The sequence below is a fragment of the Micromonospora sp. DT68 genome (assembly GCF_049847245.1).
GTDB classification, from domain to species: domain Bacteria; phylum Actinomycetota; class Actinomycetes; order Mycobacteriales; family Micromonosporaceae; genus Micromonospora; species Micromonospora profundi.
The window spans coordinates 1-55,592 of sequence record NZ_JBNCNZ010000001.1; the positions used below are offsets into that span (position 1 = coordinate 1).

At 70.9% G+C, this 55,592-nt stretch carries 57 protein-coding genes (1 of these 57 running past the window's edge); 36 read left to right on the top strand and 21 right to left on the bottom strand.

The genetic code is table 11. From position 1 onward, the window contains the following. Positions 1-8: 8 nt before the first annotated feature. Complete coding sequence (locus tag ACPXB1_RS00005) at positions 9-371, top strand: Atu4866 domain-containing protein (RefSeq protein ID WP_425734761.1); 363 nt, start codon at positions 9-11, stop codon at positions 369-371. On the opposite strand, the gene ACPXB1_RS00010 is transcribed toward ACPXB1_RS00005, so the two are convergent. After that, complete coding sequence (locus ACPXB1_RS00010; protein WP_425734637.1) at positions 340-1,149, bottom strand: hypothetical protein; 810 nt, start codon at positions 1,147-1,149, stop codon at positions 340-342. The genes ACPXB1_RS00005 and ACPXB1_RS00010 overlap by 32 nt on opposite strands. 254 nt (positions 1,150-1,403) lie before the next feature. On the opposite strand from ACPXB1_RS00010, the gene ACPXB1_RS00015 reads away from it, so the two are divergent. The 8 genes from ACPXB1_RS00015 (at position 1,404) to ACPXB1_RS00050 (ending at position 8,320) form a co-directional block, all read left to right on the top strand. Further along, positions 1,404-1,580 carry a hypothetical protein gene (locus ACPXB1_RS00015; protein ID WP_355588170.1) on the top strand — a complete coding sequence of 59 codons (177 nt, stop codon included), beginning with the start codon at positions 1,404-1,406 and terminating at the stop codon, positions 1,578-1,580. A gap of 104 nt (positions 1,581-1,684) precedes the next feature. Beyond that, positions 1,685-2,200, top strand: coding sequence for a peroxiredoxin family protein (locus tag ACPXB1_RS00020; protein WP_355588171.1), 516 nt, complete (start codon positions 1,685-1,687; stop codon positions 2,198-2,200). 145 nt (positions 2,201-2,345) lie between these two features. Further along, positions 2,346-4,070: an ABC transporter ATP-binding protein gene (locus ACPXB1_RS00025; protein ID WP_425734638.1), complete on the top strand. Its 1,725-nt coding sequence runs from the start codon at positions 2,346-2,348 to the stop codon at positions 4,068-4,070. 3 nt (positions 4,071-4,073) lie between these two features. Beyond that, positions 4,074-4,628, top strand: coding sequence for a MauE/DoxX family redox-associated membrane protein (locus ACPXB1_RS00030; RefSeq protein ID WP_425734639.1), 555 nt, complete (start codon positions 4,074-4,076; stop codon positions 4,626-4,628). Beyond that, entirely contained in the window at positions 4,628-5,164 is a 537-nt protein-coding gene (locus ACPXB1_RS00035; RefSeq protein WP_425734640.1) for a S26 family signal peptidase, read from the top strand. The genes ACPXB1_RS00030 and ACPXB1_RS00035 overlap by 1 nt, the downstream gene beginning before the upstream one ends. A 38-nt stretch (positions 5,165-5,202) precedes the next feature. Beyond that, positions 5,203-6,348, top strand: a complete 1,146-nt coding sequence (locus ACPXB1_RS00040) for a HesA/MoeB/ThiF family protein (RefSeq protein WP_425734641.1) — start codon at positions 5,203-5,205, stop codon at positions 6,346-6,348. Between the two features lie 191 nt (positions 6,349-6,539). Then, on the top strand, positions 6,540-7,787 hold the full coding sequence (locus ACPXB1_RS00045; protein ID WP_425734642.1) for a hypothetical protein: 1,248 nt from the start codon (positions 6,540-6,542) through the stop codon (positions 7,785-7,787). Further along, positions 7,784-8,320: a DUF3105 domain-containing protein gene (locus ACPXB1_RS00050; protein WP_355588183.1), complete on the top strand. Its 537-nt coding sequence runs from the start codon at positions 7,784-7,786 to the stop codon at positions 8,318-8,320. Before ACPXB1_RS00045 ends, ACPXB1_RS00050 begins: the two co-directional genes overlap by 4 nt. Before the next feature lie 98 nt (positions 8,321-8,418). Here ACPXB1_RS00050 and ACPXB1_RS00055 read toward each other — a convergent pair whose 3' ends face one another. After that, positions 8,419-9,081: a class I SAM-dependent methyltransferase gene (locus tag ACPXB1_RS00055; protein ID WP_425734643.1), complete on the bottom strand. Its 663-nt coding sequence runs from the start codon at positions 9,079-9,081 to the stop codon at positions 8,419-8,421. 129 nt (positions 9,082-9,210) lie between these two features. Between ACPXB1_RS00055 and ACPXB1_RS00060 the strand changes: the two genes are divergently transcribed. Together ACPXB1_RS00060 and ACPXB1_RS00065 are read left to right on the top strand one after the other, a co-directional pair. Then, entirely contained in the window at positions 9,211-9,609 is a 399-nt protein-coding gene (locus ACPXB1_RS00060; RefSeq protein WP_425734644.1) for a VOC family protein, read from the top strand. A 49-nt stretch (positions 9,610-9,658) separates the two neighbouring features. After that, positions 9,659-10,201 carry a DUF4240 domain-containing protein gene (locus ACPXB1_RS00065; protein WP_425734645.1) on the top strand — a complete coding sequence of 181 codons (543 nt, stop codon included), beginning with the start codon at positions 9,659-9,661 and terminating at the stop codon, positions 10,199-10,201. Positions 10,202-10,274: 73 nt separating this feature from the next. Here ACPXB1_RS00065 and ACPXB1_RS00070 read toward each other — a convergent pair whose 3' ends face one another. Next, positions 10,275-10,892, bottom strand: coding sequence for a pyridoxamine 5'-phosphate oxidase family protein (locus ACPXB1_RS00070; RefSeq protein ID WP_425734646.1), 618 nt, complete (start codon positions 10,890-10,892; stop codon positions 10,275-10,277). A gap of 160 nt (positions 10,893-11,052) precedes the next feature. Between ACPXB1_RS00070 and ACPXB1_RS00075 the strand changes: the two genes are divergently transcribed. From ACPXB1_RS00075 to ACPXB1_RS00085, 3 genes are read left to right on the top strand one after another with little or no spacing between them, the layout of a single operon-like run. Beyond that, a complete protein-coding gene (locus ACPXB1_RS00075) occupies positions 11,053-11,559 on the top strand; it encodes a DUF2231 domain-containing protein (protein ID WP_377664703.1) in 507 nt (168 codons plus the stop codon). Further along, positions 11,556-12,104: an Hsp20/alpha crystallin family protein gene (locus tag ACPXB1_RS00080; protein WP_355588195.1), complete on the top strand. Its 549-nt coding sequence runs from the start codon at positions 11,556-11,558 to the stop codon at positions 12,102-12,104. Before ACPXB1_RS00075 ends, ACPXB1_RS00080 begins: the two co-directional genes overlap by 4 nt. Before the next feature lie 8 nt (positions 12,105-12,112). Next, positions 12,113-13,213: a glycosyltransferase family 9 protein gene (locus ACPXB1_RS00085; protein ID WP_425734647.1), complete on the top strand. Its 1,101-nt coding sequence runs from the start codon at positions 12,113-12,115 to the stop codon at positions 13,211-13,213. Here the strand turns inward: ACPXB1_RS00085 and ACPXB1_RS00090 are convergent, their stop codons facing one another. Further along, entirely contained in the window at positions 13,214-14,092 is an 879-nt protein-coding gene (locus tag ACPXB1_RS00090; RefSeq protein ID WP_355588199.1) for a glycosyltransferase family 2 protein, read from the bottom strand. Beyond that, positions 14,089-16,104 carry a D-glycero-beta-D-manno-heptose 1-phosphate adenylyltransferase gene (gene rfaE2 / locus ACPXB1_RS00095; RefSeq protein ID WP_425734648.1) on the bottom strand — a complete coding sequence of 672 codons (2,016 nt, stop codon included), beginning with the start codon at positions 16,102-16,104 and terminating at the stop codon, positions 14,089-14,091. Before rfaE2 ends, ACPXB1_RS00090 begins: the two co-directional genes overlap by 4 nt. A 190-nt stretch (positions 16,105-16,294) precedes the next feature. Here rfaE2 and ACPXB1_RS00100 point away from each other — a divergent pair, with 190 nt between their 5' ends. Both ACPXB1_RS00100 and ACPXB1_RS00105 read left to right on the top strand, forming a co-directional pair. Further along, positions 16,295-16,834, top strand: coding sequence for a type 1 glutamine amidotransferase domain-containing protein (locus tag ACPXB1_RS00100; protein WP_425734649.1), 540 nt, complete (start codon positions 16,295-16,297; stop codon positions 16,832-16,834). Between the two features lie 200 nt (positions 16,835-17,034). Next, positions 17,035-18,708 carry an MDR family MFS transporter gene (locus ACPXB1_RS00105; RefSeq protein WP_425734650.1) on the top strand — a complete coding sequence of 558 codons (1,674 nt, stop codon included), beginning with the start codon at positions 17,035-17,037 and terminating at the stop codon, positions 18,706-18,708. Positions 18,709-18,724: 16 nt separating this feature from the next. On the opposite strand, the gene ACPXB1_RS00110 is transcribed toward ACPXB1_RS00105, so the two are convergent. After that, positions 18,725-19,216: an NUDIX domain-containing protein gene (locus tag ACPXB1_RS00110; RefSeq protein WP_355588207.1), complete on the bottom strand. Its 492-nt coding sequence runs from the start codon at positions 19,214-19,216 to the stop codon at positions 18,725-18,727. A gap of 71 nt (positions 19,217-19,287) precedes the next feature. On the opposite strand from ACPXB1_RS00110, the gene ACPXB1_RS00115 reads away from it, so the two are divergent. Next, the gene (locus ACPXB1_RS00115) at positions 19,288-20,922 is read left to right on the top strand and encodes a fatty acid--CoA ligase (RefSeq protein WP_355588512.1); all 1,635 of its coding nucleotides are present in this window, start codon (positions 19,288-19,290) and stop codon (positions 20,920-20,922) included. 189 nt (positions 20,923-21,111) lie between these two features. Here ACPXB1_RS00115 and ACPXB1_RS00120 read toward each other — a convergent pair whose 3' ends face one another. From ACPXB1_RS00120 to ACPXB1_RS00145, 6 genes are all read right to left on the bottom strand, one after another. Next, positions 21,112-22,122 carry an NADPH:quinone reductase gene (locus tag ACPXB1_RS00120; protein ID WP_355588209.1) on the bottom strand — a complete coding sequence of 337 codons (1,011 nt, stop codon included), beginning with the start codon at positions 22,120-22,122 and terminating at the stop codon, positions 21,112-21,114. Positions 22,123-22,268: 146 nt separating this feature from the next. Beyond that, positions 22,269-22,916 (bottom strand): HAD family hydrolase, encoded by a 648-nt coding sequence (locus tag ACPXB1_RS00125; protein ID WP_355588211.1) that lies wholly within the window; start codon positions 22,914-22,916, stop codon positions 22,269-22,271. Between the two features lie 32 nt (positions 22,917-22,948). Beyond that, entirely contained in the window at positions 22,949-23,773 is an 825-nt protein-coding gene (locus ACPXB1_RS00130; RefSeq protein ID WP_355588514.1) for an SCO6745 family protein, read from the bottom strand. 191 nt (positions 23,774-23,964) lie between these two features. Then, the gene (locus ACPXB1_RS00135; protein ID WP_355588516.1) at positions 23,965-24,681 is read right to left on the bottom strand and encodes an FKBP-type peptidyl-prolyl cis-trans isomerase; all 717 of its coding nucleotides are present in this window, start codon (positions 24,679-24,681) and stop codon (positions 23,965-23,967) included. 100 nt (positions 24,682-24,781) lie between these two features. Continuing rightward, positions 24,782-25,420 carry a DUF4241 domain-containing protein gene (locus ACPXB1_RS00140; RefSeq protein ID WP_355588213.1) on the bottom strand — a complete coding sequence of 213 codons (639 nt, stop codon included), beginning with the start codon at positions 25,418-25,420 and terminating at the stop codon, positions 24,782-24,784. 75 nt (positions 25,421-25,495) lie between these two features. Continuing rightward, positions 25,496-26,524: a Ku protein gene (locus tag ACPXB1_RS00145; RefSeq protein WP_355588215.1), complete on the bottom strand. Its 1,029-nt coding sequence runs from the start codon at positions 26,522-26,524 to the stop codon at positions 25,496-25,498. 85 nt (positions 26,525-26,609) lie between these two features. Between ACPXB1_RS00145 and ligD (ACPXB1_RS00150) the strand changes: the two genes are divergently transcribed. The 4 genes from ligD (ACPXB1_RS00150) to ACPXB1_RS00165 all read left to right on the top strand — a co-directional run bounded on the left by ligD (ACPXB1_RS00150) (position 26,610) and on the right by ACPXB1_RS00165 (position 30,429). Beyond that, a complete protein-coding gene (gene ligD / locus ACPXB1_RS00150) occupies positions 26,610-27,551 on the top strand; it encodes a non-homologous end-joining DNA ligase (RefSeq protein ID WP_355588217.1) in 942 nt (313 codons plus the stop codon). Next, positions 27,541-28,455 (top strand): non-homologous end-joining DNA ligase, encoded by a 915-nt coding sequence (gene ligD, locus ACPXB1_RS00155; RefSeq protein WP_355588219.1) that lies wholly within the window; start codon positions 27,541-27,543, stop codon positions 28,453-28,455. Before ligD (ACPXB1_RS00150) ends, ligD (ACPXB1_RS00155) begins: the two co-directional genes overlap by 11 nt. 379 nt (positions 28,456-28,834) lie before the next feature. Further along, positions 28,835-29,578, top strand: a complete 744-nt coding sequence (locus ACPXB1_RS00160) for a TIGR03089 family protein (RefSeq protein ID WP_355588221.1) — start codon at positions 28,835-28,837, stop codon at positions 29,576-29,578. A gap of 155 nt (positions 29,579-29,733) precedes the next feature. Beyond that, positions 29,734-30,429 carry a hypothetical protein gene (locus tag ACPXB1_RS00165; RefSeq protein WP_355588223.1) on the top strand — a complete coding sequence of 232 codons (696 nt, stop codon included), beginning with the start codon at positions 29,734-29,736 and terminating at the stop codon, positions 30,427-30,429. 102 nt (positions 30,430-30,531) lie between these two features. Here ACPXB1_RS00165 and ACPXB1_RS00170 read toward each other — a convergent pair whose 3' ends face one another. Continuing rightward, positions 30,532-32,211 (bottom strand): DNA repair helicase XPB, encoded by a 1,680-nt coding sequence (locus tag ACPXB1_RS00170; RefSeq protein ID WP_355588225.1) that lies wholly within the window; start codon positions 32,209-32,211, stop codon positions 30,532-30,534. 172 nt (positions 32,212-32,383) lie between these two features. On the opposite strand from ACPXB1_RS00170, the gene ACPXB1_RS00175 reads away from it, so the two are divergent. The 3 genes from ACPXB1_RS00175 (at position 32,384) to ACPXB1_RS00185 (ending at position 35,056) form a co-directional block, all read left to right on the top strand. Further along, positions 32,384-33,280 (top strand): L,D-transpeptidase family protein, encoded by an 897-nt coding sequence (locus ACPXB1_RS00175; protein ID WP_355588227.1) that lies wholly within the window; start codon positions 32,384-32,386, stop codon positions 33,278-33,280. A gap of 98 nt (positions 33,281-33,378) precedes the next feature. Next, positions 33,379-33,621, top strand: a complete 243-nt coding sequence (locus ACPXB1_RS00180; RefSeq protein WP_355628254.1) for a hypothetical protein — start codon at positions 33,379-33,381, stop codon at positions 33,619-33,621. A 586-nt stretch (positions 33,622-34,207) separates the two neighbouring features. After that, positions 34,208-35,056 (top strand): 1,4-dihydroxy-6-naphthoate synthase, encoded by an 849-nt coding sequence (locus ACPXB1_RS00185; protein WP_355588230.1) that lies wholly within the window; start codon positions 34,208-34,210, stop codon positions 35,054-35,056. Here the strand turns inward: ACPXB1_RS00185 and ACPXB1_RS00190 are convergent. Together ACPXB1_RS00190 and ACPXB1_RS00195 are read right to left on the bottom strand one after the other, a co-directional pair. Continuing rightward, a complete protein-coding gene (locus tag ACPXB1_RS00190) occupies positions 35,017-35,403 on the bottom strand; it encodes a cold-shock protein (RefSeq protein ID WP_355588232.1) in 387 nt (128 codons plus the stop codon). The genes ACPXB1_RS00185 and ACPXB1_RS00190 overlap by 40 nt on opposite strands. Positions 35,404-35,430: 27 nt before the next feature. Next, positions 35,431-36,054, bottom strand: coding sequence for an HAD family hydrolase (locus ACPXB1_RS00195; protein ID WP_355588233.1), 624 nt, complete (start codon positions 36,052-36,054; stop codon positions 35,431-35,433). Positions 36,055-36,138: 84 nt separating this feature from the next. Here ACPXB1_RS00195 and ACPXB1_RS00200 point away from each other — a divergent pair, with 84 nt between their 5' ends. After that, entirely contained in the window at positions 36,139-38,625 is a 2,487-nt protein-coding gene (locus ACPXB1_RS00200; protein WP_355628257.1) for a helicase-associated domain-containing protein, read from the top strand. Positions 38,626-39,052: 427 nt separating this feature from the next. Further along, positions 39,053-39,913: a helix-turn-helix domain-containing protein gene (locus ACPXB1_RS00205; protein ID WP_355588237.1), complete on the top strand. Its 861-nt coding sequence runs from the start codon at positions 39,053-39,055 to the stop codon at positions 39,911-39,913. Here ACPXB1_RS00205 and ACPXB1_RS00210 read toward each other — a convergent pair whose 3' ends face one another. Then, positions 39,914-40,564 carry a futalosine hydrolase gene (locus tag ACPXB1_RS00210; RefSeq protein WP_355588518.1) on the bottom strand — a complete coding sequence of 217 codons (651 nt, stop codon included), beginning with the start codon at positions 40,562-40,564 and terminating at the stop codon, positions 39,914-39,916. Between the two features lie 56 nt (positions 40,565-40,620). Next, positions 40,621-42,234 carry an MFS transporter gene (locus ACPXB1_RS00215; RefSeq protein ID WP_355588238.1) on the bottom strand — a complete coding sequence of 538 codons (1,614 nt, stop codon included), beginning with the start codon at positions 42,232-42,234 and terminating at the stop codon, positions 40,621-40,623. Between the two features lie 88 nt (positions 42,235-42,322). Between ACPXB1_RS00215 and ACPXB1_RS00220 the strand changes: the two genes are divergently transcribed. Continuing rightward, a complete protein-coding gene (locus ACPXB1_RS00220; RefSeq protein WP_355588240.1) occupies positions 42,323-43,162 on the top strand; it encodes a DUF3027 domain-containing protein in 840 nt (279 codons plus the stop codon). A gap of 64 nt (positions 43,163-43,226) precedes the next feature. On the opposite strand, the gene ACPXB1_RS00225 is transcribed toward ACPXB1_RS00220, so the two are convergent. Beyond that, positions 43,227-43,427: a DUF2530 domain-containing protein gene (locus ACPXB1_RS00225; protein WP_425734762.1), complete on the bottom strand. Its 201-nt coding sequence runs from the start codon at positions 43,425-43,427 to the stop codon at positions 43,227-43,229. 134 nt (positions 43,428-43,561) lie between these two features. On the opposite strand from ACPXB1_RS00225, the gene ACPXB1_RS00230 reads away from it, so the two are divergent. The 5 genes from ACPXB1_RS00230 to thpR all read left to right on the top strand — a co-directional run bounded on the left by ACPXB1_RS00230 (position 43,562) and on the right by thpR (position 48,195). After that, positions 43,562-45,040: an NCS2 family permease gene (locus ACPXB1_RS00230; RefSeq protein ID WP_355588520.1), complete on the top strand. Its 1,479-nt coding sequence runs from the start codon at positions 43,562-43,564 to the stop codon at positions 45,038-45,040. Between the two features lie 115 nt (positions 45,041-45,155). Beyond that, entirely contained in the window at positions 45,156-45,605 is a 450-nt protein-coding gene (locus ACPXB1_RS00235) for a MarR family winged helix-turn-helix transcriptional regulator (RefSeq protein ID WP_306272943.1), read from the top strand. A gap of 65 nt (positions 45,606-45,670) precedes the next feature. Next, positions 45,671-46,954: an MFS transporter gene (locus ACPXB1_RS00240; protein ID WP_355588244.1), complete on the top strand. Its 1,284-nt coding sequence runs from the start codon at positions 45,671-45,673 to the stop codon at positions 46,952-46,954. A 147-nt stretch (positions 46,955-47,101) separates the two neighbouring features. Continuing rightward, on the top strand, positions 47,102-47,611 hold the full coding sequence (locus ACPXB1_RS00245; RefSeq protein ID WP_425734651.1) for a hypothetical protein: 510 nt from the start codon (positions 47,102-47,104) through the stop codon (positions 47,609-47,611). 11 nt (positions 47,612-47,622) lie between these two features. Then, positions 47,623-48,195, top strand: coding sequence for an RNA 2',3'-cyclic phosphodiesterase (gene thpR, locus ACPXB1_RS00250; protein WP_425734652.1), 573 nt, complete (start codon positions 47,623-47,625; stop codon positions 48,193-48,195). An 88-nt stretch (positions 48,196-48,283) separates the two neighbouring features. Here thpR and sepH read toward each other — a convergent pair whose 3' ends face one another. The 3 genes from sepH to ACPXB1_RS00265 all read right to left on the bottom strand — a co-directional run bounded on the left by sepH (position 48,284) and on the right by ACPXB1_RS00265 (position 52,011). Then, on the bottom strand, positions 48,284-49,363 hold the full coding sequence (gene sepH, locus ACPXB1_RS00255; RefSeq protein WP_355588250.1) for a septation protein SepH: 1,080 nt from the start codon (positions 49,361-49,363) through the stop codon (positions 48,284-48,286). 185 nt (positions 49,364-49,548) lie between these two features. Further along, complete coding sequence (gene serC / locus ACPXB1_RS00260; protein WP_425734653.1) at positions 49,549-50,676, bottom strand: phosphoserine transaminase; 1,128 nt, start codon at positions 50,674-50,676, stop codon at positions 49,549-49,551. A 228-nt stretch (positions 50,677-50,904) separates the two neighbouring features. Beyond that, positions 50,905-52,011: a citrate synthase 2 gene (locus ACPXB1_RS00265; protein WP_355588252.1), complete on the bottom strand. Its 1,107-nt coding sequence runs from the start codon at positions 52,009-52,011 to the stop codon at positions 50,905-50,907. A gap of 279 nt (positions 52,012-52,290) precedes the next feature. Here ACPXB1_RS00265 and pdxH point away from each other — a divergent pair, with 279 nt between their 5' ends. The 4 genes in view from pdxH to ACPXB1_RS00285 are tightly spaced (at most 44 nt apart) and all read left to right on the top strand, a layout consistent with a single transcriptional unit that may run on beyond the window. After that, a complete protein-coding gene (pdxH, locus tag ACPXB1_RS00270) occupies positions 52,291-52,950 on the top strand; it encodes a pyridoxamine 5'-phosphate oxidase (RefSeq protein WP_425734763.1) in 660 nt (219 codons plus the stop codon). After that, positions 52,947-54,245 (top strand): MFS transporter, encoded by a 1,299-nt coding sequence (locus ACPXB1_RS00275; RefSeq protein ID WP_355588254.1) that lies wholly within the window; start codon positions 52,947-52,949, stop codon positions 54,243-54,245. The genes pdxH and ACPXB1_RS00275 overlap by 4 nt, the downstream gene beginning before the upstream one ends. 44 nt (positions 54,246-54,289) lie before the next feature. Continuing rightward, on the top strand, positions 54,290-55,219 hold the full coding sequence (locus tag ACPXB1_RS00280; RefSeq protein ID WP_355588255.1) for an aldose 1-epimerase family protein: 930 nt from the start codon (positions 54,290-54,292) through the stop codon (positions 55,217-55,219). Positions 55,220-55,243: 24 nt separating this feature from the next. After that, positions 55,244-55,592, top strand: the 5' portion of a protein-coding gene (locus tag ACPXB1_RS00285) for a nitroreductase family protein (protein ID WP_355588257.1). 254 nt of this gene lie beyond the right edge of the window; the window shows 349 of its 603 coding nt (coding positions 1-349); its start codon is at positions 55,244-55,246; its stop codon lies off the right edge, out of view.

Consider the following 55,592-nt stretch of genomic DNA (forward strand, 5'->3'; position numbering starts at 1 on the left):
CAACCGACATCACGCCCGCGACAGCACCCGCCCACTGGCACTGCTCGGCATCACCTGACGACTTTGCCGGGGCCCTGACCGCCACCCACAGGTACGTCGGGATGTGGGTGACCGCCGACAACCACATCCGGCAGGAGTTGTTGGCCAACGGCCGCTACGACGAGGCACGTGGCCAGCGGGACAGCGCCTACACCGGCCGGTACGAGGTGACCGGCGACCACATCGACTATTGGGATGACACCGGCTCCACCGCCGATGGCCGCTTCGAAGGTGACGTCCTGCACCACGGCGGCTACGTGTTCTACCGCGAGGGCAGCGCGGCCCATCGGCAAGCCGTTGTCACAGGTGGGCCCGCAAGGTCTTCCTTCTGAGCCCGGGGCGGCGACGGCAGGTGATGCCGGTCCCCACCTCGTCCGGGGTCGACGTCTCGTTCCGTCGCTTTGCGAGCACAACAGCGCCCACCAGCAGGAGCACGAGGCAGAGCGGCACCAGCAGAGGAGCGAGCGACTGCCAGATCGGCCACACCGGCTCGGCGAGCCCGTCCGCGAGGTCCGCCCAGGTGAGGGTGAGACCCGGGAGCAGGCCGACGGTCACGAGCGTGCCGACAAGCACGGGTACGGGTGAACGTCGCCGCATCACCAGCCAGAACAGTGCCGCGCCTGCGGCGGCGCCGAGGAGGGTGCCAGCGACTGTGGCGGCGAGGTATCTGTCCGGTGCGGACGGTGCGATGGTCAGCTTCGATCCGTACTCGTGGTGGGTGAGCGTGGCCGTCAGGCCCTCCCGCTCGGCTCGCCAGCCGTCACACGGTGCGTCGGGTATCCGGCGGCTGCCCTGCCACTCCCGGGTCGCCGCGTTGCGTAGCAGCTGGTCGGAGAGCTGGCAGTCGGGACGGTCGCCGTACTGGAACTCTGAGTAAGTGGATCCGAAATCGTCGGTCGCCAGGATGACGCCGTACCGGTAGCCGCGCGCGAACATCGAGGCGGGGGGCTCGGCTTCCGGGAGCAGTTCGGCCGCGATGGTCTGCGCCTGGTCGTCGCTGAGGGGCGTGGCGCCGCGTCCCCCGTACCACGAGCCGGCGCTGAGACCGACGGTTCCCAGCAGCACCGCGCCGAGCAGTAGCAACGCGATTCGCCGTAGTCGAGCACCCACCGGTCAACCTCCTGCGAAGGTGCGGCACGCAGTACCAGTCGTCGTGGGGCGAACAGTAGTCACATCGCACCACCTCGCGTGGCCCCTGCGACGAGCGCGGGCGCGAGTGAGCTGCCGGTGGCGGAAGCCCTCTGGCATACGGATGGAAAAACCTTGGCAAGACCGCGCTGCCAGTCTGGGTTGGCAGAAAGCGGCTGCGGTCCCCAATCGGGATCCGTTGCGCCGCTTTTTCACAACCAATCGGGGAGGTGAACATGATTCGAATGATCGAGAACATCGGATACCGGGCGCTGTCGCGCTTCGTGCCGTCCGCCTCGGCTGCCGCCTGGGACTGCAAGTGTGAGGCCTACTCGCGGTGGGCGTACAAGAACGGGTACTGCGTCTGCGGCGGCGACTGCCGGGACTTCACGTGCATCGGAGGCCCGAAGTAATCACCGGCCGGTGGTGGGCCGTGCGCCCACCACCGGCTTGTGCCCAGCGCTCATCCTGATCGGAAGCAATAATGCTGACTACGTTACTAATCACGGTCTTGATATTGAGTGTCATCTCCCTCTTCAACCTTGTTCTCGGGATGGGCATCATCCGGCGCCTGCGGGAGCACACCGAAATTCTGTCGGGCTCCGGGAGTAAGGAGGGCCTGACGCAGCCGGAACACCGCATCGACGACATCGCTGTGGCAACCCTCGGCGGCGGAACGTTCGCCCGGGACACCCTGGCCGGCTCCACGCTTGTGGCGTTCTTCATGCCAGGGTGCGCGGGCTGCAAGATCGCCCTTCCGGAATTCATCAGTGAGGTCGGCCAGGGCCGGTACGCCGGACACCGGGTCATCGGCGTGGTCAACGGCTCCGGCGAGGAGGCGGACGCGTTGCGCGACCAGCTCGCCGCACTCGTGGACACAGTGGTTCCGACGGCCACCCGAGACGTCATCAAGGCGTTCGACAGCTCGGTGTACCCGGCCTTCTACGTGGTCGACGAGACCGGGACGATCCGACAGAGCAGTACGAAACTGGCGGAGATCGACCTTCCTGTTCCGGCCGTGGCCGGGAACTGATCTGCGACACGGAAGTCGAGCGACGGTGATGGAAGCGACGTCGGGCAGCTGGATTTCGCCCAACCTGCGGCGCATCGGCCCGGTCCTGTCCCTGGCGTGGAGGGCCGGGCCCGCGCTCCTCGGTGCACAGTCCGCTACTGCCCTCTTGCAGGCCGTTCTTCCGGTGACGATCGCCTGGCTGACGAAGGCGGTTGTCGACGGCGTGGGAGGTCGGGACGCGGGTCTCGCGGCGGGGGCGACAGCCGGTCTCGTCGTCGCTGGCCTGATGATGGGAGTCGCCTCCCATCTTCAGTCCTTCCTCGACAAGCTGGGCGGCTACCGGTCCAGCCTGTACGCGCAGGACGTTCTCCACCAGGCCGTCAACCGCTTCTCCGGCCTGGCCCGGTTCGAGAGTCCGGAACTCCAGGACCGGCTGCGGTACGCGCAGGCCACGGCCGGCCAGACGGCGAGCAGGGCGGTGTCCGGGATCCTCGCGATCGCCGGCGGTGTCCTGACGACCACCGCGTTGCTCTACTCGGTGGGCGTCATCAGTCCGGTGACGGCGGCGTTCCTGGCCCTGTCGGCAGCGCCGGCCGCGGCTGCGGAATTCATGCTGGCCCGTCGCCGGGCGGCCCTGCTGTGGGACCTGGGTCCGCTGGAGCGGCGGGAGATCTTCTTCGCCGGCCTGATCACGAGTATCGGCGCCGCGAAGGAGGTGCGGCTCTACGGGATCGGTGACTATCTGAAGAGCCGCGTACGTCGCGAGCGTCTACAGATCAACGCGCTCCACGGCACCCAGGACCGCCGGGAGTTGCTGACGCTGACCGGCCTCGGCGTGCTCGGCGCCGTCGGCACCGGCGGGGGGTTCGCGTGGATCGTGATGTCCGCCATCAACGGCGTCGCCACCATCGGTGACGTGGCGTTGTACATCGCGGCGGTGGGCGCGGCCCAGGCCGCCGTCATAGCGCTCTCCGGAAGCCTCGCGCGGACGTACGAGGACCTGCTGACCTTCGAGCACTTCCAGTCGGTCGTCACCGCCGAGCCGGACCTGCCGCACGCGGTGCAACCTCGTTCGGTCACGACGCTCCGTGAGGGGATCGAGCTGCGGGACGTCTGGTTCCGCTACTCACCGTCTCATCCGTGGATCCTGCGCGGGGTCAACCTGTGGATCCCAGCGGGCGCTTCGGTGGCTCTGGTCGGCAGGAACGGCACTGGAAAGAGCACCCTCGTGAAGCTGCTGTGCCGGTTCTACGACCCGAGCCGGGGGCAGATCCTGTGGGACGGGGTCGACCTGCGGGAACTGGACCTGGCCGCACTGCGCGGCGCGATAAGCGCCGTGTTCCAGGACGCCATGCACTACGACCTCACCGCGCGGGAGAACATCGGCCTCGGCGACATCGACCAGATGGACGACCTGTCCGCCATTCGAGGCGCCGCGCGACTGTCCGGGATGGACGACGCGATCAGCGCCCTTCCCCGCGGCTACGACACGCTGCTGACCCGGCTCTTCAAGAGCGCGGCGGAGGCGGACGACGCCGCCACCGGCGTGATCCTCTCCGGTGGCCAGTGGCAACGGCTGGCGCTGGCCAGGGCTTTCCTGCGCGGACGGCGGCACTTGTTGATCCTCGACGAGCCGAGCACCGGCCTCGACGCGGTCAGCGAGGCGGACATCCAGGAACGCGTACGAGGCGTGTGGCAGGGGGTGGCGACGGTGGTGATCTCGCACCGGTTGTCGACGGCCAAGGCGGCGGATGTCGTCGCCGTACTCGATGAGGGTCAGATTGCCGAGGCCGGCACGCACGCCGACCTGATGGCCCGATCCGGAATCTACGCGGGAATGTTCGAACTCCAGGCCAGGGGTTATCAGGAAACCGATGCGGTGGTGGGCTGAAGAATGGAACTTGTTTACCTGGAATTCGGCTGTCGCCTCACTATCGGCCTGGTATTCCTGATCTCTTCGGCCGGCAAGGTCGGTTCTCCGGCGCGGTTCGCCGACTTCCGGTCTGAGCTCGCCGCAATGCGTGTGGTTCCGGCGGTTCTGACCCGGGCCGCAGCAGCGTCTGTGTGCGTTGTCGAAATTGCAGTGGTCGGCCTCTTGGTCAGTGGCTTCACCGCAGTTGTCGGGTTCGTCGTCGGGTCGGCTCTGCTCGCGGTGTTCAGCGCGGCGATCCTCCGCACCGTACGGTCCGGGGTCGGTGCCCGTTGCCATTGCTTCGGTTTCCGCTCCGGCCGTTTCGGAATACGGCACCTGTACCGCAACGGCTTCCTGATGGCGGTCTGTGCCGCCGGAGTCCTGGCGGCCGCCGCCGGGCCGGATCGGACGCCGGCGTGGGTCGACCTGCTGCCCGTGACGCTGCTGGCGCTGGTGGCTGTGGCACTTCTCGTCTTCATGGACGACCTCGTGGACCTGCGGCGAGTGGACGCGACCCCCGGCCGGGGGCGGTTCTGATGGCAGCGGTAGCGGGGCTGATCAGCGCGCTGGCGCTGCTGAGCGGCGCAGCGGTGTGGATCGCACGCCGTCAGCTCGTGATGATCACCGTCACCGGCGGCAGCATGCATCCGAGCTTGAACGACGGAGACGCGATCCTGGTTCGGAAGATGCCGCTGCGCGCGATCCGCGCGGACATGATCGTCGTCTTCGCGCATCCGAAAAGGCACGAGGAGGCGTCGGCGAACGCAGGCGGTGCTGCCACCGACCTGGCCACGACGTGGCTGATCAAGAGGGTCGTCGCGGTACCCGGCGAGCCGGTCCCACCGGAGTTGGGGTGGAACGACCAGACGGTGCCCGCCGGCTGCCTCGTGGTGTACGGCGACAACCGCCGCTCCAGCCACGACTCGCGTCACTTCGGATACGTGCGTCGAGCCGACGTACGGGGGGTCGCTGTGAACAAACACCTGCCCGAGCGGGGGCGCCACCGGCTGGTCGAGACCAGCCCGGGCGAAGGCCCGTGGCAGAGGACGTACCGCCACGGCGGGATGGCGTAGTGGCCGGCGAGTCGAGTGCAACAGGAGAGGGCCAGCGCATGTTGCCGCAGTTGAAGGGCGTCGTGTGGGAACGCTCCGGAGCGGACGTCCAGATCGTCTACGACTTCCGCGACTCGTTCATCGTCACCGATCACGATGGCAGTGTGGAGGCACTGCTCGACCTGCTACGGGAGGGCGGGCGTACTCCCGAGATGTTGGCCCGTGACCTGTCCGGCCGCTGTGGGCGCGACGTGCCGGTCGACGACGTGCTGGCGGCGATCGAGACGTTCGACGGGTACGGCCTGCTCGAGAACGGGGCGCGGCTGGGGCGGCTGGGGGACAGCGCCAGCGGCCGGTACTACTCGAACCTCGCGTTCTTCGAGTCGTTCGCCACCCTGGCTCGGAGCAGGGAGGACTTCCAGGAGCGGCTGGCCCGCTCCCATGTGCTGGTGCTGGGCACTGGCGGCCTCAACTCGAACACCATCCCGCACCTGTGCGGCCTGGGCGTCGGTCGCCTCACCGTCACCGACCGGGACGTGGTCGAGCCGCGCAACTTCGCCCGGCAGTACCTGTACCGGTGGGACGACGTCGGGAAGAGCAAGGTGGAGCGGGCTGCCGCCTGGGTGCGGGCGTTCGATCCCACTATCGACGTGCGCTCGGTCGAGGTGAGCATCGACGGAGTGGCGGACCTGCTCCGGCTGATCGACGAGACGAACCCGGACGTCGTCCTGTCCGGTGTGGACACCCCGGACGGGATCGACGACTGGGTGAACACCGCCTGCGTCCTGCGGGGCACGCCGTACGTGCGAGCCGGGATCTGGGTCACCCAGGGCATCGTCTGGTCGGTCGACCCCGGCAACAGCGCATGCCGTGCCTGCGCGCGGACGATGGCGGACCGGAGCCGCGACGCGGCCAGCGGTGACGCCGCTGTCGCCTTCACCGCCGTCGACCTCTTCCGCACCAAACCGCGGAGCAATCGCGGGATCGGCCCGGTGGCCGGGCTGCTCGGTTCGCTGTCCGCGTTCGAGGTGCTCCGTTACCTCACCAGGTTCGAGCCACCCGCGTACGCCGGAAACCCGCTGGAGATCGACTTTGCGGCCGGTTGTGCGATGCGAACGACTGCCTGGCAGCGCCAGGACGACTGTGAGTGCGCGAGCCCACAAACCAACAGTTCCCCACGCACGAAGGCGTACGTGAGGAGCTGACCGCGCCCGAACGACGGTGGAGAGGAGGCGAAATGAAGATCGAGATTCGACGTATCGAGAGTGTTCGGGTCACAGTGGTTTTCCCCGGCCCGACCGACAGCTGATCCAGATCCGCTGTTCTGCAACAGGATGAGGACGGCCCGGGAAGCCACTGCGACCCGGGCCTTCTGCTGCGAGGCGAGGAGATCGCGATGGACGGATCGCCGGTGTTGGCGGTCGGCGTGCCGGCAGCCGTACGGCTGCTCGTGGTCGCTCAGGAGGGCGACGATTTCATCCTCGGCCGGCACGACCTCGGCGTGTACGTCGCGGTGCCCGAGCCGGGAGCGGTGTTCGTCCGCGCGTTGCAGGCGGGTGGCTCGATCGCGGCGGCAACCGACCGGGCCAGCACGGCGGCCGGCACTGTGGTGGACGGCGGCGAGTTCCTCGACGGCCTCGCCGCCGCGGGCCTCCTCGACGATGTCAGCGACGACGGCGACACGGAGGCGTCCGCCTCGACCGGCCGGCCCCGGGGCACGGTCCGCTGGATCGAGGGCGTCAGCCCTCGGGTGGCCCGGGTGTTCTTCGGGTGGCCTGCCTGGCTGCTGTACGCGGGAGCCGCCGCCGCTTCCGTGACCATGCTGGTGATCGAGCCGGCGCTGCGCCCCTCCTACGAGCACGTCTGGTGGCTCGCTGACCCCGTGCTGGCGGTGCTCCTCTACCTGCCGATCGGGTTCGCACTGGCCGCCCTGCACGAGATCTGGCATTGGCTCGCCGGTCGCGCGGTGGGCATACCTGCGACCTTCCGTATCAGCCGACGCGGCATCTACCTCGTCTTCGAGACCGACCTCAGTCAGCTCCTCACCGTCAGCCGGCGGGCGCGTTACGGACCCTTCCTCGCGGGCATGGCGTTCGACGTGACGGCGCTGGCGCTCGCGCTGACCCTGCGGTACGCCCACGTCGTCGGCGTGGCCACAATGCCCGCCGCACTGGACCGGCTGCTGCGGGTGGTCGTCCTCTATCTGATCTTCAGCGTCGTTTGGCAGTGGGCGGGGGTGTTCCTGCGCAGTGACGGGTACGCCGTCCTGGCCAACGCGCTGAAGTGCCACAACCTGTACCGCGCCACTGTGCTGACCACCAAGTGGCGGCTCTGGCGCCTGACCGACGACGAGCGGGTCGAGCTGGACGCGATCGGACCGCGCGATCGGGCCGTCGCGCGTTGGTTCGGCCTCGTGTACCTGGCCGGAATCGTGGTGATGTGGTGGATGGTGGTGACCTTCGCCGTGCCGTTCGCGATAGCGATGGGTGCCTGGGTGATGGCGAACCTCAGCGCGTTCTCGCCCGCCTCGGTCGCGTTCTGGGAGTCGTCGGTAGTGCTTGTCTACCTGGTCTTCGGCCTGATCGCGCCGGTCGTGATCGCCTTGCGCGAGCGCCGGCTTCGACGGATGGGAGCGCTGCTGTGAGTCTGCACCCGCACCGCTGGTGGTGGCGGACGGCGGTGATGTTCGCGACCGGGGCGCTGACGGCCACCCTGTTCACGGGCGGGACGTCGCCCGGATCGGGAGCCCGGTCGGCGGCCGACCCGCGACCGTGCCCGGCCGGCGAGACCGTACCTGTGCTGGAGAGCCCGCACATATCGCAGGCGGAAGCCGTTTCGGTGCGGTACTCGTCGCAACCTCCGACCTCCGGCCCGCACTTCCCGTTCAGCCTGGCGCCGGGCGCTTACGACAGGCCCATCCCGGACGGGCTGACACTGCACGCGCTGGAGCAGGGTCACGTCGCCCTGCTGTACGCGGCGGACACCCCGGCCGAGGTCGTCGCGGACATGCGCCGGCTCGTCCACGCCAACCCGAGGAGCCTGCTGCTCGCGCCGCATCCGGCCGTCCAGAGCGGTGTGGTCCTGACCGCCTGGGGTTGCCTGCAACGGCAGCCGAAGTACGACGCGGCGGCGGCAGCGGACTTTGTCGGCGAGTCCGTCCGGCGAGAACAGAGGTAGCGCGGGTAGCCCTTCCTCCGGCGCTGCAGCGGCCAGGGTCGATATGGGCGCGCTGCGGGTGCAACCTCCCGGGCTGGGCGCCATGGACCCCGACGCCCTCAGGGTTGAGGTGGCCGTCCGGGTTGGCGGCGCGCGAACACGATGCCACCGAGCCGGCTTTCCGGCGAGACGACTGTCGTCTGCGCCTCGACCGTGAAGCCGGCGTCGTGCAGCCAGGCCGCCACCTGGGCCGGCTGGCGGCGGTGCACGTAAACGTTCATCGGGTGGCCGCCGTACCCCTGCGTCTTGAGGGTGGTCTCGTCGCCCACGTGGAAGCCGAGCAGCAGCGGGCAGCCGGGACGCAGCACCCGCCGGAAGTGCGCCAGGACCGCGCCGATCTGGTCGTCGGGGATGTGGATCAGCGAGTACCAGGCCAGCAGGCCGGCGACCGAGCCCTCGGCCAGCGGGAGGTCGGTCATGGAGCCCACCTCGAACCGCAGGCCGGGGTGGTCTCGCCGGGCCACGTCGATCATCCCGGGTGAGAGGTCGATGCCGAAGGCGTCCATGCCCAGCTCGTGCAGGTGGGCGGTGATGCGCCCTGACCCGCAGCCGACATCGGCGACCGGCCCGCCACCGGCGGCCCTGACGAGGTCGGCGAACAGGGCGAAGGCTGCCCGTTCGTAGGGCGCTTCGGCCAGGAGGCCGCGCAGCAGGTGCGCGTAACTGTCGGCGACGGTGTCGTAGGAGGTGCGGGTGTCCGCCAGCCAGCCGTCCTCGTTCATGGTGGCCACGCTAGACCGACGGCCACTGGCGCGGCGTCAGGTCCGACCCAGGGCGGTGCCGATGAGTTCGCTTGTCTGGCGGGGTCCATCCTGGAGGCACCATCCGCCGGACACCTTGGAGCTGATTCCATGACGTACGCCCCCGTGACCGTCAGCCTGCCCGTCGCCGACCGGGCGACCGCCCACCGCTTCTACTCCGAAGGCCTCGGCCTGGACGCGGTGGGGGAGTTGGCCGACGACGGCTTTCCGGAGCCGTTGCAGTTCGTGGTCAACGACGGGTTGCGGCTGATGCTCGTCCCGACCGGCGGCTTCGGCTGGGTGATCGGCCCGCACGCGGTCGCCGCGCGGGGTCAGAGTGAGTGCGTGCTCAGTCTCGGCGTCGCCTCTCCCGCTGACGCGGACGCGATCGTCGAGCGGGCGCGCGCCGCCGGTGCCGAGGTGGTCACCGAGCCGGCAGCGCAACCCTGGGGGTACGCGGGGACCTTCGCCGACCCGGACGGTCACCTGTGGATGGTGTCCGCCGGGTAGCCGGTCAGACCCGGGCGGGACTGTCGGTGGTGCCGGATACGGTCCGGTCGTGATCGTGACCACGGATGCCACCGGCATATTGCCCACCGCAGCCGACGAGGCCCGATTGTGGGCGCTCATCGAGTCGGCGTGGGCCGGACTCGACGCGGAGGCGCTGGCGCTGCGCCGAGCCATCGCCGAGCGTGATCCCGACAGCGACGATGACGTGCGGATCTACGCCCTCGACGACTGGCTGGCCCCGTTCCTCGTCCGCCTCGGTGCCCTCAGCGGCGAGTTGTCCGCGCGGGAGTTGACCGACCTCGACCGGGTGGTGGAGCGCAAGCTGTACGACATCGACCGGGAGGACATCCACGAGGTGACCGGCGGCTCGGACGACGGCTTCCTCTACTGCCGGGGCTTCATCGTCGCCCTCGGCCGGGCCTACTACGAGGCCGTCCGCGCCAACCCTGCTCTCGCTCTGGAAGACGCCGACTGCGAGGACATGTGCTATTTCTTCGCCCACCTGCACAACGACCGGTTCGGCGGTTGGCCGCAGACCGGCTCCGGCATCTCTCGGGAGTCGTTCGGCAACCCCGCCGGCTGGTCGACCTGACGGCACGACGGCAGTCGGCGGCAACGCGCGGAGGGCTGCCGGGGCAGCGCGGGTGCCACCCCGGGCGCCCGCGTCAGGAGTAGATCGTCTTGGTGTACTCCGGGCCGTAGTGTCGTTCCAGCTCTTCCAGGCTCTCCACGGGCGCCTCGACCTCCTTGATGAGGCGCGCCCGGGGCGGCAACACGTCGGGCTGCCAGGTCTCCGGCTGCCACAGCGACGACCGCAGGAACGCCTTCGCGCAGTGGTAGAAGATCTGCTCGATCTCCACCACCACGGCGAGCACCGGCCGATGCCCCTTGACCACCATGTCGTCGAACCACTCCGCGTCCCGCACCAGCCGGGCCCGACCGTTGATCCGCAACGTGTCGGTCCGGCCGGGGATCATGAAGAGCAGCCCGACGTGCGGGTTGTCCAGGATGTTGCGGTAGCCGTCCGCGCGCTTGTTGCCCGGCCGTTCCGGCAGCGCGATGGTCGTGTCGTCAAGCACCAGGGCGAAGCCGGCCGGGTCACCCTTGGGCGAGACGTCGCAGGTGCCGTCCGCGCCGGCGGTGGCCACCAGGCAGAACGGCGAGGCGGCGAGCCACTGCCGGTCCCGCTCGTGCAGCCGGGCACGATCCTTGTTGGCGGCCCGTGGGTGCGGCTCCCCGAGCAGTTCGCGTAACTCCTCGTGCGACGTGATGTCCACCGTCACGTGTTCCTCCCCCAGCCGTTGACATGGGTGGCGGGGCCACCCTCGCCAGCCTAAGGCGTGACCAGCGCGAGGTTTGTCCCCCACCGTCCGGGGTACGGCCTCGACCGACGCGCCCGCCGCACATACCGTCCGCAGCAAGCCGACCAGTGGAGGCCGGGAGATGGAGAGCCGACTGAAGGTGCTGGGTCACCCAGTCCATCCGATGCTGGTCATGTTCCCGGTCGCGCTGTTTGTCACAGCGGTGCTGTTCGACGTCATCGACGCGGTCGGCGGGCCGGACTTCCTCGGCGAGGTCGCGTACTGGAACATCACCGTCGGCCTGATCGGCGGCCTGCTCGCCGCGGCGGCCGGCTCGTTCGACCTGTTGGCGATCCCGACCGGCACCCGCGCGAAGCGGGTGGGTCTGCTGCACGCCGGCGCCAACGTCGCGGTGGTCCTGCTCTTCGCGGCCGTGTGGGCGGTCCGGCTCAACGCGGACTCCCGGGCGGCCGGTGGCGCGCTGATCGCCATCGAGGTGGTCGCTGTGGCGATCCTCGGGGTCAGCGCCTGGCTCGGCGGCGAACTGGTCGACAGGCTCGGCGTGGGCGTCGACCGCGACGCGAATCTGGACGCGCCCAGCTCACTGCGGCCCGCCACGGCCAGCCGGCGGACCGGAGAGGGGCGATGAGCGAGCAGCAGCCCGGCGGCTTCAGCAGGGGATGGCGGAGCCGGCAGCAGGGCTGGGACCCGATGGGTGAGCTGCAGTCGCTGCGCTCCGAGCTGAGCCGGCTGGTCGGCGGGCGGGCCGGAGCGTCCGACGTCGAGCTGACCGAGACGTCCGACGGCTGGGAGGTCGTCGTCCGGCTGCCCGGCGTGGCACCCGAGGAGGTGGCCGTCGAGCTCGACGACCGGGAGTTGTGCGTGCGCGCCCGCTCCGAGGCGGAGGTCAACGCCGACCAGGGCATCCCCGGCGGTTTCGAGACTCGCGGATTCGAGTACCGCGTCGACCTGCCGTCCCGCGTCGACCCCGACGGCATCGACGCGGTGATGGACCACGGGCTGCTGCGGGTCCGTCTGCCCCGGGCGGCACGGGCCACGCCGCGCACCATCACCGTCGGCCGCACCGGGCCGCGCTCCACCATCCAGTCCGGTGGTACGCCGATGCCGGCCGATCCCGCAGCGGACCGGGAGTTGCACCACCCGGACACCGTCGGCGAGATCGACCGGCCGTAGCAACCGGCGTGGTCACCCCGTCCCTGCTCGGCCCGACGGCCGGGCTCGTCCCCGACGTGCGGCGGATCGCGGTGCTGCGGGCCAACGCGCTCGGCGACTTCATCTTCGCCCTGCCGGCGCTTGACGCGCTGCGCGCCGCGTACCCCTCGGCGGAGATCGTGCTGCTCGGAGCGCCGTGGCACGCGAAGCTCTGGCGTGACCGGCCCGGCCCTGTCGACCGGGTGCTCGTGGTGCCGCCCGCGCCCGGCATACGCTCCCCGGAGCCCGACGAACCAGAGCCGTCGATTGACGACTTCCTGGCGGCGGCCACCGGCTTCGACCTGGCGGTGCAGATCCACGGGGGTGGCGCCAATTCCAACCCCTTGCTGAGCCGCCTCGGAGCCCGGGTCACCGTCGGGCTGCGCGCCGAGGACGCACCGCCGCTGGACCGGTGGATCCGCTACGTCTACTACCAGCACGAGGTGATCCGCTACCTGGAGGTGGTGGCACTGGTCGGTGCCCCCGCCACCACTGTCGTGCCGACGCTCGCCGTCACCGACGCCGACCGGGCCGAGGCGGGCCGGGTGCTCGGCCCGGCGGACCGCCCTCGCGTGGCGCTGCACCCGGGCGCCACCGACACCCGCCGCCGCTGGCCCACCGAACGCTTCGCCGAGGTGGCCCGCGAGCTGCACGGCGACGGCTACGAGGTGCTTGTCACCGGTACGCCGTCCGAGCGGGAGGTGGTGGACCGGGTGGTCGCAGCGGCGGGCGTACCGGTCCGGCCGCAGGTCGGCACGCTCAGCCTCGGTGGGCTGGCCGGCTGCTACGCAGGATGCGCGCTTGTCGTCTCCAACGACACCGGCCCGCTGCACCTGGCCGCCGCGGTGGGCGCTCCCACGGTGGGCATCTTCTGGGTCGGCAATCTGATCAACACAGCGAACCCGCTGCGCGGCCGGCACCGGCCGATCTGTTCCTGGATGGTGCACTGCCCGGTCTGCGGCGTGGACTGCACGCCCGGCATCTACCCGCACCGGCCCGGCGACGGCGAGTGCCCGCACCGGGACTCGTTCGTCACCGACGTGCCGGTGGCCGAGGCGCTGGAAGCCGCCCGCGAGCTGCTCACCCCGTAGTCAGGCCGGCTGCGGGGCGTCCTCGTCGGCGAGCACGACCTCCCACGCCTCCACGTCCCGCTCGGTGACAGTGGTGGGGGACTCCAGGTGGTACGCGCCGCTCGGCAGGACGCCCGCCCCGCCGTACCGGGCCAGCACCGCGAGCTGGGCCGCCACGTCCTCGCCCTGGTGTTTCTCCTGTACCCGTCGCCAGAAGTCGAACCCACCCGACGCGACGAGCTTCGCCCGGTCGTAGAGGACGCAGCCGCCGATCCACGAAACCTTGTACGCCCGCCACGCGCCAGGCGGCAGCGCCAGCTTGGCGGTGATGTGCAGCAGGTTGGCCGCCGAGTGGATTCGCGCCCGGTTCCACTGCGCGGTGCCCGGCCGGATCCGCTCCGGCGTCGGCGGGCCGGCCCACTCCTCGTAGTGCCCGTGCGCGTCCGGCCGTACGTCGTCGGTGTACGACAGGCCGTGCACCCCGTTTCCGACGAAACCGCAGCCCAACTCCTCGATGGCGGTGACCAGCCGGTGCAGTGCCCCCGGCTCCAGCCACACATCGTCGTCGAGGCTGAGCACGTACCTGGCAGTCGACGCGGCGAGCAGGTACGCACGGTGCTCGGCCAACCCGCGCCGGGGCAGGCGGCGGGTCAGCAGCACCGGGTGACCCCCGTTGCGCAGCGCCCGGACCATTGTGGCCGCGGCCGGGTGCGCGTACGCCGGCTCCCCGTCGGACTGGTCGCTCACCACCACACCGAAACCGGGCACCCCGTTCTGGGCGGCGAGCCCGGACAGTGTGACCGCCAGCTCGGCGGGCCGGTTACGCGTCGGGATCAGCACGTCGACAAGCCGGTCGGTGCGGAACGACGCGGCGGCGCCGAGGTCGAGGGGCCGGTTCACGACGGTCGGGTGCTCGTGCTGCTGCCCGTCGGCGGAGCGCCCGCCGGTTGCGTCCCGGTGCTCAGCGACGCGTCGGGCATGCTGGCCTGGGCGTGGGTCGCCGCGTCGGGCTCCCGGTCAGTGGCCTGCGACGACAGGTCCTGGCTGTGTGACCGGATCCGCTCGATGATCGCCGACGTGGACCGGTCCGGCACGTACCCAAGGGTGCGGACCTGGCCACCGAGCCGGCGTACCAGTGGTGCCTCCGGCACCAGCTCCGGCGGATAGTCGCCACCCTTGACGTACACGTCCGGCCGGACGGCCTCGATCAGCGCGGCGGGCGAGTCCTCCTCGAACACCACCACGTGATCCACGCAGGACAGCGCGGCGAGCAGGGCACCCCTGTCCTCGACCGAATTGACCGGCCGGTCCGGACCCTTCAGGCGACGTACGCTGCCGTCGGAGTTGACAGCCACGATGAGCAGGTCGCCGAGGGCGCGGGCCTGCTCCAGGTAGCGCACGTGCCCCCGGTGCAGCACGTCGAAGCAGCCGTTCGTGAACACCACCGACCGTCCCGCCTCGCGATGCTCGGCCACTATCGCGTCGAGTTCGTCGGTGCCGACAAGCGCCGGGTGCCCACTGGTCTGCGGCCGCATGTCGAGGGCGGCGAGCAGGTCGTCGCGCAGGCACACACACGTACCGGTGTCGGACACGGTGATGGTGGCCGCGAGCTGGGCGAGTTGGGCGGCGGTGGGCAGCGGCGCGTCGGCGGCCAGGGCAAGCGTCATCGCCGCCAGGTACGCGTCTCCTGCGCCCACGGCGTGGCTCGCCGGGACCGGGGTGCTGTGGCTGCGCCGCCGCTCACCGTCGGCGCCGCCGACCACGGCGCCCTCGGTGTCAAGGGTCACCGCGACCACGTCCGCGCCGGTGTGCGCGTGCAACTCGGCCAGGCGCGACTCGGCAAGCACCGCCCGGTCCACTCCCGCCCCGGCCTCGGTGTTCACTGTGACACCGGTGCCGGTGACGCTGAGGCCGTCGCCGGTGAGCGCCACCCGGCCCTCGCTCGCTGTGGGTTCACCCACCGGCCCGGGGCGGTCGGCGCTGATCCCCGCCGCTCGACCGGGGGCAGCGCCTCGGACCAGGCCCGGCGCGGTGCCGTCGGAGCGGGCGGCGCTTTCCGCGTGAGCGGGGCTCTCGGTGTGGGCGGCTCCGTCCGTGTGGGCTGCGCTGTCGGTGTGGGTTCGGCCCGGGGCCGCGCCGACGGTCAGCTCGGACGGACCATCGGTCGGGTCGCTGTCGGGGTGTTCCAGGTGCAGGTCAGTGCCTCCCGTCGGACGGGACGCGCCGCCGGCACGGGCCAGCAGCCTCGTCGCCTCCGCGAAGCTGGGAGTGACGACTGTCGGTGCGAGGCCCCGCCAGTCGGCGAGGTCGTGAGCGTCCAGCGCGACAGTGGCGTACCGCTCCCGCTGTGCGACAAGCCACGCGCGGACCGGCGCGGGCAGGGCACCGAGACCGTAGTCGCAGACCACAAGGGTCGGCGCCTCCCCGCCGGCTGCTGCCCGCAGCTCCTCGGTGGCACAGTCCAGCGCAGTGAGCAGCCGGGACACCCCGTCCGGGTCCAGCGCGTCGTCCGGGTCGCCGGAGTCCTCCCGGAGCAGGATCTGGTTACCCGCCAGCATCCGCCGCTTCACAGGTGTGGGGCGGCCGGGCTGGCTTACTGTACGGTCCCAGACGCCGGCGCGGTCAAGACAGTCGTGCAGTTCGTCGCCTGCCACGTCGGCGCCGACGGGGGCCACAAGCACCGCCCGTCCGCCGAGGGTGGCGACGTTCACCGCGGTGTTCGCGGCCCCGCCCGCCGCGGAGATCCGCCGTCGCAGGGTGAGGACCGGTGCGGGCGCCTCCCGGCAGAGGCGATCGGAGTCGGCGAACCGCCACTCGTCAAGCATGGCGTCGCCGACGATCAGGACCGGGCGCCCGAGCCAGCTCTCCACGACGGTGGCCAGCCGGCGCTGTTCCGCTGCTGCTCCTGCCATGCCTCCCCGGGTCCCCAACGCCCTCCGGGCCAAACCTGGCCGGCGAGGCGTCCGGCCGCTGGTCAGGTGGCCTTTGTCAATCGGGCGGTCGTGCGCTGCCGCACAGTGCCCTTCCTTGCCTGCCGGGCCCGTTTCGGGTGTTCGGCGGCGGGAAGGGAATTGAGGTAACCCCGGAGAGGAGATGTACGAGATGACAGCGACACTGCAAGGCAAGAGGATCGCGTTCCTGGCCACCGACGGCGTCGAGGAGGTCGAGTACGTTCAGCCGCGCGAGGCGGTCGAGAAGGCCGGCGCGACCGCCGAGCTGGTCTCGCTCAAGCCGGGCTCCATCCAGGCGTTCAACCACCTGGACCAGTCGAAGACGTACGACGTGGACGTCACCGCCGACAAGGCGGACGCCGACGGGTACGACGCGCTGGTGCTTCCTGGCGGGGTGGCGAACCCGGACTTCCTGCGTACCGACCCGGACGCGGTGCGGTTCGTGAAGGCGTTCTTCGACGCTGGCAAGCCGGTCGGGGTGATCTGCCACGGCCCGTGGACGTTGATCGAGGCAGACGTGCTGCGGGGTCGACGGATCACGTCCTGGCCCAGCCTGCGCACGGACCTGACGAACGCCGGGGCCACCTGGGTCGACGAGGAGTGCGTCACCGACGGCAACCTCACCAGCAGCCGCAACCCCGACGACCTCCCAGCCTTCTGCCAAAAAATCACCCAAACCTTCGCCGCCTAACCCGCACCCCCACCCCACCCGCCCCACCCACCCGGCCCAACCCACCCCGCGTTGATCATGAGGTTAGCGGGGGCGATACGCCGATCTGGCCCCGCCAACCTCATGATCAACCCCTCGGGTGGGTTGGGCGGGGAGGGCGGGGCGGATGGGAAATCGGGCGGCTGGGGGCATGTTTTGGGTTGGGCGGGAAAGAAGGCGGGATGACCCAAGCCTCCGCCGCCCCGGTGTTGAATCATCGGCAGATCCGGCTGCTCATGCTCGGTCTGATGACCGGCATGCTGCTGGCCGCACTCGACCAGACAATCGTCGGTACGGCCCTGCCGACGATCGTCGGTGAGCTGGGTGGGATCAACCACTACTCGTGGGTGGTCACGGCGTACCTGCTCGCCTCGACGGCGTCGACGCCGTTGTACGGCAAGATGGCCGACCTGTACGGCCGCCGGCCGGTGTTCCTGTTCTCGATCGGCACGTTCCTGGTCGGGTCGTTGCTGGCCGGGTTGTCGCAGAACATGACCCAGCTGATCGTCACCCGGGGCATCCAGGGCCTCGGCGCCGGTGGCCTGATGACGTTGGCGTTCACGATCATCTCGGACGTGGTGTCCCCCCGCGATCGTGGCCGCTACCAGGGATTGTTCGGCGCGGTGTTCGGTATCTCCTCGGTGGCTGGCCCGCTTGTCGGTGGTTACTTCGCGGAGACCGACTGGCGGTGGATCTTCTACATCAACGTGCCGCTGGGGATCCTGGCCATCGTGGTCTGCTACCACGTGATGCGGCTGATCCCGTTCGAGCGGCGTAAGCACGCGATCGACTGGCTGGGTGCGGGTCTGCTTGTCGCCGGGGTGAGCTGTCTGCTGTTGGCGTTGAGCTGGGGCGGCAACGAGTACCCGTGGGGCTCCGGGGTGATCATCGGCCTGCTGGCCGCGGGCGCGGTGCTGGCAGTGCTCTTCGTGCTCCAGGAGGCCCGTGTCGCCGAGCCGATCCTGCCGCTGCGGCTGTTCCGCAGCGCCACGTTCGCGCTCGCCAACTCGGCGGGCTTCGTGCTGGGTCTGGTGATGTTCGGGTCGATCATCTTCATTCCGCTGTACCTGCAGATCGTCAAGGGCGCCTCGCCGACCCGCAGCGGTCTGCTGATGCTGCCGATGATGGCGGGCATCATCGTCACGTCGATCGTCACCGGGCGGGCGATGAGCCGGATCGGGCGGTACAAGTGGTTCCCGGTCGCCGGGGCGGTGACGCTGGTGCTGGGCATGCTGCTGTTCACGAGGCTGCACGTGGACACCTCGCTGTGGGTGGCGTTCGGCTTCATGGTGGTCATCGGCGTGGGCCTGGGTCTGTGCATGCAGTCGCTGGTCCTGGCGGTGCAGAACGCGGTCTCCGTGCGGGACCTGGGTGCCGGTACGTCCTCGGCGACGTTCTTCCGGTCGCTTGGTGGTTCGTTCGGCGTGGCGATCCTCGGCACGCTGCTGTCCTCGCGGCTCAACACGCAGTTGGCCGAACGGCTGCCGGGCGCGATCGCCCAACTTCCACCCGACCAGCAGGCGGCGATCGCGGCGAGCGGCGGAACGAACATCTCGATCAACGACCCGGCGACGATCATGGCGTTGCCCGGCGCGGTGCGGGCCGCCATCCAGGAGTCGTTCGTCGACTCGCTGCACCTGGTCTTCCTGACCGCCGGCCTGGTCGCCATCGTGGCGGTGCTGGTCACAGTGGCGATGCCCAACAGCACGCTGCGAGGTGCGGGGCCGGAGGGTGCCACCGGTGGTGCCGACCCGCTCGGCGGTAAGGCCCCGGCGCCGGGCGGCAAGCCGCTCACCAAGGAGTCGAAGGACGAGGCCGCCGCCGACATGGAGGCCAAGTCCCAGACGATGATCTGACGGACCGCCGGCTCACCTACTTCAGGATGAGCCGGTTGGTCTGATTGAAGACGTCCAGGTCGGCCAGGGTCTCGTTGACCGAGGCGGAGAGCGGTGCCGGGAACCGGTCGCGGGGAAAGAAACCCGCGTCGGTGGTCTCGTCGGTGGTCCGGGACAGCTGCCCGTCCCACTCCTCCACCTTGAACGCGGTGGTGAAGACCTGGTACGTGTGCCCGTACATGTTGGTGCTGGTCCGGTCCGGGCCGGTGTAGAGGGCGAACGCGCAGACCCGCAGCGCCCGCAGCCCGGTCTCCTCGCGGACCTCGCGTACTGCGCAGTCGGCGATCGACTCACCCAGTTCCATGGCACCGGCGGGCATTGCCCACTGGCCGTTGTCCGAGCGTTGGATCAGCAGGATGCGCCCGGCGTTGTCGTTGACCACGGCCCGGGCGCCGACGAACATCAGCGTCCGGTCACCGGCCAGCGCGCGTATTTGCCCCACGTACGAATCGGCCCAGGAGATGCTCACCTGCGCCAATTTACGGGGGTTCCCAACGTGTGACCGGCGACACTAACTTGTTACCCATGCGTAGCACGATGATGGACGCCCCTCTGCAGGTCTCCCGGATCCTCGACCACGGCGCGGGGGTGCACGGCACGGCGGAGGTGGTCACCTGGACCGGCGGCGAACCCCGCCGGATGACGTACGCCGAGGTGGGCCGCGCGGCGGCGCGGCTGGCACACGCGCTGCGCGACGAGTGCGAGGTGACAGGTGACGAGCGGGTCGCCACGTTCATGTGGAACAACAACGAGCACCTGGTGGCCTACTTCGCGGTGCCGAGCATGGGTGCGGTGCTGCACACCCTCAACATCCGCCTCTTTCCCGACCAGGTCGCCTACATCGCCAACCACGCGCAGGACCGGGTGGTGCTCGTCGACAGCACGCTCATCCCGCTACTGGCCCGGGTGATCGGCGAGCTGACCACAGTGCGGCACGTCGTGGTGGTCGGCGGCGGTGACCCGGCGCCCCTGGTGGCTGCCGCCAGTGACCGGATCACGGTGCACCACTGGGACGCGCTGCTTGCCGACCGTCCCGACACGTTCGACTGGCCCGAGGTGGACGAGCGGGACGCGGCGGCGCTCTGCTACACCTCGGGCACCACCGGACATCCCAAGGGCGTCGCCTACTCGCACCGCTCGATCTATCTGCACTCGTTGCAGGTCTGCATGCCGGAGGGGTTCGGTCTCGGGCCGACCGACCGTGAGCTGGCCATCGTGCCGATGTTCCACGCCATGTCGTGGGGCCTGCCGTACGCGGCGTTCCTGTCCGGCGCGTCGCTGATCATGCCGGACCGGTTCCTCCAGGCGGCGCCGATCGCCGAGATGATCGCCGCCGAGCGGCCGACCCTGGCCGGCGCGGTGCCGACCATCTGGACCGACCTGCTGGCGTACCTGGACACCCACGACGTGGACACCTCGTCGCTCACCGAGGTGATCGTCGGCGGCTCGGCCTGCCCGCCCGCGTTGATGCACGCGTTCGACGACCGGCACGGGATCGACGTGATCCACGCCTGGGGGATGACGGAGATGTCGCCGCTGGGTTCGGTCTCCCGCCCACCGGCCGGCGCAACAGGTGAGCAGGCGTGGCGCTACCGCTACACGCAGGGCCGGGTGCCGGCCGGCGTGCAGGCGCGCATCGTCGGCCCGGCTGGCGAGCCACTGCCCGCCGACGGCACGTCCGTGGGCGAGCTGGAGGTCCGGGGGCCGTGGGTGACCGCACGGTACGTCGGTGACGACGCCCCCGACGAGGAGAAGTTCCGCGACGGCTGGCTGCGTACCGGGGATGTGGGCACGCTGTCCCCGGACGGCTACCTGACGCTCACCGACCGGGCCAAGGACGTGATCAAGTCCGGTGGTGAGTGGATCTCTTCGGTGGAGCTGGAAAATGCGCTGATGGCCCACCCGGCGGTGCTGGAGGCCTGCGTGGTGGGGGTGCCCGACGAGCGGTGGGGTGAGCGTCCGTTGGCCACCATCGTGGTGCGGGAGGGCGGCACGGTGACCGCCGAGGAGCTGCGCGAGTTCCTGGCCGCCACGGTGGTCCGCTGGCAGTTGCCCGAGCGGTGGGCGTTCATCGACGCGGTGCCCAAGACCAGCGTCGGGAAGTTCGACAAGAAGGTCGTCCGTTCGCGGTACGCCGGTGGCGAGCTGAGTGTCCGGGAGCTGACAGCCCCGTAACGTTTTGGCGGGCACTGTCGCCTGTTGGGGAAGAGGGAATTCTCCTGATCATTTCCTCCCCAGGGGGCGGCCCCGGCGTTCGCACCGCGCCGGGGCCGCCCTTTCCATGCGGGTAACCCGCACCGTCATTGTTGCGAAAATTGTTCGGCTCTGTCCCGATGACGGGGAAATCGGCAACCGGAGACCCGATCAGGCGTCGCTGGTGGTGATCTGGACCTTGCCCACCACCGAGTCCTCGACCGCCTGGTGGGCCGCCGCCGCGTCCGCCAGCGGGTAGGTGTGCAGCGGCAGGCCGGCGTCGGCGCCCACCCCGATGCCACCCTGGTTCGCAGCCGCCGCCACGTCGATCACGCCCTGTGCCTTTGCCGCCTTCGGCTCGGTGTAGACAAGCACGAACTGCCACCTGCTGTTGAGCGCGAACAGTGGACGGACCGGCACCGTCATCTCGGCGCCACCGTCGTCGGCGTACACGCAGACAGCCCCGCCCTGCCGGAGGACCTGCGCGTCCGTCGACGCGTTGCGGGCGGGGGAGACCTCGACGATCGTGTGGACCCCGTCCGGGGCGATCTTGCGGACCTCCTCGACCACGTCCTGCTCCCGGTAATTGATCACCAGGGAGGCGCCGGCGGCCGCAGCGAGCTGAGCCTTCTCCGGGCTGCTCACCGTGGCGATCACCGTGGCGTCCGCCCATCGGGCCAACTGGATCGCCGCGTTGCCGACAGCGCCCGCCCCGCCCTGCACCAGCACTGTGTGGTCGGCCAACGCGCCGGCGCGCAGCGCGTCCGGCATGAGCTCGCCGGCCGTCAGGCAGCGGTGCGCGGTCAGGAACGGGATGCCCAGGCTCGCCCCCAGCTCGAACGAGGCGTCACCCAGCGGCACCGTCTGCCGCACCGGCACCAGCGTGTACTCCGCGGCGGTGCCCCACTGCCGCTGCCAGGCCGCCTCCCAGATCCAGACCCGCTCACCGATCAGCTCGGCGTCGACCCCCGTGCCGACCGCCTCGATCACTCCCGCGCCGTCCTGCCCGGGGATCTGCCACCCCTTGGGCGCGGAGGACCGCCGGGACTTCCAGTCCGTGGGGTTCACCCCGGACACCGCCATCCGGACCAGGACCTCGCCCGCCCCCGGCTCCGGCACCGGCCTGTCGACCAGCTCCAGCACCGAAGGATCGCCGGTGCGCTCGTACACGATGGCCTTCATCCGTCGACTCCTCAGCTGTCCGGCGCGCGGCACCCGGGTCGAGCACCGTCGCCTGCGGTACCCCGCCCGGCCCCCGTCATGCCGACCGACACCGGCCCGGAAACCGCACAATCGGGGACGACCGTGACGGCGCGCAGGTCAGCCCTTCAGCCGCCCACCAGCTCCGCTGTCAGCTCACCGATCGAACCCAACGTCACCGCCGCCAACGCGGCCGCATCCGGGTCCAGGGGGTACGAGCCGTGTGGCACCGCCACCACCCGCATCCCCGCCGCGGCGGCCGATCGGACCCCGTTCGACGAGTCCTCCACCGCCGCACAGCGGGTCGCGTCGACGCCGAGGCGCTGCGCGACGGTCAGGTACACGTCCGGAGCCGGCTTGCCCCGCTCGGTCTCCTCGGTGGACAGGGTGGTGACGAACGCGTCGGTCAGATCTGTGGCGTCCAGCGCCGCAGCGATCAGCCGGGTCGGCGACGAACTGGCCAACCCGAGCGGCCACCGCGCGGCCATCCGGCGCACCACCTCGTCGGCGCCGTCGATGAGGGGTACGTGCTCCCGGTAGCGCCGGGCCATCTCCCGCACCACCTCGTCGGCGACCTGCTCGGCGGTGCGCTGCACGCCCAGCTCGCCACTGAGATAGGCGGCCCACTCGCCGGTGCTCATACCCATCAGCCGACGCTGGGTGTCCGGCTGCCACGTCCCGCCGTGCTCGGCCACGTACGCCCGCCGGACCTCCTCCCACACCGGCTCGGAATCCACGATCACGCCGTCCAGGTCGAAAACCACCGCATCCACCACGGGCCCATCCTGCCCGACCCGGAGGCGTCCGGTCAGGCGGGCAGCGGGGGCAGCCCGATCGGGCTGTCCGACGGGATCAGCGTGTGACAGGACCGGGCGATCGGTTCCAGCAGCTCACGCAGCCGGTCGGTGCGATCCACGCCGAGGGCCGACCACGGGTGTTCGGCGGCCCGGTCGGTGGCATCCTCGACGGCCTGGAAGTCGGCCCGGCTCTGCTCGGTGGCCGTGCCGCCCGGTGTCAACCAACCACGCTGTGTCAGTCGCTCGCAGGCGGCGTGCCACTGCTCTTCGGTCCAGCCCCGGCCCAGCAGGTTCACAGGTGACATGCCGACGGCGACCTTCCAGGCCAGCGTCTCCACCGGGTCCAGGCCAGCGGCTACCAGCGCCGCCACGTGCCCGTCGCCCCGATGCTCGCGCAGCGTCGTCGCGGCCTGCCAGATCCGGGCCAGGGGGTACTCCCCGATCGGCAGCGCCGCATTGGCAGCGCCGAGCACCCGGCCCGCCGTCTGCGCCGCGGTGGCGGCCTCCTCCAGCAGGTCGGCGGTCTCCATGAGGTGCGCCTCGGGCAACTCGTAGGTCAGCTCGGCGAGCGCCTGCACGGCACCTGTCAGCCGGGCCCGCAACGCCTCCGTCGGCGTGGCCAACCGCCACACCGACGGCAGCGCCCGGCTCACCATCGGCGGCGCGAAGGTGAAGAAGGCGGCAATCACCGGAGCCGCCTCGGTGGCGCCCAGCGGCGCGGACCGGCCCGCGAAGTAGCCCCGCCAGTACCCGCGCAGGCCGACCGCCTCGTACGCGGCACGGGCCCGGGGGTGGAAGTAGGTGACCGCGTGCACCGCCTCGAAGTGCGTCCACATCAGCCGGGCGGTCCGCCCAGGCTCAGCAAGCGTCGTCACACCGCACCTCCGCGTCCCCGTCCGGATGCCCACCCCGGGCGGCGGACCGCCCAGGGGGTGACGCCGAACCTACTGCCGGTGGGTAACCGGCCGGAAGCCCCATGTGAACAACTCCATCGCGCCCGGACGACAACCGGGGCGAACCGGTCGGGTCACTGGGCGGCGAGCACGTCCACCACGAAGCGCAGCGGGCCGGTGGGACGACCGCCAGCGGCTGCCGCGTCGTTGCCGTACGCCAGCTCGCCCGGGATGTCGAGCTGCACCCGGCTGCCGACGGTGACGCCCACGAGGCCCTGGTCCCAGCCGGGGATGACCTGACCCACACCGATGGCGAAGGTGGCCGGCTGGCCCGCGTTCCAGGACGAGTCGAACTCCTTGCCGTCCTTGTAGAACACGCCCACGTAGTTGGTGGTGATGGTCTGGCCCTGCTTGACCGCCGGGCCGGTGCCCTTGATCACCGGGGTGACAGTGAGCTTCTTCAGCTCGCCGGTGCCAGCCTTCACCGTCGGCTTCTTGCTCAGCGCCGGGTCGGCGTTCTCGGGCATCTGCGGAGCCGGCGGCGCGGTGGGCGCGTCCGGAGCGGGCGCGGACGCCGACGGGGTCGAACCGGCCTGGTTGGTGGGCGTGTCGTCGCCCCGGTTCTTGTCGATCCAGACGAAACCGCCGATCAGCAGCGCCATCACGGCGACACCGGCGAGGCCACCCGCCCACGCGTTGCGGCGTCGCTTCGCCTCGGCGGCCTTCTGCGCCGCCAGCTGGGCGGCCAGCCGCCGCCCCGCCTTCGTCGCCGGGCTCTGGCCCTCCGACCGGTTCTGCTGCGTCCGCTCGCTCACGTCGTCGACTCCCTGCTGCGAAGGTGTGGCCGGCACCCGGTGCCGGGGGGAAAGCCGACGCACACGGTACCCGCCCTGCGGCCCGCTGTGCCCGCCCCGGACGTCTCGGATCGCCCAGGGAGGCCGTCGCGGGACGTTATTCCGGTACGACCATGAAGTCGGTCACGAACGACGTGACGCTACCGTCGGCCGCGCGCCCGATCCAGGTTCCGTAGCAACCGTCGCCCCAACCCGTGGTGACGGTGACGACGTTCGCGCCGGTGGTCTCGTCCAGCACGGCCGTGATCAGCCCCGGGACCTGCGACGCGGGCGGCTCCGCGGGGATGAAGACCTCCTCGACACGGTCCTCGTCCCAGGCCTCCAGGGCGGCGAGCGCTGTCGGGTCGGCGAGAGTGCCGGCGCCGGCGTCCACCCCGTACCCGAAATAGTCGTCCGGGCCGAGGGCGGCGATGTCCTGGTCGCCCGCGACGGCCGGCTCCCAACGCACCGTCGGCGCCTCGGAGATCACCAGCTCCAGTGCCGCCACCCGTCGGTCGACCTCGGCGTCCTCCCGCAGCACCGCAGCCACCCAGGCGCGGGCGGGATGACGCCCGGGAGGGACCGTGACAGTGAACGGTTCGGCCTCCGGGCAGACCAGCGGGTCACACCCGACCACCTGGCCGGTCGGCAGCACGATGTCGCCCACCGGGTGGACCTCGATCAGGTACGCGCCGTGCGCGTCGGTGAAGCGCGCCCCGGGCGTCAACAACCGGTCCAGGTCAGGGGTGTACGGCATGAGGGCTCCTCCGGTTGCCAGCGGCCGGCGGAGCGTACCCGGTCCGGCCGACAGCCCTCGTAGCTGCCGTACCGGTCAGGCGGTCTTGCGCGGTGCGGTCTTGCGGGCTGTCGTCTTCTTCGCCGGCTCGGTCTTCTTCGCCGGTGTCTTCTTGGCGGCGGTCTTCTTCGCCGGCTCCGCCTTGGCTGCCGTCTTCTTCTCGGCGGCCTTCTTGGTGGCGGTCTTCTTCGCGGGGGCCTTCTTGGCTGCCGCCTTCTGCGCCGAGCGGGCCGACGAGATGGGCGTCGGCTCGCCGCCACCGCCACCGCCGCGGGCGGGTTGCTCGCCGCGCGCCGCGCGAGCCCGGTCCACCGACGCCTTCAGTGCGGCCATCAGATCCACAGCTGCGGCCGGAGCCTCCTCGGCCTCCTCCGGCTGGACGACCTCCCGACCCTCCACCTTGGCGTCGATGACCTCCTGCAACGCCGCCCGGTAGTCGTCGGTGAACACGTCCGGCTCGAACTCGCCGGCCATCGAGTCGATGAGTGAACTGGCCATCGCCAGCTCCGGCGGACGGACCTTGAGGTCCTCATCGAGGAAACCGAAGTCCGGGGTACGGATCTCGTCCGGCCAGAGCATCGTGTTGAGCAGCAGCACACCCTCGCGCACCCGCAGCGTGGCGAGCTGCTCCCGCTGGCGCAGCGCCACCTTGACGATCGCCACCCGCTCCGAGTCGATGAGCGCGTCGCGCAGCAGCACGTACGGCTTGGTGGCCGTGCCCTCCGGTTCGAGGAAGTACGCCTTGTTGTAGAGGATCGGGTCGACCTGCTCGGCGGGCACGAACTCCAGCACGTCGATGGCGCGTGAGCTGGTCAGGGGCAGCTCGGCGAAGTCCTCGTCGGTGAGGATCACCATCTCGCCGCCGCCGATGTCGTAGCCCTTGGCGATGTCGTCGTAGGTGACCTCCTCGCCGCAGACCGAGCAGGTGCGCTTGTAGCGGATCCGACCGCCGTCCTCGCGGTGGACCTGGTGGAACCGGATGTCCTTCTCCTCGGTCGCGGAGTAGAGCTTCACCCCGATCGAGACGAGCCCGAACGACACGGCTCCCTTCCAGATGGCACGCATCCTGCGCTCCCTTCCCCGGTATCGACCATGCTCGCATCCGAAAGAACCGGACGCGAGGTGTTCGGCCTGGTACTACAGTCGGGTCGTGCCCGGAGCGCCGCTCAAGCCGATGCTCGCGATGACCGGGCCCCTCCCTGCGGGTGACGGCTGGGCCTACGAGTTCAAATGGGACGGCATCCGGGCGCTCGCCGACATCTCCGGTCGTGCTCAACATCTGTATGCCCGCTCCGGCGTGGAGATCACCGCCGCGTACCCGGAGCTGGCCACCCTGCCCGAGCAGGTCGACGACGTGCTGCTCGACGGCGAGGTGGTGCTGTTGGGGGAGGGCGGGCAGCCGTCGTTCACCGCGTTGGCCGAGCGCATGCACGTCCGGGACCGGAACAAGGCGGCCCGGTTGGCGGCAGTCATGCCGGTCACGTACATGATCTTCGACCTGCTGCGAATCAACGGCGACTACCTGACCGGCTGGCCGTACGCGCGCCGCCGGGAGGCCCTGGACGCGCTCGCGCTCGGCGGTGCCCGGTGGGCGGTGCCGCCGGTCTTCTCCGACGGCCCGGCCACCTACGAGGCGGCCGGCGAGCACGGCCTGGAGGGCGTGATGGCCAAGCGGGTCGACGCCGTCTACCGGCCGGGGGTGCGCTCGCCGGACTGGGTGAAGGTCAAGCTGGAGGTGACCGGCGACTTCGTGGTGGGCGGCTGGCGACCGGGAGCGCGTCCGATCGGCGGGCTGCTGGTCGGCGTACCTGGCCCGGACGGCCGGCTGATCTACCGGGGGCGGGTCGGCGGCGGGATCGGCGCAGCCATCGAACGGCAGCTCCTCGCCGAGCTGGAGCCGCTGCGCTCCGGCGTGTCACCGTTCGCGGCGGGTGTGCCGCGCGAGGATGCCCGGGGCGCGATCTGGGTAGAACCCCGGGTGGTGGTGGAGGTGAAGTACGGCCAGCGCACCCCCGACGGCCGGCTGCGCTTCCCCCGCGTGCTGCGGATGCGCCCGGACAAGCCGCCGGAGGAGGTCGACGATGCCGGCTGACCGGCTGCGAGTGGACGTCGAGGGCCGCCCACTGGAGTTGTCCAACCTGGACAAGGTGCTCTATCCGGCGGTCGGCTTCACGAAGGGTGAGGTGATCGACTACTACACCCGGATCTCCCTGGTGCTGCTGCCGCACCTGGCCGACCGGCCGGTGACCCGGATCCGGTTCCCCAACGGGGTGGACGACAAGTCGTTCTTCGAGAAGAACAAGCCGGCAGCCACCCCGGACTGGGTGCGTGTGGAAAACCTGCCAGCGCCCGGGTCGACGAAGGGCCGGGAGACCATCGACTACGTGGTCGCCGACGACCTGCCCACCCTGGTCTGGCTGGCCAACCTGGCCGCGTTGGAGCTGCACACACCGCAGTGGAAGGTCGGCGAACACCCGGACATGATGGTTGTCGACCTGGACCCGGGGCCGCCGGCCGGGCTCGCCGAGTGCTGCCCGGTGGCGGTACTGATGCGCGACCGGCTCGCCGACGACGGCATCGACTCGTACCCGAAGACGTCAGGCAAGAAGGGCATGCAGCTCTGCTGCCCGATCGCCGGCAACCAGTCCGCCGACGACGTCTCCGCCTACGCGCGTCGCATCGCGCAGGAGCTGGAGAAGGAGCACCCGAAGCTCATCGTGTCGAAGATGGCCAAGAACCTGCGCCCCGGCAAGGTCTTCATCGACTGGAGTCAGAACAACGCGGCGAAGACGACAGTCGCGCCGTACTCGCTGCGCGCCCAGCGGGAACCCTCGGTGTCGACGCCGCTGACCTGGGACGAGGTCGAGGCCGGCGCCCGCGGCCGGAAACCGGCCGTTCGTCAGTTCACCTCCGCCGAGGTCCTCGACCGGGTCGAGGAGTACGGCGACCTGCTCGCCCCACTGCTCGACGGCGGCCCGGAGTTGCCCGCGCGCTGACGCCAGCATCTGGTGTTCGTAGTGACGCTTCGTGTCAGGGTGGCGGGGCAAGATTGTCACTCAACGTGACGCCCTTCGGCGGCACCGGCCGCACTGCTCAACCCCTTTGCTCTGCTTCAATAGACGCAACACTTGATTGACCTGCTGCTTTTGCTTGTATGCGAGGGCGGGCGGTCGATACCGTGATCACGGTGCGTGACTGTTGCGTCTGTTGAAGCAGAGCAAAGGATGTGTGGGGTGGGGTGGTAGACCTGGCGCCTGGTCACGGTGCGCGATCGACCCGACGCCCACCTTTGAGGCAGGTTGGCCATCGGCCGAGGACAGTCGCTACCAAAGTCGTTGAGTAGGGTGGATCCGATGTCGTCACCGGGGAGCGGACATGCAGGCAACCGTCACTGTCGACCTACCCGTCGACCTCGAACGTCCCCTGCTCAGCTATCGCGACGAGGCCACCGGTGAGCGCGTCGACCTGACCGCGCACCAGGTCGGTGCCTGGGCGGCGCGCAGTGCCAGCCTCCTGCGGGACGGCTGCGGGCTCGGCCCCGGCAGCCGCGTAGCGGTCCTGCTGCCGCCGCACTGGCGTACCGCGGCGGTGTTGTTGGGGGCGTGGGCCTGCGGCCTGGCGGTGTCGTTCCGGCCGCGCGCCACGGCGGGCCTGCCCGTGCTCGAACCGGGCGGGGACCGGCCGTTCGACGCGGTGTTCGTGACGCCGCAGCGGCAGGACGACTGGCTGGAGGACGTGCCGGACGCCACGCACCGCTACCTCGTCGGCACCGGCCCGGGTCGCCTGGCCGACGTGCCGCTGGGTTGGCTGGACTGGTCCGCCGAGGTGCTCCGGCACTCGGACGCCACGCCCGACCACGCGGCGATCCACCCGTCGGATCCGGCAAGCGCTGACGGGACAACGTACGGGCAGTGGGGTGCGCTCGCGCTGGAGGTCGCCGGGCAGCTGGACCTGCGGGCCGGCGACCGGCTGCTTGTCGACGCCGCCGAGCACGAGCAGCCGCTGAAGTGGTTGCTGGCACCGCTGTCGGCGGGAGCGTCCGTGGTGATCAGCGCCAACCTCGACCCGACGAACCGGGACATGGTGATCACCGCCGAGCGGGTCACCCGGGTTCTGTAGGTCGCTCCTTTCACGCTTCCGGTGGAGTCGTCGCATTCCGCCCAGTCTCACGTTTTACCTGCTCCTACGCTTCGCCGAAGGCCGGTGCGCTGTGCAGCGCCAACCGCCTTCCCGACGGCGGAGGGGACATGGTGTCGAGGCGTACACATCGGACTGTGGTTTCGGCGGTGGCCGGCTGCCTCTTCGCCCTCGGCGTGCTGGCGCCCGGCCCGGCTGCGGTACCGCTGCCCCGCGCGGCCCGGGCCGACGGCACTTCGGTCCCCGCTCCGAGGGAACCCCGACCCCCGCAGCTCCCCGCCGACTTTCAGGGCACCGGCCGGTACGTCGTGCGCGACCTCGGCATCGACGTGCCGTTCAGCTGGCAGGGCCGCGACGGCAACAGCCAGATGATCGCCGGTGGTCCGGAGCATCCAATCTGGTTCACGAACCTGATCTACGAGAACACGCTCTACACGCTCACCTACAAGTGGCCGAACATCCCGCTGTTCCCGCCACGCGAGTGCAGCAAGGTCCCGGGGTTCTTCAACCGGCAGATCTTCAACGACAAGCTGAAGACGTCCCGCTTCGTCGGGCCGGAGATCCTGCAGGGGGAGAAGGACCGGCACGTCGACCACTGGCGGGTGGGTGTCGTCGGCGGCTCCACGGTGCCGGGCGAGTTCTTCCGGTTCCCGCTCGCGCTCGGCGACATCTACGTCGACCAGCGGGACCCGAGCCGGTGGTGGCAGGTGTTGCAGTTCGGCCTGCAGAACCTCTTCGACCCGGAACTGGACGAGTGGTTCACGATGGACACCTTCGACCACCGCCCCGGCACTGTTACCCTCCCCGACCGCTGCCCACCGCCTACGCCGTGACGCCGGTGGCCGTTGATCGGCTCGGTTTCCGTGAAACCGGGGCGCGGCAGAGCCCCGGACACCGCGACTTCCGGAATACCGAGTCGATCAACGCCGTGCGGGTCAGTCGACGGTCGGTAGCTTCGGGCCGAGGACGTCGTCGGCGTCGACGATCGTGTACGCGTAGCCCTGCTCTGCCAAGAAGCGCTGCCGGTGCGCCGCGTACTCGGTGTCGATCGTGTCCCGGGAGACCACAGTGTAGAAGTGCGCCTGCCGCCCGTCGGCCTTCGGCCGCAGCACCCGCCCCAACCGCTGCGCCTCCTCCTGCCGTGACCCGAACGTCCCCGACACCTGGATCGCCACCGCCGCCTCGGGCAGATCGATGGAGAAGTTGCCGACCTTGGAGATCACCAACGTCCGCAGCTCGCCCGACCGGAACGCGTCGAACAGCCGTTCCCGCTCCTTGTTCGTGGTCGAGCCCTGGATGATCGGCGCGTCGAGGTATTCGCCAAGCTGGTGCAACTGGTCGATGTACGCGCCGATCACAAGCACCTGGTCCTCCGGGTGCCGGTCGACAAGCGCCTTCACCACCGGCAGTTTCGTGCGGGCGGTCGCCGCCATCCGGTACCGCTCCTCGGCCTCCGCCGTCGCGTACGACATCCGCTCCGCGTCGGTGAGCGTCACCCGGACCTCGACACACTCCGCAGGGGCGATCCAGCCCTGCGACTCGATGTCCTTCCACGGCGCGTCGTACCGCTTCGGGCCGATCAGACTGAACACGTCGCCCTCCCGGCCGTCCTCGCGTACCAAAGTTGCCGTCAGGCCCAGCCGGCGGCGGGCCTGGAGGTCCGCGGTGAACCGGAAGATCGGCGCGGGCAGCAGGTGCACCTCGTCGTAGACGACAAGACCCCAGTCGCGGGCACCGAACAGGTCCAGGTGGGTGAACGCGCCACCGCGCCGCGAGGTGAGCACCTGGTACGTCGCGATGGTGACCGGGCGGATCTCCTTGCGTTCGCCTGAGTACTCGCCGATCTCCTCCTCGGTGAGCGAGGTGCGGGCGATCAGCTCCCGCTTCCACTGCCGGCCGGCGACGGTGTTGGTGACCAGGATCAGCGTTGTCGCCTTCGCCTCGGCCATCGCCGCCGCCCCGACCAGGGTCTTGCCGGCCCCGCAGGGCAGCACCACCACACCCGACCCGCCGGCCCAGAACGCCTCGACGGCTTCCCGCTGGTACGACCGCAGCGTCCACGGTTTGCGCCCGTCCTTGCCGGCCTCGGCCAGCTCGATCGGGTGCGCCTCGCCGTCGACGTACCCGGCCAGGTCCTCCGCCGGCCAACCCAGCTTGAGCAGCGCCTGCTTGAGCCGGCCACGCTCGGACGGGTGCACCTGGATCGTGTCGTCGTCGATCTTGTTGCCGAGCATGCCGGCGAGCTTCTTGCTCTTTGCCACCTCGATCAGCACGAGCCGGTCCAGCGCACGCAGCACCAGCCCGTACGCCGGGTCGTTGGCGAGCTGGAGCCGGCCGTACCGGTCCATCGTCTCGGCGACATCCACGAGCAGCGCGTGCGGCACCGGGTACCGCGAGTATTTGAGCAGCGAATCGACCACACCCTCGGCGTCGTGCCCCGCCGCGCGGGCGTTCCACAGCCCGAGCGGGGTCAGCCGGTAGGTGTGCACATGTTCGGGAGAGCGCTCCAACTCGGCGAACGGCGCGATCGCCATCCGACATGCCTGCGCGTCGGGATGGTCGATCTCCAGCAAAAGGGTCTTGTCCGACTGAACGATCAGTGGTCCACCGCTCACGCCAGCGTCCTCTCCTCGGTTGGCTGTCGGCTCGCGGCAGTCGCTTACCCGACGCAGGCCGACCATCCAGTGTCGCACGATCCGGGATCAGCAAAGAAAGATGCCGACTGGGCGCAACCGCGACCGTACTGACAAACGTCTAGCAATGGGACGACTGTCCAGGGGAGGTCCCATGAAGCGTTTCCGGATCACTTCTCGACTGGTCGCCCCGCTGGTGGTCGTGCTGGTCGGCACCGGCGCGTGCACGTTCGATCCGCAGTCCGGCGGGAGTGGCGGCGGGGGAGCCGCCCCGGCAGGTGCGGCGGAACAGGTAACGGGGGCGAGCGGCACGTCCGGGCCGGACCAGCGCGGCCGGCCAACGCCGGCCGCGCCGACGGCAGAGCCGACCAGCAGCGCCACGACGAAGCCTAAGCCGAAACCCAAGCCGACCCGCAGTACGCCCGCACCGACCACGGCCGCGCCCACCGCCCGGGCTGCCGGCTGCCCGCAGGGCGAGCACCAGCGCGCTGTGGAGACCTACCTCGCCCAGCTGGGCGGGTTCGGGTCGGTGACCGTCGACGGCCAACAGTCCGCCGCCGACTGCGCGGCCATCAAGAAGTTCCAGAAGAGGTACGGCATTCGCCCCGTCGAGGGCCGCGCCGGGCCGACCACCTTCGACGTGGCGAAGCGACTCGCCACCACCGATCCGACCCGCTGCAAGGCGGGCACCGGCACCACGTTCTGCGTGGACCTGACCCGCCAGACCGTGTGGGCCCTGCGCAACGGCAAAGTGATCATGGAACCGACGGTGACCCGGACCGGCATGTCCGGCTACCGCACCCCGTCCGGCACGTACGCCGTCAACTACCGCAACCCCAAGGAGTGGTCCAACCCGTACGAGGTGTGGCTGCCGTACTGGCAGCACTTCACGCAGGGAATGGGCTTCCACGAGACCACCACGTACCTGCACGACAAGTCGATCGGCTCGCACGGCTGCGTCAATCTGCTGCACGCCGACGCCGTCCGGATGTGGGAGTTGGGCAAGGTCGGCACACGCGTCGTTCTGGTCGGCCGCCGCCCCGGGACCTGAGTGACCTGCCCGACTCCGGGTTTTAACCCCTGTCACAGCGGTCCCAGGAGTGACACTCTTGGGAGTTCAGGGGCCGAACCGGGCGGGGAGGGCTGGGCATGACGGTCGACCGTGACGTGATCGCAGAACACGAGCAGGCACCGCCCGACGAGGTGTCCCGAGCGACAGTGGTCGCGTACTGCGTCGCGGCGACGCTTCTGCTCGGATGGTTCCTCTTCGGCTGGCTGGTGCTCCAGCAGGGCTTCGTCGACTCGGTCGGGGAGTCCGCAGGCGCCGGCTTCGCGCTGCTGCTGATTGTCTCGGTCATCGGCACCGTACGCCGCAGCCGCAGTCACCGCTGACCCCGCAGCGCGCCCCCGTCCTGGGCACTCTGTGTCGTCGAACGGTCGCGTGGCGGCGCTGCTGTAGAGCTGCCCCACGTGTGGGGCGGCTGCGTCTCGTCCGGTGGCCGCGTGGCGGCGCCGCTGCTGTAAAGCTGCCCCGCGTATGGGGCGGCTGCGTCTCGTCCGGTGGTCGCGTGGCGGCGTTGCTGTAGAGCTGCCCCACGTGTGAGGCGGCTGCGTCTCGTCCGGTGGCCGTGTGGCGGCGCTGCTGTAGAGCTGCCCCGCGTATGGGGCGGCTGCGTCTCGTCCGGTAGTCGCGTGGCGGCGCTGCTGTAGCTGCCCCACGTATGGGGCGGCTGCGTCTTGTCCGATGGTCGCGTGGCGGCGCCGCTGCAGTGTGCCCCACTCATGGGGCAGCTCTACAGGGAGCGGCAGTCACACCCATACCTCTGCGGCGAGGGGCGAGGGGCGCGCGGACCAGCGGCCGGCGCTCGACCGTGACTGGTGGGTGGGTGGGTGGGTGGGAGGCGGCGAGCGCGCTCGGCAGGCAACCGCACGGGACCGCGCTGACCGAGCGCACGAAGGCGGGGCTAACGTGAAGGGCGTGGCGCTCTCCCTGGCGATCTCGCCCTGCCCCAATGACACGTTCGTCTTCGACGCCCTGGTGCACGGTCGGGTGTCCGGTGCACCGCCTGTCGAGGTGACGTACGCCGACGTGGACGTCACCAACACGGCAGCCGAGCGGGGCGCGTTCGACCTGGTGAAGGTGAGCTTCGCGGCGCTGCCCTGGCTGCTCGACAAGTACCACCTGCTGCCCTGCGGCGGTGCTCTCGGCCGGGGATGTGGGCCGCTGGTGCTCACCCGGGGCGACCGCGCGGGCGGCCCCGACCGCACCGACCTGACCGGTGCCACGGTGGCGGTGCCGGGCGACCGGACCACCGCGTACCTACTGTTCCGGCTCTGGTCGGCGGGCCGGCCGCCGGCGCGGATCGAGGTGGTCCCGTTCCACGAGATCATGCCGGGCGTCGCGGCTGGCCGGTACGACGCCGGGCTCGTCATCCACGAGGCACGGTTCACCTACCACCGGCACGGCCTGACCGCGCTCGTCGACCTCGGCGAGTGGTGGGAGGCCGACACCGGCCTACCCATCCCCCTCGGTGCGATCCTGGCCCGGCGCGGCGTCGTCGACCCGGAAGCCGCCGCCGGTTGGGTCCGCGAGTCGGTCCGGCAGGCCTGGGCGGACCCGACGGCCAGCCGGGAGTACGTGCTCGCGCACGCCCAGGAAATGGAGCCCGACGTCGTGGACCGGCACATCGACCTCTACGTCAACGAGTTCACCGCTGACCTTGGCGAAGCCGGTTTCGCCGCGGTGACGGCACTGCTGGACCGGGCCGCCGACGCCGGGCTCGTGCCTCAGACCTCCAGCTCGCGCGCCACAGCGTGGACCAGCTGAGCGATCTTCTGCGCGGTCTTCTTGTCCGGGTACCGACCCCGACGCAGGTCCGGCTGGACCTTCGCCTCCAGCACCTTGATCATGTCTTCGACGAGACCGTGCAGCTCCTCCGCCGGGCGTCGGCGCAGCTCCGCCATCGACGGCGGCGCGTCCAACAGTTTGACGCCCATGGCCTGCGAGCCCCGGCGGCTGTCCACCACGCTGAAGTCGACCCGTTGACCACCCTTGAGGTCGGTGACGCCCGCAGGCAGGGCACCCTTGGGCAGAAACACGTCGCCGCCCTCGTCACTCGTGACGAAGCCGTATCCCTTGGCCGTGTCGTACCACTTCACTCGACCCGTAGGCACCTGTAAACCCCTGCTTCACTTGAGCCGCTACTGCTCCAAGGCTAGCTGGATCATGCCGTCGAGCGCCGCTGGGAATCCGACGAGATCGTCAAGCACCAGCTTCGCCCCGGCCGCGTGCAACTCCTGCGGAGAACACGGGCCCGTCGCTACGCCGATTCCGGGCACCCCGGCGACGTCCGCCGCCATCATGTCCGCCACATGGTCACCGACGTAGTGGGTCGCGTCGTGCTCCCTCAACGCGCTCGCCTTCTGCTCGGCGAACAGGTCACCGGCCAACTCGTCGACCTTGAGGCCCAAGTGGTCCAGGTGCAGCCGGGCCAGCCGGCCCATCTTGGCAGTGACGACCAGCACACGACCGCCCCGTGCGCGGATCGCGTCGACCGCCTCCCGCGCGCCGGGCAACGGGACCGTCGGAGTGATCGCGTAGGCCGGGTACAGCTCCCGGTACGCCAACACGGCCGACTCGACCTGCTCCGGCGGAAACCAGTACGCGAGCTCGGTACGCAGCGGCGGCCCGAGCCGGGACACAGCCAGATCGGCGTCCACCGGCACGCCCGTCCTGGCGGTCAGCGCCCGGAAGGTCGCGGCGATGCCGGGGCGGGAATCCACCAGGGTCATGTCGAGATCGAATCCGACGGTCAGTGCGGGCATGTCGAGAAACGTACCCGGTGACCCGGGGTCGGCCGGACGTCCGAGGGGCGCGACTGCCCCGTGCCGGGCTAGCGTGGAAAGACGATGACCACCTCACTCGCCGACCACCTGCGGTCACTGCCCGACGAGTCGCTGGCCGCGCTGCTCCAGCTCCGGCCGGACCTCGTCGTGCCCGTGCCTGCCGACGTCTCCGCCCTGGCCATCCGCGCCCAGTCCCGGGTGTCGGTGGCCCGCGCGCTGGACGGGCTCGACCAGTTCACAATGCAGATCCTCGACGCCGCCCGCCTCACCCGGCACCCGGACGAGGGCACCACCGACACCGACTCCGTGCTCGCCATGGCGACCGCCGGCCCCCACCCACCGGCGCCGACGTCCGTCCGGGCCGCCGTCGACCGGCTACGGGCGCTCTTCCTCCTGTACGGCCCGGAGCACGCCCTGCACGTGGCGGCCGCCGTCGACGAGGTCTCCCCGTACCCCGCCGGGCTCGGTCGACCGGCCGCGGACCTGGAGCCGCGCGCGGCCGCGCTCTGCGCGGACCCGGCGAAGCTGCGCCGCACGCTGCTCGCCGCGCCCCCGTCGGCCCGGGCGATCCTCGACCGGCTGGCGGCCGGCCCGCCGGTCGGCACCGTGCCACCAGGCGCGTTGCAGGCACCGCCGATCGGCGCGGAGGACGCAGTGCTCGCCGACCCGACAAACGGTGGAGCGCCGACCGGCTCGCCGGTGCGCTGGCTGGTCGACAACCGGCTGCTGGTCGTCGTCTCGGCCGGCTCGCCGACGGTTGGCGGCACGGTGGAGTTGCCCCGCGAGGTCGGTCTCCTGCTGCGTCGCGACAGCGGCCCGCTCGGACCGTTGCACACCAGTGCGCCACGGGTGACGGCCGCGCCGCGCGAGCCGAAGGCTGTCGACTCGGCCGGTGCCGGGCAGACCATGGAGGTCGTCCGGCACACCGAAGGACTGTTGGAGCAACTCGCCGCCGAACCCGCGCCGGTGTTGCGTTCAGGCGGTATTGGCGTACGGGACCTGCGGCGGCTGGCGCGTACCGCGGGGCTGGACGAGGCGACGACCGCGTTGCTGCTGGAGGTGGCGTACGCGGCAGGGCTCGCCGGTGAGCTGGAGCTGTCCGGTACGAGCACCGGCCGGTACGGGGCGGATCAGCAGGTGTTGCCGACCGGCGGGTACGAGGTGTGGCGGGCCGCCTCGCTGGCCCAGCGCTGGGAGCAGTTGGCCCGTGCCTGGCTGACGATGACCCGGCAGGTCGGCCTGGTCGGCCAGCGTGACGATCGGGACCGGCCCATCACCCCGCTCTCCGCCGAGGCCGAGCGGGCCAGCGCGCCTGCGACCCGGCGGGCGGTCCTCGCCGTGCTCGCCGACCTGGAACCCGCGACCTCGCCCACCGCCGAGGAGGTCCAGGCTCTGCTGGACTGGAGGGCGCCACGGCGCAGTCGGGGTCGGGAGGCCGCCCACCGGGAGGTGCTTGCCGAGGCCGCGCAGCTCGGTGTGACCGGCCTGGGGGCGCTCACCTCGTATGGCCGGCTGCTGTTGGGCGAGCTGACGTCGGCCGACGAGCCGGGTGGCGGCGACCCGCTGGGGCTGTACGTGGACGCGGAGAGCGGTGATCCGTCCAGCACCGCGCGGGCGCTCGACGCGCTGTTGCCCGCCCCCGTCGACCATTTCCTGGTGCAGGCCGACCTGACAGTGGTGGTGCCCGGCCCGCCGGAGCCTGAGCTCGCCGCCGAGTTGGAGGCGGCGACCGAGCCCGAGTCGGCCGGTGGGGCAAGCGTGCATCGGGTCACCACGGCGAGCATCCGGCGTGCCCTGGACGTCGGCTACACGGCTGAGGACCTGCACGAGCTGTTCCGGCGGCGCTCGCGTACGCCGGTGCCGCAGGGGCTCAGCTATCTGGTGGACGACGTGGCCCGCAAACACGGCGGGCTGCGGGTCGGGGCGGCCGGTGCGTACCTGCGCAGCGACGACGAGACGCTGCTCAACGAGGTGCTGGCCGACCGGCGGTTGGAGCCGTTGACCCTGCGGCGGCTCGCGCCGACGGTGCTGATCACCCCGTACCAGGTGGGTCGGCTGCTGGGTGCGCTGCGCGACGCCGGGTACGCCCCGGTGCAGGAAGACGGCACCGGCAGCACCATGCTGTCCCGGCCCCGGATCCGGCGTGCCCCGGCGCGGGTGCCGGTGGCCACCCGGGCGTTCGACCCGCTGGCCGCCCCGAAGCTGCCGATGCCGCGGCTGCTCGGCGTGGTGGAGCACGTCCGGCGGGGCGATGCGGCGGCGCGGGCGGCCCGGCGGGCACCAGCGGTCGTACGCGGTGGTGCGGCAGGGCTCGGCGGTGGTCCGGTGTCGGCGCACACGCACAGCGAGGCCCTCGCGGTGCTTCAGCAGGCGGTGCGTGACAAGGTGCTGGTCTGGGTCGGCTACGTGGACGCCCACGGGGCGACAGCGTCGCGGCTGGTCAAGCCGGTGTCGATCGGTGCCGGCTACCTACGCGCCGAGGACGAGCGGACCGAGATGCTGCACACGTTCGCGCTGCACCGGATCACCGCGGCGGTGGTGGCGGACTGACCCGAACGACGGCGCCACCGCGCGGCCGCGCCTGATGCGGTGCGGCCCTGCCGGCGTCCAGCCGCCAGTCACGATCGGGGCATCAGCCGCCGCAGGGTATGGGTGTGACTGCCGCTCCCTGTAGAGCTGCCCCACAAGTGGGGCACGCTGCGCCGCGCTGATCCGGCTGGCTGCGCCGCGATGCCGGGGGTGCCATGCGGCCAGACGCTTCCACGCGAGGCTCGAGGTAGTCCTGGCGGCCCGCGCGATGGTGGTCGTCGAACCGTGGGCTGTCCCAGGCAGTCCGTCCGCCTGCCTGCCCCACTTATGGGGCAGCTCTACAGGCACTCACCGAGGTATGCACAGCGGCGGCGATGCTATCCACAGGGTTATCCACAGCCAAAGGGTCGCTGTTGACGGTCGAGGCTGGGCGGAAAACCATGGATGGGTGGCTATCGGCGAGGATGCGATCGATGTGGGGGCGATCCTGCGGGATCTGCGTCGACGTGTCGATCTGAGCCAGCGGGAGTTGGCCGACCGGTCGGGCGTCCCGAAGAGCACGTTGGCCCGCATCGAGGCGGGGCGGAGCGCGGGGCCGGCGTTCCGGACGGTGGAGCGGCTCGTCCGTGCCGCCGGTGGTGAACTCGCCGTCAGGCTGCCCGGCGACGAGCCCAGGCTCGACGAGCCAGAGGAAGAGCTACGGGACGAGCCAGGGGAAGAGCCACGGGACGAGCTACGGGACGAGGCAGGTCGCCGTTATCCGGCGCACCTTGACGTGCGTCGAGTCATGACCCTCAAGGACTGGCCTGGCGCCTGGTGGGTGCACTCGTACACCCTTCCGGAGCGGTTGTGGCCGGTGCGTGTCCCGGAGTTGACCTACGACCTGGACCGTCGGCGGCGGGACGAGCGGCGGTGGCGGAACCAGACGCGCGCCCGGGTGCGGTTTCGGCGTGCGACCGAAGGGCTTCCGGCGACGTCCTGGCGCTTTCTCGCCGAGGTGCCCGGAGCCGGGGCGGTCGGTGAGTTGAGAGCCCATGAGCGCAGCGTCGACCTTCTCCTCGGCGAAGACTGGGGCGACAGGCGTGAGCTGGTGCTGGAGGGCGTGGTGGTGGCTCCCGGCCTGCGAACCCTGGGCATCGGGCGTCAGCTGATCGGGCTGCTGGCCAGAGAGATGGCAGTGGTTGGCATCCGGACGACCCACGCGATCGCCGAGGCCGCTGGGGTCCAGTTCCTGCTTGCCTGCGGCTTCGAGCTGCAGGCGGGTCGGCCGTCGGCGCTCACGCTCGAAGTCCGTTCCCCTCGGCCGTAGTCAGTGCAGCGCTGGGGCCGCTGCGGTCAACGCGGCGAGGGCCTCGTGCAGGCGCCAGGCGTTGCGGTCACGAGGGCCGACCGGGTTGGAGATGGTGCGCAGCTCGGCGAACGGCAGCCCGGCCTGCGCTGCGGCGACCGCCACGCCGTACCCCTCCATGGCCTCGGCGACGGCGGCCGGATGGCGGCGACGCAGCTCGTCGGTGCTGAGAGCGGTGCCGGTGACCGTGCTGACCGTGAGGATCGGGCCGGCCGTGGCGGCCGGCAGGGCGGTCCGCAGCGCCGCCAGCAGCCGCGGGTCGGCCGGCATCACGCTGCCGCCGCCGAGCAGAGCGGGCGGCATGCCCAGCTCGTCGACGGGGATGAAGCCGTCAGGTGATTCGGCACCGAGGTCGGCGGCGATGCTCGCGGTACCGAGAACGGTGTCGCCGACGGCGGCCTGCCCGGCGAAGCCGCCGGCCACGCCGGCACTGACCACGGCACGGTACGGGCGGCCGGCAGCCTCGGCGAGCGCCAACAGCCGGGCGGTGGCGGCACCGGCAACGGCCGGTCCCACCCCGACCGGGGTGACTGTCACCGTGGCGTCGACCAGGCCGGCGCGCACCGCGTCGGCCTCGGCTGGCACCGCCGTCACCACCAGCAGTCCGGTCACGCCAGCGTCGGTCACGCCAGCGCCGGTCACGCCAGCGTCGGTCACGCCAGCGGCGGTCACGACACCGGGCCGGGGGACTCCCGGCGGGTCTCGTCGTCGGCGCTGGTTCCCGGGCCGCCGACAGCGGAGGAGGGCCGGTAGATGTGGTAGCCCGGCGGAGCGAGCCCCGGTTCGTCGTACTGCGGCGAGCTGGCCTGGGCCGGCGCCGGCGAGGTGGGAGCGGCGTCCTGCGGCGAGGAGGCGGGCTCGTCGGCCGGCTCGTCGGTGGCCAGTTCGTCGTCACCCAGCGGTCGACCGGCCAGCTTCTCGGCGCGTAGCCGGGTGGCGACCAGGACTCCTCGGACGGCGGCCAGGATGCCCACACCGGCAGCGACCGCGATGCCCATTCGACCGTTGAACGGGACCAGTCCGAGCCCTCCACCGGCTACGAAGGCGAGCATCAGCACCGTCTCGGAGTGGGCGAACGAGCTGGCCCGCAGCCGTTCCGGGATGCGTTCCTGGATAGAGGCGTCGACGGCGAGCTTGGAAATTCCGCTGACCAGCGCGGTGACCAGGCAGAGCAGCGCCACCATCAGCAGTGAGAACTGGATGACGGCAAGTACACCCACCCCGGCCACGATGATCATGCTGCTGGACTGGATGGCGGTCGGCCGGTGGATGCGCAGACGGGTGCCGACGGCGGTGGCCAGGAACGTGCCCACCGCCAGCGCGGCGCCGACCAGCCCCAGCGCCCACTCCGCCCCCAGATCGCGGCCGAACACCCCGGTGGTCAGGTCGCCCTTCTTGATCGCGAAGGCGAGGAACAGCAGCAGGAAGCCGTACATCGCGCGCAGGGTGGCGGCGCCGATCAGGCTGGCCATCACCAGCCGGCCGGCCGGGCGGCCACGGCCCAACGGCCGTTCGCCCCGCCGCCGGCCGAACGCCCGCAGCGGCCGGGGGACCCGCTCCGGTGGCTCCGAATCCGCCTTCGGTGGCAGTCGTAGCGAGATGACCATGCCGACGAGGAAGATCACCGACGCGACACGCAGTGGCCACTGTGGGCCGAACCAGAACGCCGCCAACCCGATCGGTGCCACGAGCGCGCCCGCCACAGTGCCGTAGACGCTGGCCCGCGCGCCCACCTGGGAGAGGCCGAGCCCTTCCGGCAGCAGTCGGGGCACAGCTGCGGACCGGGCCACGCCGTACGCCCGGGACAGCGCGAGCACCCCGAAGGCGGCCGGATAGAGCCCGAAGCCGTGGATGTAGTCGGAGATCAGCCACGCCAGGAACGCCCGGCCGAGCATCGTGGCGGCCAGCGCGTACCGCCGGCCGTGCCGGAAGTGGTCAAGCAGCGGACCCACCACGGGGGCGAGCATCGCGAACGGAACCATCGTCACCAGCAGGTAGAGCGCGACCTTGCTGCGGGCCTCGCCCAAAGGCACGTTGAAGAAGATCGTCCCGGCCAGGCCGATGGCGATCAGGGTGTCGCCCGCGCAGGAGACCGCGTGCAGGTCGAACAGGCGGACCATGCCGACCTCGCCGCCTGCGCCCCTGGTCCGGGCCCGGCCGGCGTGGCGGGTCACCCAGCGTCCGCTGCCCACCGAACCACGCAGGAGCAGGCGTACGGCCCGGATGCCGGTGCCGACGGTACGCCCGAGGAGAGATCGCCCGGAGCGGGAGTGCGGCGGCATGTGCACCATCCTCGCCCATCCGCCCCACCTACGCCGCACCACTGCGGGGAAACGTTCCCTGGGAGTCCCTGTCACCCGTGCGGGGCGCATGGGGAACAATGGGGAGGTGACCAGGCCCGTCTCCACCCGTGCCGCCCGCCTCGACCAGGTCTGCGCCGCCGCCGTCGAGGTGGCCCGCGCCGGCATCACCGAGGTGGACGCCGACGACGTCGGCGATCACCTGCAGGTTGTGGCCGAAGGTGACCGGCTGGTCACCCACTACTTCGACTGCCGTCTCGCGGGCTACCGGGGCTGGCGGTGGGCGGTCACTGTGACCCGGGTGCCGCGCAGCCGGACGGTGACGATCTGCGAGACGGTGCTGCTGCCCGGCCCGGACGCGCTGCTCGCGCCCGGCTGGCTGCCCTGGCAGGAGCGACTCAAGCCGGGCGACCTCGGCCCGGGCGACCTGCTGCCGACGTCTCCGGAGGACGAGCGGCTGGCTCCCGGCTATCTGCTCTCCGACGATCCTGCGGTCGAGGAGACCGCCTGGGAGTTGGGCCTCGGCCGGGCGCGGGTGCTCTCCCGGGAGGGCCGTGCCGACGCGGCGCAGCGCTGGTACGACGGCGATCACGGCCCCACGGCGGCCATCTCCACCGCCGCCCCGGCCGCTGCCCGGTGTGGCACCTGCGGTTTCTATCTGCCGTTGGCGGGTGCGATGCGCCAGGCGTTCGGCGCGTGCGGCAACTTCTACGCGCCTGACGACGGTCGTGTGGTGAGCGCCGACCATGGTTGCGGCGCCCACTCCGAGACGCTTATCGAGGCCGCCGAGACCGCTGTCGAGGATCTTCCGACGGTGTACGACGACAGCGCGGTGGAGGCCATGTCGGTCAGCCGTGCCCCCGGTTCGGTGGAGTCGACCGAGCCTGCGGAGCCGTACGGGCATTCCTGACCGTGCGCGGTGGCCGGGCGGCCAGGACCGTGCGCGGCGGTGGCCGGGCCGGCCGCCGCTGACGTCAGCTTGCTCGGCGGCGCCGCCGCTTGGCGTCGTGACGCATCATCACGGCGAGACCGGGGAAGCCCCACAGGAATCCGGCGAGGCAGGTCCAGAGCCAGTTCTGGTGGCCGTTTTCGGTCAGCCAGCCCCGGAAGAAGATCAGTAGCACCAGCCCGGCGACCGCCCAGGCGATCAGCCCGGCGACGGCGAACGGCACCATCGGTGGGTCCAGCGGCGCGGGCCGCGGTTGCTGGTCGTTCGGCACGCGGCAAGCGTACGGGATCTACTTCCCCTGCCCACCAGCGATCTGGGACGATGCCGGCGTCAACCGGAAAGATCACCTGCGAGGACCTGATGGCAGTTCTGCCGCCCGAGAACGGCACACCACCCGACCCCGCTCATCCACGTAACGGCTTTGACCGCTTCTTCGAGATTTCCGCCCGTGGCTCAACGTTGAGCCGTGAGGTACGTGGTGGCCTGGCGACCTTCTTCACGATGGCGTACATCGTGGTGCTCAATCCCCTGATCCTGGGCGGTGCCGTCGACGGCGACGGAAAGTCCCTTCCGATTCCGGCTCTTGCGGCGGCGACCGCGTTGGTCGCCGGTCTGATGACCATCCTGATGGGTGTTGTCGGCCGTTTCCCGCTCGCGCTCGCCGCGGGCCTGGGTGTGAATGCCCTGGTGGCGTACGAGATCGCGCCGGAGATGACCTGGGCCGACGCGATGGGCCTCGTGGTGATCGAGGGTGTGCTCATCGCGATTCTGGTGCTGACCGGCCTGCGTACTGCCGTGTTCCGTGCGGTGCCGACGCAGATGAAGACCGCGATCGGCGTCGGTATCGGCCTCTTCCTGACCATCATCGGTCTGGTGGACGCCGGTTTCGTCCGGCGGATCCCGGACGACGCCAACACGACCGTCCCGGTCGGGCTGGGTATCGGCGGCAAGCTGGTGAGCTGGCCGATGCTGGTCTTCGTGGTGGGACTGCTGATCACCCTGGTCCTCGTGGTGCGGCGGGTGAAGGGCGCGATCCTGATCGGCATCCTGGCGTCCACGGTGCTCGCGGTGATCGTGGAGGCGGTCGGCAACATCGGTCCGTCGTTCGTCAACGGGCAGCCCAACCCGAAGGGCTGGTCGCTGAACGTGCCGGAGTTGCCGAAGACTGTGGTGGACCTGCCGGACCTGTCGCTGCTCGGCAAGTTCAACGTGCTCGACTCGTGGAGTCGGGCTGGCTGGCTGGTCGTGTTGATGTTCGTCTTCACCCTGCTGATCACGGACTTCTTCGACACCATGGGCACGATGGTGGCGGTCGGCCAGGAGGGTGGCCTGCTCGACGAGAAGGGCACTCCGCCGAGGGCGAAGGAGATCCTGCTCGTCGACTCGATCGCGGCGGCGGCGGGTGGTGCTGCCAGCACTTCCAGCAACACGTCGTACATCGAGAGTGCCGCAGGTGTCGCGGAGGGTGCCCGGACCGGCGCGGCCAACCTGGTCACCGGCGCCCTGTTCCTGATGGCGATGTTCCTGGCGCCGCTTGTGGTGGTCGTGCCGTTCGAGGCGGCGTCGACGGCCCTGGTGGTGGTCGGTTTCCTCATGATGACTGCGGTGCGGACGATCGACTGGTCCGACTACGAGATCGCCATTCCGGCGTTCCTCACCATCGTGCTGATGCCGTTCACCTACTCGATCTCCAACGGGATCGGTGCTGGTCTGATCACCTTCGTGGTGGTCAAGCTGGCCAAGGGCAAGGCCCGGGAGATCCACCCGTTGCTGTACGGGGTGGCCGCGCTGTTCGTGCTGTACTTCCTGCGTGGGCCGGTGGAGTCCCTGGTGCTCTGACGTCTGTTCCGGGCGGGGAGCGGATCGGACTTCCCGCCCGGAACGACGCAAATGTTCTCGTGAGCCGAGTCATATTGGATGTCATTAGCCAGGCTTATTAGTTAGGCTAACAATCGTGATGGAGCGGACGGTGACGGCGGAACGCGTGCCACCGGCGCAACTGGCTCCCCAGTTGCGTGATGCGATCACCCGACTCAACCGACGGGTCCGCCAGGCCCGACCGGTTGGCGACCTGACGGTCACCCAGCTCTCGGCGCTCACCAGCATCCGGCTGGCGGGCACGATGACACCCCGGGAACTGGCCGACGTCGAACGGGTGCAGCCACCGACGATGACCAAGATCGTTGCGAAGTTGGAGGAACGCGGCCTCGTGCGGCGGACCCCCCACCCGACCGACGGCCGGCAGGTCATCCTCGCGGCGACCGAAGGAGGGCAGGCCGTGCTCGACCAGTTCGAGCGGGCCCGCGATGAGTGGCTGGCCCACCGGCTGGCCGCGCTCGACGAGGACCAACGGGAGACCCTGCTCAGGGCCGCCGGGATTCTCCAGCAGCTCGCTCGCGCCTGAGCCCGCGCCACTGGGCCGTGCCGTCACGTGTCGATGACGCGTACGTCCAAGGAGGCGCACCAAGAGTGCAGGCCAAGCTGAGCACGATGTTCCAGTCCCTACAGGTCCGTAACTACCGGCTCTTCGCGTCCGGGCAGCTGATCAAACTGATCGGCGTCTGGATGATGTTCATCGCCCAGGACTGGCTGGTCCTCGAGCTCTCCGACAACTCGGCCACCGCTCTCGGTGTGGTGACCGCCCTTCAGTTCACCCCCGTGCTGCTGCTCACGCTGCTCTCCGGCCGGCTCGCCGACCGGTACGACAAGCGGGTGCTGCTCTTCGTCGCCAACGCCTTCTGGACGGTGCTGGCGCTCGGTATGGCAGTGCTGGTCCTCACCGACCTGGTGCAGCTCTGGCACGTCTTCGCGTTCGCCGCGCTGCTCGGCACCGCCAACGCCGTCGAGACCCCGGTCCGCCAGGCCTTCGTCTCCGAGCTGGTCGGCACGCCGCTGCTGCCCAATGCGCTGTCGCTGAACGCCGCAGTGTTCAACTCCGCCCGGATCGTCGGCCCGGCCGTAGCCGGCCTTGCCATCGCCGCCTTCGACGTGGGCCCGGTGTTCCTCGTCACCGCCCTCAGCTCGATCGCCCCGCTTGTCACCGTGGTCCAGATGCGGACCTCCGAGCTGCACCGCGCCGCCCTGCTGCCGCGCGACGAACGGGACTCCGCCCGGGTGATCGACGGGCTGCGGTACGTGTGGCGCAGGCCGGACCTGCTGCTGCCGATGGCGGTCATGTCGGTGATCGGCATGTCCCTGTTCAACTTCCAGCTCACCCTCGCAGCGCTGGCCAAGACGGTCTTCCACACCGGTGCCGCCTCCTTCGGCCTGTTCAGCACGGCACTGGCCGTCGGCGCGCTCGGCGGTGCTCTCAGCGGCACCGGCCGGCGCAGCCGACCGTCGGTGTGGCTGGTGCTCGGTGCCGCTGTCGCCTGCGCCAGCTTCGGCACCCTGGTCGGCTTCGCGGGGGCGTACTGGCTGGTCGTGGCGCTGCTGGTGCCCACCGGCTTCTTCATGGTCTTCTTCGCCCAGGCCGCCAACCAGCGCGTCCAGCTCGGCGTGGACGCCGCCTTCCGGGGACGGGTGATGGCCCTGTGGGTGCTGGTGTTCCTGGGCACCAACCCGGTCGGCGCGCCGCTGATCGGCTGGGTCGCCGAGCACTTCGGCGCCGGCGCGAGCATCTGGATGGGCGGGCTGATCTCGCTGGCCACAGCGCTCATCGCGCTGGCCTGGCAGCTGCGCCGCTCCCATGCCCGGCTGCGCTTCCGGGTGCTGCCCATGCCCCGCTTCTACGTCGTCTCCGCCAACAGCTGAGCGCGTCAGGAACGGCCCCCTCCTCTCGAAACCCGCGAGGAGGGGGCCGTTCCCTGTTACGGGTGCCGGAGCGGGTCCCGATCGGCGGATGGCGCGGATGCTGCCAAATCGCTGGCGAGGCGGCACGACGGGGCTTAGCGTCGATATGTGGAAGTCGGACGCGCGCTGACGCTCGCCCTGGCGCTCATCGCCGTGGCCAGCCTGCCGGCGGCGTTCGCCCTGCTCTTCTGCGCCGACGAAATCATCGACCGGGTGGTCTGTGGCTGGTCGGAATGGCGTGAACGCCGTCGGGAACGGCGCACCATCGCCCGCCTCGACCGCGCCGTCGAGGCCGACTCGCTGACCCGCGACATCGACCTCAGCGAGTTCGACAGCACCGACAGGCGTCCTCTGGAGCAACTCGCCGCCGACCTGCGTCGCCTCGGTGGCCAGCGGCTCGGCAGCAGCGGCCGGTCCATGGTCTGGTACGCGGGGGTGCTCCAGGCGTACGACGACCGGCTCCGACTGGCCTGCCGCGCCCTCGGCATCCCTGAACACCTCGCCGAACTGACAGGCGTCGACCAGGAAATCGAACGCGTACGGGTCGAAGGAGTGCTGCACGCTGCGGGCCTGGCCCTCCCTGCGGCCCGCGCCGGGCACCGTCAACGGCACCGCTGAGCGGTCCGTCGTTGCGGCTCTTCGTCGCGGTCTACCCGCCGATCGAGGCGGTCACCCACCTCGGCACGCGGGTCGCCGGGCTGCGTGTCGGTGCGGCGGCTGCCGCAGGCATCCCGGTCCGGCTCGCCGACCCGGCCAACCTCCACCTCACAGCTGCCTTTCTCGGCGAGGTCGAGGCAGCCCGGCTGGTCGAGGTCTTCAGCGCTCTGGGGCTGGCCGCCGAACGGTTCCGCGACGGTCGGGACACCCAGCCCAGGCTGCGGCTCGGCGGCGGTGGCCTGTTCGGCGATGGCCGGCGCACAGTGCTCTGGACGGACGTGCGGGGTGACGTCGAGGCGTTGCGGACACTGGCCCGACTGACCCGGGACCGGTTGCGGCACGCCCGCCTGCCCTATGACGAGAAGCCCTTCCGGCCGCACCTGACCATCGCCCGGCCCGGTGACCGGATGACACCGGCCGACATCGAGGCCGACCGGGTCACCCTCGACGACTACGAGGGGCCGGAATGGTCGGTCACCGAACTGCTACTCGTCCGCAGCCACCCTGGCCCGCGCTACGAGCGACTCGCCGCCTGGCCCCTGTGAAACTGAGGCCGGCTGCGTCGAGCCGGTGGGTGAGGTCGCGCGGCCCCGCGTCGACAGGAGGCGGATCGCCACCCGTCGACGCGGAGCGTCAGGAAGACTCGCGTGCGGCCGGACCGCTGCCGAAGAGAACGTCGTCCCAGCTCGGCAGCCGCTTGCGCGGCTTGCCGGCAGCGTCGGTGGACTCGCCACCGGCCGCAGCCGCGGCACCCGTCCGCCGAGGCCGCAGCACCGCAAGCGACGGCACGGCCGGGACCTCCTTCGGCGCATCCGCGTCATCGTCGAAGGCCGACCCCTGACCGCCGCCGAGAAGCGCGGCGGCGCCGCCGCCGACCGGTCGCTGCCGGGGCGCGTCCGACCCGGCCAGAGCAGCCGGAGTACGCGGTTCCAAGCCACGACCCGACGAGGCGCCGAGCGGACGGTCCAGTGAGGCGAGCAGGGCGTCCCGGCCGGCCCGGATCGGGTCCCGACCCGGGCGCGGGTGCTCGGACGCGGCCGGCAACCCGTGCCCACCACGGCTCGGCTCACCACGGGATGGACCGGGCAGGGCGTGCCCACCCCGCTCCGGTGCCGGCTCCTGACCGAGGATCGGCGTGGGCCGCTCGGCGCACAGGTACTGCGCCATGTCGTCGTGCGGCGTGACCGCCTGCCGGGTCTTGTCGAGATCCCAGATGGCCTGGGCGGTGGCCTTGCCGGACGGCCAGGTGGCGATGATCCGCCAGGTGCCGTCGTCGCGCCGGTAGGCGTCCCAGGAGATCTTCTCGGTGTCGATGCCGTGCTGGCTCAGCCGGCCGTTCACCACCTCGGCGAGCGGGGTCGGCTTCTCGGCGCCCTTGAGCCGGGTGCGGCGGGCGTGCTGGGCGAGCATCGCCCGCTCCTGGAGCACCGGCCCGGCGTAGCGCAGCACGCGGTCGACAGGCACACCGGCGATCCGGGCGACGTCCTCGGCGGACTCACCGGAGCGGATGCGGGCCTGGATGTCCCGAGGGGACAGCGAGGGAACCGGGTCGACGGTCGTCGGCGCCGCCGGAAGCGGCGGTGCGCCGGGCTCGGCGTGCAGCGCGCCGGCGATCCGCTCGTCGATCGGCAGGGCGAGCAGCCGCCCGACCTCGTCGGCGAGAACCAGGGCATGGCCGTCCTCGGAGAGGGCGACGAAGCGTACTGGGCGCATTGCGTTGCCTCCGTCCCGCTTCGCTGGCCGCACGCCACGAGTCGGCCACCCAGGCGTCTCTGACCACCGTACGCGCATCTGTCTCGGGGTGGGGGAAGCGACACCCCGCATGTCGCGACTGAGCTGCGGCGATGATCACGGTCGGTGTCGGTCGGAGCCCCGACCAACACCGACCGTGACGATCGTCAGAGGCGCTCGACCACGTAGTCGATGGAGGCGGTGAGCGCCTCGACATCGGCCGGCTCGACGGCCGGGAACAGCGCCACCCGCAGCTGGTTGCGGCCGAGCTTGCGGTATGGCTCGGTATCGACGATGCCGTTGGCGCGCAGCGCCTTGGCGATCGCGGTGGCGTCCACACCGTCGGCGAAGTCGATCGTCGCGACCACGTTGGACCGCAGCGCAGGGTCGGTCACGAACGGAGTGGCCACTGTGGACCGCTCCGCCCAGCCGTACACCGTCGCGGCGCTCTCGGCGGTGCGCTTCGCCGCCCAGGCCAGGCCACCCTGCGCGTTCATCCAGTCGGTCTGCTCGGCGGCCAGGAAGATGGTCGCCAGCGCCGGCGTGTTGTACGTCTGCTCCAGCCGCGAGTTGTCGATCGCGGTGGTCAGGTCCAGGAAGGCCGGGATGTAGCGCCCGGACGCCTTGATCTCGGCGGCCCGCTCCAGCGCGGCAGGCGACATCAGCGCCAGCCAGAGGCCACCGTCGGAGCCGAAGCACTTCTGCGGCGCGAAGTAGTAGACGTCGGTCTCGCCGACGTTGACCTCCAGGCCACCGGCGCCGGAGGTGGCGTCGACAAGCAGCAACGAGCCCTCGTCCGCGCCCGCGACCCGACTGATCGGTACTGCCACACCGGTCGAGGTCTCGTTGTGCGGCGTCGCGTAGACGTCCACGCCGGCCTCGGCGACAAGGGTGGGCGCGCTGCCCGCGTCGGCCTTGCGGACGGTCGGCTCGCCCAGGAACGGGGCGTCCTTTACCGACTTCGCGAACTTGGCGCCGAACTCGCCGAAGCTGGCGAACTGCGCCCGGTCCCGGACGAGGCCGAACGTGGCGACCTCCCAGAACGCGGTGGTGCCGCCGTTGCCGATCACGACCTCGTAGCCCTCGGGCAGCGAGAAGAACTCGGCGATGCCGGAGCGCAGCCGGGCCACCTGGTCGCGGACCGTCTTCTGCCGGTGCGAGGTGCCCAGGAAGCTGGTGGCCACGTCGGCGAGAGCGGACACGGCCGCCGGCCGGACCTTGGACGGGCCGCAGCCGAACCGGCCGTCAGCGGGCTTGATCTCGTCGGGAATCCGGATGATCGAGGCGTCAGCCACGGTATGAAGGTCCTTCCGCAAGGGCTAGGGCGGGCCCGGCGACACTGCCGGCCCCCATCCTCGCACCAGGATCCGGCGGTAGAGGCCAAGCCCTCACGTGCAGGTCATGAGTCCTTCACCACATTCCCCCTCCCACCTCCACGAAGGAGGGGCCCCTTTTTAACAGCAGGCGTTAAGAAGGGGCCCCTCCTCTACGCCAGGCGTTAAGAAGGGGCCCTTCCTTACACCTCAGACGCCGTGGGGGATGGCGGCCCAGCCTTCGACGTCGGACGGCTTGCGGGTCTCCGGACCGACGTAGCGGGCGGACGGGCGGACCAGCCGCTGAAGGCGCTTCTGCTCCAGGATGTGCGCGCTCCAGCCGCCCATCCGGGCGCAGGTGAACATCGACGTGAACATGTGCGCCGGCACCTCGGCGAAGTCCAGCACGACAGCCGACCAGAACTCGACGTTTGTGGCGAGCACCCGGTCCGGGCGGCGGGACTGCAACTCGGCGAGAGCCGCCTTCTCCAGCGCCTCGGCGATCTCGAAGCGCGGCGCGCCCAGCTCCTTGGCGGTGCGGCGGAGCACGCGGGCGCGCGGGTCCTCGGCACGGTAGACCCGGTGGCCGAAGCCCATCAGCCGCTCGCCGCGGTCGAGGACACCCTTGACGTACCCCTCGGCGTCGCCGCTGCGCTCCACGGCCTCCAGCATGCTGAGCACCCGGGACGGTGCGCCGCCGTGCAGCGGGCCGGATAGGGCGCCGATGCCGGAGGAGATGCACGCCGCCGCGTCCGCCCCGGTGGAGGCGACGATGCGGGCGGTGAAGGTGGAGGCGTTCAGGCCGTGCTCGGCGGCCGAGATGAAGTACGCGTCGACGGCCTTGACGTGACGGGGGTCGGGCTCGCCACGCCAGCGCTTCATGAACCGCTCGACGATGGTCTGCGCCTTGTCGATCTCCTTCTGCGGCACGGCCGGCAGGCCGAGACCCCGGGCGGACTGCGCGACGAAGGAGAGCGCTGTCACCGAGACCCGGGCGAGGTCCTCACGGGCCTGCTCGTCGGAGATGTCGAGCAGTTGGTTGAGCCCCCAGTACGGGGCCAGCATGGCGACAGCCGACTGCACGTCGACCCGGATGTCACCGGAGTGCACAGGCACCGGGAACGGCTCCGCCGGCGGCAGGCCCGGCCCGAACCGGCCGTCGACAAGCAGCGCCCACACATTGCCGAACGAGACCTGGCCGATCAGATCTTCGATGTCGACCCCGCGATAGCGCAGCGCGCCACCCTCGCGGTCTGGTTCGGCGATCTCGGTCTCGAAGGCTACGACGCCTTCCAGCCCGGGTTTGAAATCGGCCATGTCGCTCTCCTGGATCTGCTCGGTGCGCCCGATCAGCTCATCCGGCCCGGTCGGCCGGGCGCCTTAGGCGACCCTCAGGGATGTGTTCGGAACATCTTGCCTGCTGTGTAACCGGATACGCGACCCACGGCGACTGTGCCGCACACGACATCCCCGGGCGCGCATTTCCCGCGCCGCTCGGTGAGACTGGGCGGTGCGGGCTGGTCAGCGCGGGGGTGCGCCGACGGGCCCGCCGAGAAGGAGTAGGACGTGACGGGCAACACACCTGGTCCGGCCGCGATGCGTAACGAGTACGGCGCGGAGCTGGGCCTGACCGAGGCCGACCTGGCCGGTGACTGGCACACCCAGTTCGACAGCTGGTTCGCCGACGCGGTTGCCTTCGGGCTACCCGAGCCGAACGCGATGGTGGTGGGCACCGCCGACGCCGCGGGCCGGCCGAGCGGCCGGACCGTGCTGCTGAAGGGGTACGACTCCGACGGCTTCGTCTTCTTCACCAACCACCTGTCCCGCAAGGGAGTCGAGGCGGCCGCCAACCCGTACGCCAGTCTGGTCTTTCCGTGGTTCGCCATGCAGCGGCAGGTGGTAGTGGCGGGTCCCATCGCGCCGGTCGAGGCGTCGGTGACCGAGGCGTACTTCGCGAGCCGGCCGCGCGGCTCACAGTTGGGCGCCTGGGCCAGCCCGCAGTCGCAGGTGGTGCCGGATCGGGCCGCGCTCGAGGAGCGCTACCGGGAGGTGGACGAGCGGTTCGCCGACGAGGCCGTCATCCCGCCCCCGCCGAACTGGGGTGGCCTGCGGGTCCGGCCCGATTCGGTGGAGTTCTGGCAGGGCAGGGCCGGTCGGCTGCACGACAGGTTGCGCTTCCGCCGCATCGACGACGGGCCACCCGGTGGCGTCCCGAGCGGCGACGGGAGCTGGATCGTCGAGCGGCTGGCACCGTGACGGGCGTGCAGGAGGCCCGGCGGCGGGGAGGACGCCGCTGGGCGATCGACGTACGTCCGCTGCGCGTGCCCGCGTACCGGCGGCTCTGGCTCGGCAACACCGTGGCGATGTTCGGCTTCCAGTTCACTGCCGTCGCGGTGCCTGTGGAGATGTACGCCCTGACGAAGGACTCCTTCTGGGTCGGCCTGCTGGGCGTGGCGGCCTTCGTGCCCCTGTTGATCTTCGGGCTCTGGGGCGGCGCCATCGCCGACGCCCGCGACCGCCGGGTGGTGCTGCTCGGCGGGTCGGTGCTGCTCTGGGCGTCCACCCTTGGTCTGCTAGTGCAGGCGCTGTTGGACGTGGGCAGCCCGGTGCTGCTGCTGGCGCTGATGGCGGTGCAGTCGGTGGCGTTCGCGATCAGTTCGCCGGCCCGCAGCGCCATGCTTCCCCGACTGGTGCCGGACAATCTCGTGCCGGCTGCCAGCACCCTGAACTACACGACGTTCACCGCCGCCTCGGTGGCCGGACCACTCGCCGCCGGCCTGATCCTCGCCGCCTCCACCGACACCAGGCTCGTCCTGTCGGTCGCGTACGGCGTGGACGCGGTGCTGTTCACAGCGATGCTCTGGGCCGCGCTGCGCCTGCCGTCGCTGCCGCCCGAGCCGAGCGCCGACGGCGAGCCCCGCCGCGCCGGCCTGGCAAGCGTCGTCGACGGGTTCCGCTATCTCGCCACCACTCCGGTGCTTCTGCTCTCCTTCGGGGTGGACCTGATCGCGATGATCCTGGCCATGCCCCGGGCCCTGTTCCCGGAGATCGCCCACGAACGCTTCGGAGGCGGTGGCGCGGTCGGCCTGCTCTACGCCGCCATCGCGATCGGCTCGATGATCGGAGGGCTGACCTCCGGTTGGATCGGCAGACTCCGCAGGCAGGGGCTCGGCCTGGTGGTCGCGGTGGTCGCCTGGGGCCTGGCGATCGCAGCCGCCGGATTGGCCCACCACCTCTGGCTGATGGTGGTGCTGCTCGCCGTCGCCGGTGCTGCCGACCTGGTCAGCGCGGTCCTGCGGCAGTCCATGCTGCTGATCTATGCGCCGGACCGGATGCGTGGCCGGCTCCAGGGCGTCAACACGGTGGTGGTGGCTGGCGGGCCGCGACTTGGTGACCTGCGGGCCGGCACCATGGCCGCAGGCTTCGGTGGCGGGGTGGCCTGGGTGGCCGGCGGTCTCGCCTCGGCGGCGCTCGTGGTGGTGCTTGCGGTCGCCTTCCCGGCCCTGGTGCGCTACCGCGCGGCGACGGCGTCGAGCGGCGATCGGGCGTGACCGTGTCGAGCGGCGTGCGGGGGTGACCGGTTAGGGTCGCCGGCATGGACACCCCCGACCAGCGCCCCTTTTCCGGCGCCCAGTGGACCATCGCCGCCGCCGGCCACGAGGCCGTCATCGTCGAGGTGGGCGGCGGCCTGCGGACGTACCGGAAGGACGGCGTCGACCTGCTCGACGGGTACGCGACCGACGAGGTCTGCCCCGGCTGCGCCGGACAGGTGCTGGCACCCTGGCCGAACCGGATCCGGGACGGCCAATACCCGTTCGCCGACCAGACGCACCAGCTCGCGCTTACCGAACCGGAACGGCACGTGGCCATCCACGGGCTTGTCAACTGGGTGCCGTGGCGGCTGTTGGAGCAGACGGCGGACTCCGTGACGATCGGCTACGACCTGCCACCGCAGCCCGGCTACGCGTGGCCGCTGCGACTGCTCAGCCGGTGGAGCGTCGGCGCGGACGGCCTACGCGCCGAGCACGAGGTGACGAACATCGGTGCCGAGGTGGCGCCGTTCGGCTTCTCGGTGCACCCGTACCTGCAGGTGCCGGGCGTCGCGGTCGACGACCTGGTGATGCGGCTGCCCACGCGCAGCCGGGTGCTTGTGGACGGCCGGCTGCTGCCGGTGGGGGTCACCCCGGTGGCCGGCACGGAGTACGACTGGACCAGCCCGCGCCGGATCGGCGGGGTCGAGTTGGATCTCTGCTTTGGTGACGTCATCAGGGACGCCGACGGCGGCTCCTCGGTGAGCCTTGCCGCGCCGGACGGCTCCTCGGGGGTGAGCATCTGGGCGGACGCGGAGTTCGGCTGGTGGCAGGTGTTCACCGGCGACGCGCTCACCGGCGAGCGGCACCGGCGTTCGGTGGCGATCGAGCCGATGACCTGCCCGCCGGACGCTTTCCGCTCCGGCAGGGACGTACTCACGCTCAAGCCCGGCACCACCTGGCGGGGCGCCTGGGGCATCCGCCCCGGGGCCTGAGCGGGCCGGAGAAGAGGGCGGGAGATGGAGTTCGCCGAGGTCGTCCGACGCCGGAGGATGGTGCGCAACTACGACCCGGACCGTCCGGTCCCGCCCGACGTGGTGGACCGGCTGCTCGACCACGCGATCCGTGCGCCGTCGGCCGGCTTCACCCAGGGCTGGGGTTTCCTGGTGCTGGAGGAGCCGGCCGACCGGGAGCGTTTCTGGGCCGCCGCGACGCCCGGAGGCGGAGGGCGGGAGCGCTGGCTGGCCGGCATGCGCAAGGCACCGCTGATCGTGGTGCCGCACGCCAACGAGTCGGCCTACCTACGGCGGTACGCGGAGTCGGACAAGGGCTGGACGGATCAGTCCGCCGACCGCTGGCCGGTGCCCT

What these genes read in the sequence shown, in the direction of transcription:
- ACPXB1_RS00015 (WP_355588170.1), top strand. Translation starts at nt 1,404, where the DNA reads ATGATTCGAATGATCGAGAACATCGGATACCGGGCGCTGTCGCGCTTC.
- ACPXB1_RS00030 (WP_425734639.1), top strand. Translation starts at nt 4,074, where the DNA reads ATGGAACTTGTTTACCTGGAATTCGGCTGTCGCCTCACTATCGGCCTG.
- ACPXB1_RS00035 (WP_425734640.1), top strand. Translation starts at nt 4,628, where the DNA reads ATGGCAGCGGTAGCGGGGCTGATCAGCGCGCTGGCGCTGCTGAGCGGC.
- ACPXB1_RS00040 (WP_425734641.1), top strand. Translation starts at nt 5,203, where the DNA reads ATGTTGCCGCAGTTGAAGGGCGTCGTGTGGGAACGCTCCGGAGCGGAC.
- ACPXB1_RS00045 (WP_425734642.1), top strand. Translation starts at nt 6,540, where the DNA reads ATGGACGGATCGCCGGTGTTGGCGGTCGGCGTGCCGGCAGCCGTACGG.
- ACPXB1_RS00055 (WP_425734643.1), bottom strand. Translation starts at nt 9,081, where the DNA reads ATGAACGAGGACGGCTGGCTGGCGGACACCCGCACCTCCTACGACACC.
- ACPXB1_RS00060 (WP_425734644.1), top strand. Translation starts at nt 9,211, where the DNA reads ATGACGTACGCCCCCGTGACCGTCAGCCTGCCCGTCGCCGACCGGGCG.
- ACPXB1_RS00075 (WP_377664703.1), top strand. Translation starts at nt 11,053, where the DNA reads ATGGAGAGCCGACTGAAGGTGCTGGGTCACCCAGTCCATCCGATGCTG.
- ACPXB1_RS00080 (WP_355588195.1), top strand. Translation starts at nt 11,556, where the DNA reads ATGAGCGAGCAGCAGCCCGGCGGCTTCAGCAGGGGATGGCGGAGCCGG.
- rfaE2 (WP_425734648.1), bottom strand. Translation starts at nt 16,104, where the DNA reads ATGGCAGGAGCAGCAGCGGAACAGCGCCGGCTGGCCACCGTCGTGGAG.
- ACPXB1_RS00100 (WP_425734649.1), top strand. Translation starts at nt 16,295, where the DNA reads ATGACAGCGACACTGCAAGGCAAGAGGATCGCGTTCCTGGCCACCGAC.
- ACPXB1_RS00105 (WP_425734650.1), top strand. Translation starts at nt 17,035, where the DNA reads ATGACCCAAGCCTCCGCCGCCCCGGTGTTGAATCATCGGCAGATCCGG.
- ACPXB1_RS00115 (WP_355588512.1), top strand. Translation starts at nt 19,288, where the DNA reads ATGGACGCCCCTCTGCAGGTCTCCCGGATCCTCGACCACGGCGCGGGG.
- ACPXB1_RS00120 (WP_355588209.1), bottom strand. Translation starts at nt 22,122, where the DNA reads ATGAAGGCCATCGTGTACGAGCGCACCGGCGATCCTTCGGTGCTGGAG.
- ACPXB1_RS00130 (WP_355588514.1), bottom strand. Translation starts at nt 23,773, where the DNA reads ATGTGGACGCACTTCGAGGCGGTGCACGCGGTCACCTACTTCCACCCC.
- ACPXB1_RS00140 (WP_355588213.1), bottom strand. Translation starts at nt 25,420, where the DNA reads ATGCCGTACACCCCTGACCTGGACCGGTTGTTGACGCCCGGGGCGCGC.
- ACPXB1_RS00145 (WP_355588215.1), bottom strand. Translation starts at nt 26,524, where the DNA reads ATGCGTGCCATCTGGAAGGGAGCCGTGTCGTTCGGGCTCGTCTCGATC.
- ligD (WP_355588219.1), top strand. Translation starts at nt 27,541, where the DNA reads ATGCCGGCTGACCGGCTGCGAGTGGACGTCGAGGGCCGCCCACTGGAG.
- ACPXB1_RS00160 (WP_355588221.1), top strand. Translation starts at nt 28,835, where the DNA reads ATGCAGGCAACCGTCACTGTCGACCTACCCGTCGACCTCGAACGTCCC.
- ACPXB1_RS00175 (WP_355588227.1), top strand. Translation starts at nt 32,384, where the DNA reads ATGAAGCGTTTCCGGATCACTTCTCGACTGGTCGCCCCGCTGGTGGTC.
- ACPXB1_RS00180 (WP_355628254.1), top strand. Translation starts at nt 33,379, where the DNA reads ATGACGGTCGACCGTGACGTGATCGCAGAACACGAGCAGGCACCGCCC.
- ACPXB1_RS00195 (WP_355588233.1), bottom strand. Translation starts at nt 36,054, where the DNA reads ATGCCCGCACTGACCGTCGGATTCGATCTCGACATGACCCTGGTGGAT.
- ACPXB1_RS00200 (WP_355628257.1), top strand. Translation starts at nt 36,139, where the DNA reads ATGACCACCTCACTCGCCGACCACCTGCGGTCACTGCCCGACGAGTCG.
- ACPXB1_RS00215 (WP_355588238.1), bottom strand. Translation starts at nt 42,234, where the DNA reads ATGCCGCCGCACTCCCGCTCCGGGCGATCTCTCCTCGGGCGTACCGTC.
- ACPXB1_RS00220 (WP_355588240.1), top strand. Translation starts at nt 42,323, where the DNA reads ATGGGGAACAATGGGGAGGTGACCAGGCCCGTCTCCACCCGTGCCGCC.
- ACPXB1_RS00225 (WP_425734762.1), bottom strand. Translation starts at nt 43,427, where the DNA reads ATGGTGCCGTTCGCCGTCGCCGGGCTGATCGCCTGGGCGGTCGCCGGG.
- ACPXB1_RS00230 (WP_355588520.1), top strand. Translation starts at nt 43,562, where the DNA reads ATGGCAGTTCTGCCGCCCGAGAACGGCACACCACCCGACCCCGCTCAT.
- sepH (WP_355588250.1), bottom strand. Translation starts at nt 49,363, where the DNA reads ATGCGCCCAGTACGCTTCGTCGCCCTCTCCGAGGACGGCCATGCCCTG.
- ACPXB1_RS00265 (WP_355588252.1), bottom strand. Translation starts at nt 52,011, where the DNA reads ATGGCCGATTTCAAACCCGGGCTGGAAGGCGTCGTAGCCTTCGAGACC.
- pdxH (WP_425734763.1), top strand. Translation starts at nt 52,291, where the DNA reads ATGCGTAACGAGTACGGCGCGGAGCTGGGCCTGACCGAGGCCGACCTG.
- ACPXB1_RS00280 (WP_355588255.1), top strand. Translation starts at nt 54,290, where the DNA reads ATGGACACCCCCGACCAGCGCCCCTTTTCCGGCGCCCAGTGGACCATC.